The organism is Pseudomonas sp. B111 (assembly GCF_026428275.1).
GTDB classification, from domain to species: Bacteria; Pseudomonadota; Gammaproteobacteria; order Pseudomonadales; family Pseudomonadaceae; genus Pseudomonas; species Pseudomonas aeruginosa.
Map to the genome: position 1 here is coordinate 6,016,750 of NZ_CP097857.1, position 56,102 is coordinate 6,072,851.

Below are 56,102 nucleotides of genomic sequence, written 5' to 3' on the forward strand. Positions count from 1 at the left end.
GCTGGTGTCGTGGTCCGGCAGCAGGTCGATTTCCAGGGTATCGCCCGGTTGCCAGTAGGAGGAAATCTGCAACATCGCCGGGCCGCTGAGACCGCGATGGGTGAACAGCAGGTTCTCGCGGAACACTTGGCCGTTGCAGCTCACCCGGCAATCCACGGAGGTGCCGGAAAGCTCGGCGCACAGCTCCTTCAGCTGGTCGGTGATGGTGAACGGCACCAGCCCGGCGCGGGTCGGCAGCACCTCGTGGCCGAACTGGCGCGCCACCTGGTAGCCGAAACCGCTGGCGCCGAGGGTCGGGATCGACAGGCCGCCGCTGGCGATCACCAGCGACTCGCAGCGCATCTCGCCGGCGCTGGTACGCAGGCGGTAGCCGGCGTCGTCGCGGGCGATCTCTTCGATCGAGGTGTCCAGCAGGATTTCCGCTCCGGCCTCGGCGCATTCGCGCAGCAGCATCTCGAGGATGTCGCTGGACTTGTTGTCGCAGAACAGCTGGCCGAGTTTCTTCTCGTGGTACGGCACCTGGTGCTTGGCCACCAGGCCGATGAAGTCCCACTGGGTGTAGCGGGCCAGCGCCGACTTGCAGAAGTGCGGGTTGCGCGAAAGGAAGTTGGCCGGCTCGGTGTACAGGTTGGTGAAATTGCAGCGCCCGCCGCCGGACATGAGGATCTTCTTGCCGGCCTTGTTGGCGTGGTCGAGTACCCGCACGCGGCGCCCGCGCCCGGCCGCCGTCATCGCACACATCAGCCCGGCCGCCCCGGCGCCAACGATCAGCACATCTGTACTTGCCACTGTCCCACTCCGCTCATCGGAAACGGCGCGCATCTTACCCGAAGCGGCGGTCGGCCGCCGGAGCTCCCGACGCGGTACACTGGGCGTTTTCCGCGAACCGCCGGACCCGTGCATGATCCCCCTCAAGTACCTCCAGGCCTATCCCGCATCGCTGCAGGACCAGGTCCGCCAGCTGATCGCCGAGAACCGCCTGGGCGAGTACCTCGAGCGCCGCTACCCGGGGCGTCACGATGTGCAGAGTGACAAGGCGCTGTACGCCTACACCATGAACCTCAAGCAGGAACACCTGCGCAACGCGCCGGGCCTGGACAAGGTGCTCTACGACAACAAGCTCGACGTGGTCCAGCGTGCCCTCGGCCTGCACACCGCGATCTCGCGGGTGCAGGGCGGCAAGCTCAAGGCGAAGAAGGAAATCCGCGTGGCTTCCCTGTTCAAGGACGCCGCCCCGGAGTTCCTGCGGATGATCGTCGTCCACGAACTCGCCCACCTGAAGGAAAGCGAGCACAACAAGGCGTTCTACCAGCTCTGCCAGTACATGCTGCCGGACTATCACCAGCTGGAGTTCGACCTGCGGGTGTACCTGACCTGGAAGAGTCTCTGACGCCCGGTTACGGCGTTCCCAGCGCCACTCGGCTCTCGCGGCGCAGGCGCGCCACGGTCTCCGGCAGTTCGCGCATGTGCTCGACGATGGCGATGGCGCCCAGCTCGCGCAGTACCTCGGCGTGCCCGGCGGGAATGTGCCCGGCGCCGACGAAGCCGATCACCCGCATCCCCGCGGCGAGGGCGGCGCGGGTGCCGGTGCTGCTGTCTTCCACCACCAGGCAACGCTCGGGGGCGACGCCGAGCAGGCTGGCGGCGTGCAGGTAGACGTCGGGTGCGGGCTTGGGCAGGGCGACCATATCGGCGCTGGCCAGGCGTTCGCCGATCAGTTCGCTGAGCCCGGCGCGCGCCAGCGAGCGCTCCAGGCTGTGGCGGCGGCTGTTGGAGGCCACCGCGACGGGCAGGTCCAGGGCCAGCAGCGCCTCGCGTGCGCCGGGAATGGGTTGGACCTGGGCGACCATCTCCTCGCTGCGCTGGCGCACCTCGCGGTTGAAGCTGTCGGGGATGCGTAGGCCGAAGTGCTTCTCGACGCGATCGAGGATGTCGCGGCTGGTCAGGCCGAAGGTGCCTTCCAGCAGGCGCTGCAGCTCCTCCAGCGGCGCGTAGGCGCTGAGCGCCTCGTACATCACGCGCTCGGCGATGACCTCGCTGTCGACCAGGACGCCGTCGCAGTCGGAAATCAGTGCGTCGATGGGGTGGGGCATGGGCTACCTCGCTGCGGGCGTTGGCGCAGGGCGCCGGAGTGGGAGCGAGGCATTCTAACCCCGGTCAGGGGCGGGAAGGGAAACAGGGAGAGGGAGAACGCCGGGCCGTGCGGCCCGGCGGGAAGGAATCAGGCGATGCCCTTCGGGTTCTGGCCGTACTGGTTCTGGCCGGCGTCGCTGTCCTTGGCCAGCAGGTAGATCAGGTACAGGCCGACGATCGGGATCAGCGCGATCAGCATCCACCAGCCGCTCTTGTTGATGTCGTGCAGACGCCGGGCGGTGACGCCCAGGGCCGGCAGCAGCACGGCGAGCGAGTAGAGATTGGCGATCGGCAGGAGCTTTTCACTGATCAGGCCGAGCACGACGCTCAGCGCGACGGAGATGATGATGTTCACCAGGGTGAACATCCAGTATTCCTTGCGACGGGCACGCCCGTTGAAGTCGAAGTAGTGTTCCTTCACGCATTTCAGAAACCATTCCATGTTTGCCTCCTGGGCGTACTGGTAAAGCGGGAGAGTGGGTGCCGCGACAAGTACCCCCGCGCCTCCTTGCCGGGAAAGCACAGTGTAGCCGTACTGTCAGTGAATTCGTACAGGATGTTGCGAAAATCATTCACATTGCATAGCAGCGGATCGCCGAAATGTGCGCCGGTAGCGCTTTCAGCGAGCGGAGTCGGCCTGGCGGCGGAAACGGCCCGGCGATTCGCCGAAGGCCTGGCGGAAATTGCGGGAAAACGCCGCCTCCGACTGGTAGCCGGTCTCGGCGGCGATATCCAGCAGGCTCTTCTGCGTTTGTCGCAGCAGGCCGCGGGCCTTTTCCATGCGGATGCGGGTCAGCAGGTTCCACGGCGAGGTCCCGCCGAGGGCGGAGAAGGCGCGGACGAAACTGGCCCGCGACATCGCCGCCTGCTGGGCAAGCTGTTCCAGGGTCCAGGCATGCTCCGGGCGTTCCAGCATGGCCCGCAGGGCTCGTCCCAGGCGGGCGTCGCCCAGCAGGCCGAACAGGCCGTCGCCCAGCGGTTGGCGGTCCAGGTAGGCGCGCAGGGCCAGGGCGAACAGCGCGGTGGCCAGCGCGTCGATGATCGAGCGGGCGCCGCTGCGGGTGCTCTCGGCTTCCTCGCGCATCAACCCGATCAGCGCGCGCAGGGGCTGCTGGGTCGACTCGTCCATATGCACCAGCAGGCGCTCGGGGAGCGCGCCGAACAGGCTGGCACCGGCGTGGTAGCGGTAGCTGCCGCAAAGCATGTCGAGGGCCTCGCCGGGGCCGTTCAACTGGTACAGCGGGATGCTGCCGCGGCGCTCTACGGTGGGTTCGCAGGGTTGCGCCGGGCTGTCGCTGCGCAGGAGGTGCGGGGTGCCGCGCGGCAACAGGATCAGGTCGCCGGGATGCAGGTCGAGGCGAGCGCCATCGAGGAATTCGCAATAGCAGGTGCCGGCCATGACGATATGGAAGGTCGCCTCGCCGGGCACCGCTTGCGGGTGCTCCAGCGCCCAGCTGCCCTGTAGCTGGCAGCGCTGGTCGAGGCGGCCCTGCAGGTTGGCGAGCTGGATGAGCCGGTCGAGTGGGTCCATGGGATGAGCCGATCAGGTCGAAAGTAGAGACGCATGGGCAGGCGGCGCGGTCCAGACTGGTCGAGACTGGTAACCCGACGCGCCACTCCCGGCGCGAAAGCAACGGAGAATATCACCATGCTGAACAACTGGACCGAGTTCGTCCCCGCCGTGAAAAAAGCCTTCGGTGCCCTGGGCAAGCAACACCCGAAGATGCTCGCCGCCTATGGCGCGCTGGAGGAAGCCAGCGCCGAGGGCGCCCTGGATGCCAAGACCCGCGAACTGATCTCCATCGCCGTGGCTATTACCACCCGTTGCGACGGTTGCATCGGCGTGCACACCGAGGCCGCGCTGAAGGCCGGCGCCAGCGAGGCGGAAATCGCCCAGACCCTGGCTACCGCCATCTCCCTGAATGCCGGCGCCGCCTATGTCTATTCGCTGCGCGCGCTGGAAGCCTACGACCAGTTCAAAAAGTGAGGCCGTACAGGCGCTGCAGGTAGAACAGCAACCCCAGCCAGGCCACCAGGGCCAGCCAGCCCAGCCCCAGCAGGCCCTTGCGCAGCAGCGTCGAGGGCCTGCCGTGGAGCAGGTCGACCAGGCTCAGCACGCCGCCGAGCAGCAGCAGGCCGAGCAGCGCCTGGGTGTACTGGGCGAAACTCGGCGACAACGCCTCGTCGCCGTGGGCGGCATAGTTGTACAGGTTCCAGGCGCAGATCAGCGTCGCCGGCAGCAGCGCCAGCAGCGCGCCGAGCCAGCGCCCGCGGACATGCAGGAGGAAGCCCGCGAGCAGGCCGACCAGCCCGGTACCCAGCGGTAGCAGCGCCAGGCCCTGGCTGAGGTAGACCAGGTCGACGCCGTCGGCGAGCGCCATCGGGGTGACGAAACGGTAGCTGCCGCTGGCGCAGAGCAGCACCGAAAGCAGCAACAGGGCGTAGCCCGGCAGGTACGGCCAGAAGGCGGGACGCGGGGGCAGGTCGGACATGGATGTTCCTTGCGGGTTGTCCGCTCGCATGAGCGTAGGCTCAAGCGTACCGCTGCGCGTGACAGGCGGCGAGTACCGTTGCGGTTGAACCCTCCGCGAATGGCGGGAGTCAGTCATAGGGTGACGCGAAAAAACGCCGGCTCACGCGCCGGACACCGTATCGACCCTGGACCAAGGAGTTCCGTTCATGGACCTGATCCGCATCCTCATCGCCATCCTCCTGCCGCCGCTGGGCGTGTTCCTGCAAGTCGGCTTCGGCGGCGCCTTCTGGCTGAACATCCTGCTCACCCTGCTCGGCTACATCCCGGGCATCGTCCACGCGGTGTACATCATCGCCAAGCGTTGAGGCCTCTGCTCAGGCGTAGTTCCATGGTTCCTTCACGGTGAAGTCCCGCCACGGGTCTTCGCCGTGAAAGGGGCCGACATAGAGCACCTCGCCGCCCCGGACGATCCATTCCATACCGTGTTCGCGGTCCCATTCGCAGTTCAGCGACAGGTGGATCACCGCTTCGTCGCCCTGTTCCGGGTCGGGCACGATCAGCTCGCCCGGTTCGATCCGTTCCAGCACCCCGCGCGCCGGCGCGACTTCCTCCGCAGACTCGCCCAGCCGCTCCAGGCGCGCGGCGCGGTAGCGCAGGCTGGCGGCACAAAGCCGCTCGACCACGGCGTCATCCAGTTCGTCGAGGGCTCGGGCGCAGCGCCAGGCGTAGGCGTCGTCGGCCTCGTTCTCGATGAACAGGCTGATGTAGCGCCGGTACAGGCGCCAATACACTTCGCCCATGTTCGCATCGTCCAGGTTGCGGATCAGTTCCATGCGTGGTCTCCCTGTTCAGCAGCGTTCGGTGAGGGCGATGCCACGGCCGTCGCCGAAGCCATCGTGTACGTGCAGCCACAGCGGGATCGGCCAGGCCCAGCCGCCGGCCTTCCACCAGCACTCGGCGAACCAGGCTTGCAGCGTATCGGCGAGCAGATCGACGCCGCCGAAGCCGTCGGCGAAATAGGCTTCGTCGAAATCCGGGGCATGTCCCAGGCCGAGCGCCAGGTCCAGCGCCTTGCCGGGAAACAGGCGCGGGTCGCTGGCGTCCACCCGGTTGCTGGCGCCATTCAGGTACAACCACGCTTCCGCTGCGTCGCGTCCGTCCTCGCCGAGGAACAGTTGGATCTCGCCGTCGCGCAGTCCTTCCTCCAAGGGTTGCCGGAGCAGCTCGCGCAGGTGCTGGATCACGCCCGGCGCGGCGCGTTGCAGGTCGCGGCGGTAGCGCTCGCGGAATTGTTCGGGGCTGAGGCCGAAAGGAATCATGGGCGTTTCTCCGTCATTCGGGCAGGCAGGGCCCGGCTTCCAGCCAGGCCTCCAGGCTGGGTGCCAGGGGTTCGAAGCAGTCCGGCGTCATCGCGCCATGGTCGACCAGGAACAGCGCCTGCCAGTGGTCGTCCAGCGCCATCACCACGGCGCGGCCGCCGCTGTCGTCGCCTATGGCCAGGTAACCGGGGCAGTAGAGAGAGGTTTCGAAGGCCCGGTTGCGTTCCAGCAACTCGTCGGCGGCGTAGAGCAGCAGGTCCGGCTCGACGAGGCGGCCGCCGTGCTGCTCCAGAGCGGCGACGAAGGCAGCCGGCAGCGGTTGTCCGAGCCAGGCCTCTAGGGCATCCAATTCAGGCTTCATCGGGCTCGTCCAGGGCGAACAATGCATGGTGGCGGGCATGGGCCAGCAGGCGTTCGCCCAGCGCGTCGGCCAGGGCGTAGAAGCGCGTGTCCAGCGCATCCAGGGCCGCTTCGCAGTCGCGGTCGGGTTCATCGGCCCAGGTCGGCATGCGCAACTGGCGTTCGGCCTGGGAGACTGGCACCGGACCGTCGCCGAACAGCAGGGCGGCGGCTCGCTCCAGCAGGGCCAGGGCGTCCTCCGCCTCCAACTCGCGAAGACCCGCGCGCGCCGCCTGGTACTGGTCGCCGGAGGAGTTGCCGAAGTACTGGTCGAAGCCGCCGTTGTGCACTTCGCCGCTGAGCACGCTCACTGCGTAGTAGCTCCGTTCGGCCGGCGACAGCCCGGCGAATCCCTCGCGGCCATCGTAGACGCGATTCACCAGCGCGCTCCAGTACAGCGCCTGCGGACTCGCCAGGTAGCGCCGTCGCTCCGTGTGGAAACGCTTGCCATCCTCGATGTTCTGCCGGTAGCCGCCCTTGCAGGGCATGCACAGTCCGTCGTTCCTCGCCGCCGTGGTCGGGAGAATGAGATGGCCGCAGGCGCGGCAGGGAAGGCGGTCGGTCATGAGCGGTCCTTGCTGGTGGAAGGGGCTCATTATTGCGCAGGATCGTTCAGCTTGAACGACAGTTTGGCTTGCCAGCCTGGCACGGCATTGCCCGCTGGCATGGCCGACCCTCTCTCCCGTCGGGGAGAGGGGCATGAGGACCGGCGCGGAGCGAGAAGCATCACCCCGCGCCAGCCCCCTCAGCTACGACTCACGGAAACGGCCACGCCGGCGACCCCTGGCTCATGTCCAGAAGCTTCACCGTGCTGTATTCGTTGGTCCGGTTGTTGGCATAGAAGAACGCCGGCTGCTCGGCGAAACCGTAGGCCGCCACCTGCGCCTGGGCCGCTGCCGAGGTACGGATGCCCCATAGCGCGAAGGTTGGCCGCTGGTCGCGCTGGGTCAGCCAGGACAGGCCGAGCAACAGGTTGTCGTTGCCATCCGTGCTGCTGGCATCGCCGCTGTTTCCCGGGCGCTGGGCGTAGGTGCCGTAGCCGAGAGCGGCCTTGTTGGCGTCCCAGTCGGACTTGTCCACCTGGCGCTGGTGCAGGTAGAGCAGGGTCCAGATATCCCAACCCTGCAGCGGATCGTTCTTCAGGTCGGCCCAGTAGTGCACCCACTGGGTATAGAAGGCCATTCGCTCGCCGTTCAGCGCGTAGGTGCCCGGGTCTTCCCATAGGCGCTTGTATACGCCGGCCAGCGGATCGGCCTCGGCGCGTCCGGCGACGATCAGGTTGTAGGCGTTGCGGTAGTTGACCCGCGTATCGTCGAGGTTCTGCCCGAACTCGCGGAGCACGCGCCAGTCCTTGTGCAACGGAAATATCTGGTTGGAGATTTCGCCCGAGCGCCCGCCGTAGACCTTCAGTCGATTCACTTGCAGGTTGTGGCCCAGCTCATGGCTTTCGCCCCAGCCACGCGGGTTCAGGCCCCAGGTCTGGTCGTAGGGGTTGCCGCTGCAACCGCCGCCGCACTGGGCGTACTGGTCGACGTTGATGTGCTGGGTGCCGGGCAGCTTGTGCAGGGTCTCGCTGTCGCAGTCCCAGCCGCGCACCGCGCATTCCTGCTGGATTGCCGGAGTCTTCGCCTGGTTGGGAATGGCGAAGCCGGCCAGGGTGTAGGCGTCGTCGATGAACACCTCGTTCAACTCACGGATGAAGCGCTGGACGTCGCCGCCATAGTCCTTGTCGATCGAGCCACGGACCTTCTCCACCTTGGCGTGGACCTCCACCGAGCCGCTGCGGATCTCCAGCCAGTCGGCCTTGTCGGCGTCCAGCGCCTGGATGAAGTCGGCAATCGCCTGGCTGCTGTCCTCGCCCGGCTGGATGTCGAGGAACGGCTGGCTGGCCGCGCCGGTTACCTTGACGGTTACCGTCTGTCCCGGCGTGGCGCCGCTGTAGACCAGTTGCAACAGGCCGCCGTAGGGCGATACCAGCGCCACCGACTGGTTTGCCTGGAGCTTGATGTCCGGGCTCTTGAGGAAGCGCGGGCGGTCATACTGGCGGGTATTCCACAGCCGCGTCGAGCCGATGCGCTGGGTGTTCAGGCCGACCGCCAGGCTGGCCTGGCCAGCGTCTTCGATGCGAATGCTCAGGCGCTTGCCCGGCGCCGCCATGCGGCCGATGGCGGTGAAGCCCTGGGCCGACGGCAAGGTGAGGGTCAGGGTTTCCTCCGAGCCCGATACCGGCATCGACTGTTGGCGCTGGCCGGCGTAGCTGCCCAGTTCCTTCTGCGCCGCGCCGGCCTCGCGCACGTAGCCGACGATGGCGTCGGCGACGAAGGTTTCCTGGAAGCGCGCCGTGTCGGCGGCCTTGTCCATCGGGTAGCGGATGTTCTGCCGCACCGCGTCGGCCCACAGCAGCCAGAGCCGCAGCGAGGTGGTGCCGGGCAGGGCGAAGAGGTTCTGCGCCTTCTGGTTGTAGGCGTCGAGGGCGCCTTTCAGTACATCGACGCGCTTGCTGAAGTCGCTCAGTCCCGGCACGTCGTCGCAGGTGGTGCGACCGACGTAGGAGGTGCATTTCGACCAGTCGTAGTCCGTGCGCCAGCTACCGTCGACGATCTGCTGCACCAGCGCCGGATCCTGGCCGTAGGCACCGCCCAGCTCGACCGAACGCGCCCGGGTGCGGCTGGATGGCACCGCGTCCTTGTCCCAGTAGTTGCCGCCGTAGGGGCCTTCCTGCAGGCCCAGGCCGGAGAGGATCTGCTGGCCGGTGCTGCTCTGGTTCCAGCCATTGGTGTGCACGAAGAGGATCGGCAGCCCGGCCTGTAGCCGTGCGCGCACCGTGGCGCTCAGGCTAGCGGCGCTGGCGCCGTTGCCCAGTACCAGCAATTTGCTGGCGCTGGCGCAACTGGCGTCGGTCAGCGCGTTGCAGGCGGCGTCCGCCGGTTGCAGGCCGGCGCTCTTCAGGCCGTTGAGGGTGGCGGTCTTGTCCACCCCGACCACGCTGACCTTGAAGTCCTTCGCAGTGGCCGCGCCCGGGTCGCCGTTCACCAGCCACTGCACCGCCCGCTTCAGCAGCGGCGCGTGGGCGGCATTGGCCCCGCTCAGTTGGGTGAGCACGTTGGTGCCATAGGCCAGCCCGCGGCCGCCGGCCTCCAGGCTCAGGCTGGCGAGCACGCGGCCCTTGTCGCCGATGAGGAAGGGCAGGGTATTGTCCGGGTTGGCCGGCAGGACCCACATGCTGGCGGCGCCAGGATCATAGGCTTGGCTGAGGTTCTGGTAGAGACCGTCGAGCAACTGCGTGCGGGTCTGGCGGATGCGCTCGACCTGCTGCTGCAGGCGCAGGGCGACCAGGTGGCTGTCGGTCAGTTGCGAGGAATCCCCGCTGACCAGTGCCGCATCGAGGATTTCTTCCTGGGTGGCCGCCTGGGCGGACAGCGCGCCAGCCAGGCAGAAACCGGCCAGCAACGCTCGGTGGCGAGGGATGGGTGAGCGACTCATGTTCTCTCCTTGCAGTGAGGGAAATGCAGTGGTGGACAGGCTCACAACTGGCGCTATCGGCCCGTGGAGGGCGGCATATTGTTATGGGTGCGCCGGGTATCGCGTCGAACAGGGAATGGGCCTCGGACAATGCCGGAAATACGCATGGGCGATCCGCTGCATCGAACGAGTCAAGGCGAGAGGAGCATGTTGGGAAAGGCGGAAAAACTATCTGTTCTGGTTGTTTTTGAACTGCGTCTGATTATTTGGATTTTATTTTTACCGATTGTTCGAAGCGCTCTGGAATAGGCGCTCCAGCGTTTCTTGTGACGAAACGATCCAGACTTTGGTTAGGGTCTAGGAAAATACCGAGGATGTATTTCCAGAGCTGTCGATCGAGTTGGAAGTTGCAGTTTCATGAAGGTTTAAGTGCTTCGAAGTTACCGCGTTGGCGATGGAATCGATATCGTCCGGTAGTGCCTTCGGAAGTGCCTGATAAGTGCCTTCCCACGCTCAGGCGGCGAGCAGAGCGCCACGTCCATCGGATTCCGCTCCGCCAGCGCCAGTTCGCTTTCGCCGAAACTTGCGCTGCTGCCGCCGACACCCTGCAATTGATCGCGCAGTGGGGGGCGATTCACACCAAAGCCTGTGACCTGCAGCACGGCTCGCCGGTGCAACGGTAGAGACCTATCGGCAGGTGCTGGAAACCTGCCGCCAATACAGCTGCGAATTGCGCTTGGCACCGGCCTACGACATCGTCAACACCACGGCTTATATCCCGCAAGATGTACTGGCGCTGGATGTCGTAGGCAACAAGCCCCTCTTTGCCTCGCGACAGGGGCTGCTGGAGTTCGCCCAGGTCTGCGATGTAGCTCGGCCAACAGAAGTGATCCGCAAGCAGTTGCAAGCACTGGAGCGGCTGTTGGCCCGCTCAACTGAGCTGTGCGAGCAGGCCCCGCATGTGTTCGCGGCAATCAGGCAATGTGCCGTTCCGTTTATGCAGACGTTTGGCTAGCGCACTCGGAAAGATCAGCGAGCTGACCACGCTCGAAAACGCGGTAAGGGGAGATGGCCAGCCGCTGGAAGGCACTCGGGGCGGGGCAGACCAAAAAGCTTGAAGCCGCGCAATGCGCGGCTATGAAGGTGGTGGGCCCACACGGACTCGAACCGTGGACCAAAGGATTATGAGTGACCTAGAAAGGTCTCAAGGCCAGTAAAACTGTGAGTAGCTTGGTGCAAGTAAAATAAGCTGTAAGCAGCGTCGTTGCTGGGTTTGAGCGTAATTTTGCAAAAGTGAAAGAAGCTAGGCACTGTACCGCCAGTGTACTGTTTTTTGTACTGCGATGGCCTCCAGTGCAAGCTGCCGCGTTGGCTTGCATTGCACAGGTAATCCGCAGCGTTTTCGACTAATTGGGGTTCTACATGCAGTCATGTTGAGCTAGGGCTAAAGAAATCGTCAGCCCTAACTGGCTTGTGAATGTGCTATTACGTGGTTCCCTAACTTTTATTGGGTTCTTTGATAGCTAAATGAGTTCATTATGTGAGCTCTGAAATATATTCCGTGAGAGCTGGCACCCATTAGGTCGGTATATATAGACTCTGGTACTCCGTAGTATTCGTAGACGCGACCATTGAGAAACTCAATTTCGAGTGTTTCAGTTGACGGGTCATAGCCGATTGATGCGAGGTTACTAGATCCGACCTGTACACGTTCCATTTGACTATCCTTGATTGTTGGTTTGAGAACGCCAGCTATTTATTAGCTCTTTATAGTTTTCTACTTCCTTTGGTTTTTTCCAAGAATCCGCAACGCATGGGTCTTTACTGTTGGGATACTTGTCGTCTGGTAATAAGTTAAATCTGCAGCGTGTAGGTAGCTTTGCAGCTTCTCCTACAATTATGGCTTCGCCAGTTCTTAGGATTGGGAGAGTGTCTACTATGCCAGATAAACCTTCGGACATTGCGGATTTAACTATGCCTCTGTCAGTGGTGTTGTTTATTCTTAAAGAAATAATCGTGCCGCATTGAGATAAAATTGTTTCGTCAATTTCAGAGGGCCTTTGGCTTACTAGCATTGCGCCAACACCGAATTTACGCCCTTCTTTAGAAATTCGCTGAACCATTTCTTTTGCGAGACCAGTTTCAGATTTGGAAAGATATCTGTGTGCTTCTTCAAGAACTAAGAGTAACGGCCTTTTTCTCATTCCTGCCTGCATCTCTCGGCCCCATATCGAAACCTCAAACAGCACATCTAGAATAGTTCCAAGTAATAGGCTGAGTCGCGAAGATGGCATTCCCGACAAGTCAAGGATTGTTATTGGCTTTTCATGGCCAAGCCACCCTTCAACAAGTGCGTCTAAATCTTTTTCTATAACGCCATCTTTGTTTGGACCCCATTCACCGGGCTCTAACATAAATGAATATTGTGTGTCTGCTAGTCTTGACTTCATTAAGTCAAGCTGTCTCTTCATTAAACCTGCGCCGCCTTTAAATGGTGGGGTATTTCCAGGTGCCGGAGGCTGAAATTTTGGTGCTATAAGGCTTTCACAGTCGCCTAAACCATTTATGGCGTAGGCAGGCTCTGTCTGGTCCTTATCCTTCCAGTTCACATTATCTAGGAAACATAGCTCATGCCAAATTTTTTTTATGCTGTACGGAAGAGGTGTTGAGCTTGTAACTTTATCCGGGTTGACACCGTCGAAGTTGTTGGTGGTAATGCTGCTTATTTTTTCAGAAACTGTTTTATCTAAAAAAATCGCTTTTTGGCTATCGCTTAAAGTTCCACATAGAAATTCCATTAGGTGTGTCGGAGATATGCACCAGTAAGGCACGTATAGCTTGTTCTCAGCGTCAGGAAGAACTGAAAAAACATTAGCGATGTCGCCTAGGGCTGATTGGTATTCCCCATGTATGTCTATAAGTAGTATGCGAGCGGAAGGCATGTTTATTTTTTCCGCCGCTGTGACCATGGATCTCAATATGCTGGCTGTACTAGTGGATTTTCCTGAGCCGGTTGATCCGAATATAGCGGAATGCCTTGTAACTAGTTTGTCTAAGTCCAAGCTAACGCTTATGCCGTCTGAGCTCGAAAGTGTCCCGACGTTAAAGTGACCATCAATGTCCTTGCCAAATATTTTTTTCAGGTCACTGTCTACGACTATGTGTACCTCATTACCTATGCTAGGGTACTCGCTAATGCCGCGTTCAAACTCACCGGCAACTATTTCCCCAATGAGCTCGATTTTTATCCAGCGACGATCAAGATGGATGCCATCTTGATCGTCTAACTGAGACGACTCGCTGGAGCCGGCGATAACGCCATACAGGTTATTATATCCAAGCAGTATTTTTACAAAGCTACCAACCTGGCCAACTCGATAGTTTCTACCTTCCAGTATGACTATGCCTGACTCCACGGAATCGGCGAGTTCAACAACTGCCGAGGAACTTGAGACGGCGCTAATAGTGCCAAGCAATGTAGGGGAATTATTCATTATGATCCCCTTCAGGTGAATCTTCTTCAGCCTCGGCTGGTTGGGCGCCGGCAACTGCAATAAGAGTTTCGATGTCTATCGGGTCTCTTATTGTGTTACTTGAAAAGTCGCCTCCGGCGGTTGCTAGAAATCTCGCTAGTCGACTAAAGTCTCCCAATAAAAAGTTTCCTTCACTATAGTACTCGCCTCTTATGTTTCTCCAGCCTTTACTTGGCAGTGCGCCTATTCTCCACTTGGCTTCCACTCCATTGATAATGGCACCATCTTTACAGTATGCACTTATGCCGGGACATTTTAGTGCTAGATCTCTTATGTATGTTTCGGATTCGAGTTTCCCGAATTGAAACGCTAATAGGGCTGAAGAGGGATTGGCCTGCAAGCTTTCCAGTAATCGTGATGAGATGTGTGCGTCAGCGAATGAAAAGCCAGTTGAAATTAATAGGCTATCAGGCTCGAGAATGAAATTTCTTAGCCGTTCAAATAATGAAGAAAATGGTGCGGCTTGGGTTTGATCATATTTGATGTGTGATGGGTAAACCATGCTTGCGTTGTTGGAACGTGGGATTCTGATAATTTCATTTTTATCGTTTTTCTCCCACCCAATAGATCCATGAAGTTTCCATAGCCTTACCCATCGTGAAGGAAGGTCGTTTTTAGAAATGCTTGACGGGTCAAAAAAAGCATCTCTTGCACCACTAAAGCCATCGAAATACGGTGTCTTAGAGCGCTCCAGTGCTTGTTCTAGCAGCAGGTCATAGTTTGTTGTGAAAACCTCTACGCCATGTTTTCTATTTACGCCATTAATCCAAGATACTAACTCTGAGTAGGGTGTTTGCCCTAGTGGCAATTCTTTGCTTACTGCATCCCTGATTAGGTTGCATATTTTTTCAGATAGTTCTAGGAATTCGGTTGAATTACAGCCATAAACAATTGAGTCGCCAATGACTTCATTAAGGGCTCGTATTTTTGAAAGCACTTTCTCTAGGTTTGGGCTGAGAATTGATTTCTCAAGATCTTGATAGACTTTCAATTCCTTGGCAGAAAGTTTCTCTTTAACGGTTTTTGTTAATCCTTGAAGATTGGGGATCAGTGATATCCAGTCGTCATTTGAGGACCCGATATTAATGCTTACCGGAGCGCCTGCTCCCATAAGAACACCAATTTTCTTCTTTCCGTTACTAGCCAGCTGACGGAAGCCAAACATATACTGGTCCGGGTTATGTGTCGAATCACTCATCGCTGGCTTATATCCTTTTGGCTATTAATATTTTCAGAGAAAAGTCAAGGGTTAATTTCTCTGCGCGGTCACTCTTCATTGAAGTAGTAGATATCTAGTTTCGGCAGTTTTAATCAGGTGCGCTCGATAGATGGTGTTAAAGGCTCTGTATCGTCCTGCATTTCGGAAAGCCCGAGCAGCCCCAGAATTGCTGCCCCGCTTTCGGGCCTGACTTCATTGTACGAATCAGCAGTAAGCTGCCGCATTTCGGGCATTGCCGCTCGGCTGTCGGATCGCTCCGGCGCTTGAGGTTTTGCACATGCTCGCGGTGTGTGGCGAGTGTCGGTGCGCGACGGCCGGTTTGCAGGGCGTGCAGCATCGCGCCGACTTCGGCCTCGCTGAATACCGGCTGCTGGAACGACTTGATATACCTGATAAAGCCGATGCCCTGGGTTACGTTGGCCGGCATTTCGGTTTTGAAGATGCTGCCGCCGACAAAGGTGATGACCGAGTGCAGGTGCTCGGGATTGACGCCAAGGGTGGCTTCCAGCGCTTTGAGGTGTTTGTAGTTCTGCCGCAGCGGGTTCTGGAATTTGAAGGTGCGTTTGTAGAGCTTCTGCGTCCACTGCGCTTGCTTCTCGCTGCCGAAAATCCAGCCGCTCATGTTCTTCGTTTCCAGCACGAAGATGCCGTAGGGGGAGAGAAATACGTGGTCGATCTGCGTGGTGCCGTCCGGCGTGTTCAGGGTGACGTTGTGCAGGCGGCGGTAGGTTTGCTTGTCCAGTTGCCAATGGGCGAACAGTCGCACCAGCAGTTCACCGACCTGCCCCTTGGCCCAAGGCGATTTGAACAGGCCAATCAGCAGGGCTGCCGGGATAAACCAGGTCAGCATGCCCCAGGCCTGGGCGACTATCGGGCTGTAATCCATTTTCTTCCTTGAGCCGAGCTGCTTAATGGAGAGGTGAGCAGGTGTGCCGAAATCCAGATGCCTGGCACTTAGCCGATAATGGCCAATTGCTTTCGAGTGCTCAAGGGGGGCGCGACCATTGTCCTATGGCGCGATGACGCATCAAGGGCTGATGAGCCCGGTGCAGGCGCTCAGCGTGCTATCTGGTAACGGGTGCTACGCCCTCCGCCGGGCAGTCGCTCGATGCAGCCCTTTTCCAGCAGGTCGCTCAGGTGGCGGGTCGCGGTGGCTTTGGAAACCTTGGCCACAGCTTGGTATTGCGCCGCACTGATGCCGTCCTCGAACCCCCTTTCGCCGCCATCGAGCAGGCGGTTAAGCACTTTGATCTGCTCCGCCGATAGCGTTTGGCTGCGATGTGCCTGCCAGAAGCGCGCCTTGACCAGCACGCGGTCTATACGGGCAAGGGCTTGCTCCAGGCTCTTGAGCAAGGTTTCGAGAAACCACTGCAGCCACTTGGTGATATCCAGCCCGCCTTTCTGACTGGCTTCTAGGATGCGGTAATAGCCGGCGCGGTCGTCGAGGATGCTCGCAGACATGGCGTAGAAGCGAATGGCTTGCTGCTCGCCCTGAGCCAATGCCAGATCGGTGATAGCGCGGGTGAGGCGACCGTTGCCGTCGTCGAAGGGGTGCAGGGTCACGAACCAGAAATGTGCGATACCGGCGCGCAGAAACGGGTCGAGGCTGGCATCGCTGCGGCTGCTTTCGAACCAGGCGAGAAAGTCCGCCAGTTGCGCTTCCAATCCTGCGCGGGGAGGGGCTTCGAAATATACGGTAGGGCGGTCTATCCGACCCGAAACTACCTGCATGGGCTCTTCGCCGCGCAGTGCGCCGATGTGTAGTGGTCGAGCCAGAAGTTGGTCATCGGTGGGGAATAACCAACTGTGCCAGGTGAACAGTCGCTGTTCGTCTAGCGGCTCTTGATGTGCGTGGGTCGCATCGAGCAGCAGTTCCGCCAGGCCTTCGGAGCGAGAGGTGGTTCGACCTTCTTCGTGCAATCCCAGTCGCCGTGCCAATGATGAGCGCACCGAACCGACATTCAGTTGCTCTCCCTCAATGGCTGAAGAGGTGACGATGTTCTGCAGCATGGCATCCAGGCTGCTCTGCACTTCGGTGTCACTCCCCACGGCACCGAGCATTCCTAACAAACGACCCTGAGCCTGGCTACAGGAGCGCAGCAGTGGTGCAAGCGCTTCGGCTTGCCAGTTGAACTGCGGCCAGTCGGGCTGCTGCCAGATCCAGAGTGGGTCGTTCATAAGGGATGTTCATCTTGAGCCGATTAGAGAGCCTATTCGGCTCATTTTGTGAGCCGATAATGCCAACTATTCGGCTCACTGTCTAATTCTCAAGCTGGGTTGATAGCTTGATGAGCATGCCTGTTCAGGGTGGCTGAGTCAGCTAAAGCGCCTGTTTCAGCACGTCAAAAACCTTGTGGATAGAGGTCGGCCGTACCCCTTGGGCATCGATAAAATTTGATGCAGGGACATGTAGCTCTCGGGCTACAAAATGGGGGCAGGTCACATGCACTCGGAGCCGCTGTGCTGGATGTACACGCCGCGTACCACCTCGTCTTCGGTGCGGCGTGCCCAGTCTTCGGCGTCGCGCTTGGTGCGGAAGGTTTTTTCGTTGGTCGGCCAGTCCGTTTTGCGGACCACGGGAAGGGGGACGATTGTTGCCATCAGATAAGGACTCCAAAGGCAGACTGGCGAACCAGTACTGTACCGATCTTGTACCTTTTGGCCATGGAGCCGTTTATGAGGCCACTACCCTAGAAAGCGCAAAGCCGCGCAGTGCGCGGCTTTGAAGGTGGTGGGCCCACACGGACTCGAACCGTGGACCAAAGGATTATGAGTCCTCTGCTCTAACCGACTGAGCTATAGGCCCCCAGAAGGTCGGCGGATTATACCGGCGCTTCTCGGGGAGCGCCAATCGGCTGGCGCGGTTTGAGGAATTTGCTGGCGAACAGCTCGGCGGGCAGCGGCGGGCTGAGGACGAAGCCCTGGATCTGCTCGCAGCCTTCGTGGGTGAGGAAGCTCTGCTGGCCTTCGGTTTCCACGCCTTCGGCGATCACCGTGAGCTGCATGCTGCGGCCGAGGGCGATGATGGCGCGGGTGATGGCGGCATCGTGGGGATCGTCGGGGAGGCCGCGGATGAACGACTTGTCGATCTTCAGGATGTCCAGCGGCAGGCGCTTGAGGTAGCTGAGCGAGGAGTAGCCGGTGCCGAAGTCGTCGATCGCCAGCTGTACGCCGAGACGCTTGAGGCCGTGGAGGACGGCGAGGGCCTCCTCGGTCTGGTTCATGATGAAGCTCTCGGTGATTTCCAGTTGCAGCCGCGACGGTTCCAGCCCGGACTGCTCCAGCAGTTGCTCGAGGCGTTCGATCAGTTGCGGCTGGCCGAGCTGGGCGCCGGCGAGGTTGACCGATAGCGGGCCGAACGGCGCGTGCAGCTTTTGCCATTCGCCCATCTGCTGGCAGGCGTGTTCCAGCACCCAGTCGCCGAGGGGCAGGATCAGGCCGCAATCCTCGGCGAGGGGGATGAAGCGCTCCGGGGAAATTTCCCCGAACAGCGGATGGTACCAGCGCACCAGTGCCTCGGCGCCGACCAGCAAGCCGCTCTCCAGGCTCAGCTTGGGTTGGTAGTAGAGCTGCAACTCGTCGCGCTCGAGGGCGCGGCGCAGTTCGGTTTCCAGCGCCATGCGCTCGGTGGCCAGGTAGGTCAGTTCGCGGGTGTAGTACTCGATGCGGCTGCGGCCCCGCGACTTGGCGCGGTACATGGCGGCGTCGGCGTTCTTCACCAGGGTCGGGGCGTCGTCGCCGTCCTTGGGGAACAGGGCGATGCCGACGCTGGCGCTGACGAAGAATTCATGACCGTCGGCCTGGAACGGCGCGGTGAAGGCATTCAGCAGCTTGCGCGCGACGTGCTCGGCGTCGCTTTCCTGGTGCAGGCCTGGGAGCAGGATGATGAATTCGTCGCCCCCCAGGCGGGCCACGGTATCGACGTCGCGCAACTGGTCGCGCAGGCGTTCGGCGATGGCCTTGAGCAGCAGGTCGCCGATGGGATGGCCGAGGCTGTCGTTGATGTGCTTGAAGCGGTCCAGGTCGATGAACAGCACGGCGCCGGGACGACTCTCTTCGCGGGCCTCGTCGAGGGCGTGATTGAGCCGGCTCTCGAACAGCAGGCGATTGGGCAGGCCGGTGAGCGGATCGTGGTGGGCCTGGTAGTCGAGCCGGGCCTGGGCGTACTTGAGGGTGGAGATATCGGCGAAGACGCCGACGAAGTGGGTGATCTCGCCCTGCGGATTGTGTACCGCGCTGATGGTCAGCCATTCGGGGTACAGCTCGCCGGTCTTGCGTCGGTTCCAGATCTCGCCCTGCCAGTGCCCGTCGCGCTCCAGCTGGTTCCACATGGCGAGGTAGAAGCTGGAGTCGTGTTGTCCGGAGGAGAGCAGGCTGGGCGAGCGTCCCAGCGCCTCCTGCTCGCTGTAGCCGGTGATCTCGCTGAAGGCGCGGTTGACCGCGGTGATGCGTTGGCGGGTATCGGTGATCATCACGCCTTCGGCGGTGCTTTCGAAGACGGTGGCGGCCTGCTGCAGCTTCTCCTGCATGAGCTGGCGCTCGGTGATATCGCGGGCGATGGTCAGCACGCAGTCCTCGCCATCGATGCTGATCCGGTGGGCGGACATCTCGCACTGGCGGATGCCACCGTTGCGGTCCCGTACAGGGGCGGTGAAGCCCTGGGTCAGGGTGTGGTGGCGTACCAGCGAGATCAGGCGCTTGCGGTCCTCGGTGTCGACCCACAGGCCGAGTTCGAGCGTGGAGCGGGAGATGACCTCGTCGCGGCGGTAGCCGGTGAGACGGGTGAAGCCTTCGTTCACGTCGATCAGCGTGCCGTCTTCGAGGCGGCTGATCAGCAGACCGTCGGGGTAGGCATGGAAGGCGTTGGCGAACTTCTCCTCGGAGATCCGCAGCAGTTCCTGGGTCTCCACCAGGTGGGTGATGTCGCGGATCACCACCACCAGCGCCGGGGTCTGGTCGAGGACCACGTGCTGGGCGCTGAGCAGCGCGCTGAAGGTACTGCCATTGCGGCGCCGCAGGGGCACCTCGAGGTTGGTCAGGTTGCCGTGGCCGAGCTTTTCCAGAACCTGCGGGCCCAGGCCGGGGAGTGCCCAGATGCCCAGTTCGGTGGCGGTCTTGCCGATGGCGTCGTCGGCGGCGATGCCGATCTGCTGCTCGAAGGTGTTGTTCACCGCGAGGAAGCGGCCGTCGGCGCCATTGGCCAGTACCACCATGTCCGGACAGTGGTGGAACACCGAAGCGAACTTCTGTTCGGACAGGCGCATGGCCTGCTCGGTGAGCTTGGCCTCGGTGATGTCGATCATCAGACCGCGCAGGAGCAGGTCCCGGCCTTGCGTGATCGGGGTGACCAGATCGCGAATCCAGACTACCCGGCCGTCGGCGGCGAGCATCCGGTAGTCGAAGCTGTGGTCGCGTCCGGCCTGGCTTTCGCTCATGCAGTAGTGGATGGCGTACTCGGCGTCCATGGGGTGCAGGGTCCGCTGCCAGAAGCCCGGCTGCAGCCATTCGCCGAGAGGATAGCCGAGCAGGCGTTCGGCGTGGGGCGAGACGTAGGTGAAGCGGTTCTCCTCGAGGCGCATTTCCCAGGCGATGGCATTCAGGCTTTCCACCAGTCCCCGGTAGTGCTGTTCGCTGTCGCGCAGTTCGCGCTCCAATTGCCGCCGGCGACTCACCTCGCGGCGCAGGCGGCGGTTCATGGCCAGCAGTATGGCGACCGAGACCAGGATCAGCAGGACGATGGGAAGGCCGTAGGTCGCCATCTCGCGCCAGGCCGGACGTCGGTCGAGCAGGCCGCCGACCCAGGGGGCCTGGAGTCGCTCGATCTCCTCGGCGCTGAGGTCGGCGAGGACCTTGTCGACGATCCCGGCGAGGATCGGTTGTCCGCGCGGCACGGCCATCGCCAGTTGGTAGCGGTATGGCGTCTCGCCGCTGATCTCCAGGCCGTTGAGCTTGAGCTGGCGGAGGTTCCATACGCTGGAGGCGAAGTCGCCGACGAAGGCGTCGGCCTGGTCGGTGGCCAGCGCCTGCAGGGCTGCCGCTACCGAAGGCAGCGGCAGCAGGGTGAGGTCGGGATGCTGGGCGATCAGCAGTTCGTGAGGAGCATAGTGGTCGACCACCGCGACCTTGAGTCCGTAGAGCTCGTCGATGCGCTTCGGCATCGGGCCGTTCTTGCGTGCCAGGATGATGATCGGGAAGTCCAGGTAGGGCCGGGTGAAGCTCAGGTACTCCTGGCGCTCCGGGGTAGCCATGATGCCGGGCAGCAGGTCCAGCCGACCGTCCTTGGCCTGCTCCAGGACCTGCGTCCAGGTCTTCGGTTCGACAGGCGTCAGGCTGACGCCCAGGCGTTCCTGCAGCAGGCTGACGTAGCCGGCGGCGAGTCCCTGGTAGCGGCCCTGTTCGTCGCGGAACTCGAATGGCGGCCAGGAGGTGTCCACGCCCAGGCGGATGCTCGGGTGCTCGGCCAGCCAGGCCCGTTCCTCGGGCGTGAGCGTGAGGGCGCCGGCCAGCCCCGGCCAGCAGCAGGCCAGACACAGGAGAAGCACGGCCTGCAGACGCTGCATGAGGCGGTCTCGCGGTGGACGGGAATATAAGCGGAAGTGTAGACGCCGGGCGGCGGGGCAAGCGGCAAAGAAAAACCCCCGGTTTTTCAGGCCGGGGGTTCGTTCGTCACTCGTCGAGGAAGGAGCGCAGGTGCTCGCTTCGCGACGGATGGCGCAGCTTGCGCAACGCCTTGGCTTCGATCTGGCGGATCCGCTCGCGGGTCACATCGAACTGCTTGCCGACTTCCTCGAGGGTGTGGTCGGTGTTCATGTCGATGCCGAAGCGCATGCGCAGCACCTTGGCTTCCCGGGCAGTGAGGCCGGCGAGGACTTCGCGGGTGGATTCCTTGAGGCTCTCGCTGGTCGCCATCTCGATCGGCGACTGCATGGTGGAGTCCTCGATGAAATCGCCCAGGTGCGAATCTTCGTCGTCACCGATCGGGGTTTCCATGGAGATCGGCTCTTTGGCGATCTTCAGTACCTTGCGGATCTTGTCCTCAGGCATGTCCATGCGCTCGCCAAGCTCTTCCGGGGTGGGCTCGCGACCCATTTCCTGGAGCATCTGGCGGGAGATGCGGTTGAGCTTGTTGATCGTCTCGATCATGTGCACCGGGATGCGGATGGTGCGTGCCTGGTCGGCGATCGAACGGGTGATCGCCTGGCGAATCCACCAGGTGGCGTAGGTAGAGAATTTGTAGCCACGACGGTATTCGAACTTGTCCACCGCCTTCATCAGGCCGATGTTGCCTTCCTGGATCAGGTCGAGGAATTGCAGGCCGCGGTTGGTGTACTTCTTGGCGATGGAAATCACCAGGCGCAGGTTGGCCTCGACCATTTCCTTCTTCGCCCGGCGAGCCTTGGCTTCGCCGATCGACATCGCGCGGTTGATTTCCTTGATCTCGGCGACGGTCAGCTCGACCTCGCTTTCCAGGGCCGCCAGCTTCTGCTGGTTGCGCAGGATGTCGTCGCGCAGGCGCTCGATGGCCTCGGCGTACTTCGGCTTGCTCTTCAGGACGCTGTCGACCCACTTCTCGTCGGTCTCGTGGTTCGGGAACAGGCGCAGGAAGTCGGCACGCGGCATGCGCGCGTCACGCACGCAGAGTTGCATGATGGCGCGTTCCTGGGCGCGCACGCCTTCCAGGGCGGAGCGCACGCGGGCGACCAGGGCGTCGAACTGCTTGGGCACCAGCTTGATCGGCATGAACAGCTCGGCCAGGCCGGTGAGTTCGGCGGTGGCCTGCTTGCTGCCGCGACCGTGCTTCTTCAGGGCCTTCTTGGCCTTGTCGAGCTGCTCGGAGACCGCGGTGAAACGCAGGCGGGCTTCTTCCGGATCCGGACCGCCGTCGCCTTCGTCGTCGCTGTCGCTGCTGTCGTCGCTTTCTTCTTCCTCGTCGTCCTTCTCTTTCGAGTCGGCGGAATCGTCCTTCAGGTTGACCGGCTCCACCTCTTCGGCGGGCAGGCTGCCGTCATCGGGATCGATATAGCCGCTGAGGACGTCGGAGAGGCGACCGCCTTCGGCGACGATGCGATTGTAGTCGGCCAGGATGCTGTCCACCGTGCCCGGGAACTGGGCGATGGCGCTCATCACTTCGCGGATGCCTTCCTCGATGCGCTTGGCGATTTCGATCTCGCCTTCGCGGGTCAGCAGTTCCACGGTACCCATTTCACGCATGTACATGCGCACCGGGTCGGTGGTGCGACCGATGTCGCTTTCCACCGCGGCCAGGGCCGCTGCGGCTTCTTCCGCTGCGGCTTCGTCGGTATCCGCCTCGGCCAGCAACAGGGCATCCGCATCCGGGGCTGTCTCGAATACGTTGATCCCCATGTCGTTGATCATGCGGATGATGTCTTCCACCTGTTCCGGATCGGAAATATCCTCCGGCAGGTGGTCGTTGACCTCCGCGTAAGTCAGGTATCCCTGCTCACGGCCTCGGGCGATCAACTCTTTCAGACGAGATTGCTGTTGCGCTTTTCCGGACATAACACCCTATCCACTGAAGGTCTTGGCGGGCAAAAAATAAGCAGAGGATTATACCTGATGCCTGGGCTGAGGCGCCAGTTCAGCTCTGGGAAGGCGATGAAGCGGCAACACTGTAGTGCTCTCTGAGCAAGGCTTTCTCTTCATCGGTCAGTTCACTGTAGCTCTTCTGCATGACGCTGCGTAAACGCTCCTCCCGCTCGCCGAAACGCTGGCTCTCGGAGAGTTTAGTAATGGTGTCGAAGAACTGCTTTTCAAGGTTCTCCTGGACGATCAGCCACTCCTTCTCGCCCAGGGCCTGCAGCAGGCGGCCCTGGGGCGTGCCGTGCCAGCGCGCGATGAGTTGCATCGAGCTCTGCCGCGGGTTCTTCTGCAGGGCTTCCAGCAGGGACACCAGCAACTGGGCGTAGGTATCCTGCTCCCTGGCGAGGGTGCCCGCATCGTCGACCTTCAAGGCCAGCTGCGGATGATGCAGCAAGGTGCGCAGGGCGTTGAGGGTGGTGGACTCCACGCTGACCGGCGTTCGTTGCGGAGCCTTGAAGTCGCCGCGGCCGCCTTTGTCCCACTTCTTCTTGCCATCCCACTTCTTGCCGTCCCAGGGCTTCTTGTCCTTGTTCCAGCTCTTGCGCGGTTGCGCCTCGCCATAGCCTGGCGCAGCGTCGAACGGCGCATGGGAGGGCTCGTTCTCGTAGTAGGCGCTGGCGGCGAAATAGTCGTCGCCGTCCAAGGCGCCGCTCGCTCCGTGGTCCATGGACGACGGCGGCGGGCTGTGGTGCGCCAGTTGTCCGATGTTTTCGCCGGACAGGCCGGTGATTTCCGACAGGCGTTGCCGCATCAGCAGGCGCAGGTTGTTCCCGGGAATCTTCTCCAGCAGCGGCGCGGCGAGGGTCGCCAGGTGGGCCTTGCCTTCCAGGGTGGCGGGGTCGGCCTCGAGCATCAGTTGCTGGAAGAAGTACTCCGCCAGCGGCTGGGCCTGCTGGGTGATGCGTGCGCGGAAGGCATCCTCGCCCTCGGCGCGTACCAGGCTGTCCGGGTCCTCGCCCTCGGGGAGGAACAGGAAGCGCACGCGCTTGCCGTCCTGCAGGTTCGGCAGCACCGACTCCAGGGCGCGCCAGGCCGCCTTGCGCCCGGCCTGGTCGCCGTCGAAACAGAACAGGATGCTCGGTACCAGGCGGAACAGGCGCTTGATGTGTTCCTCGCTGGTCGCCGTGCCGAGGGTCGCCACCGCGTTGCGGATGCCTTGCTGGGCCAGGGCGATGACATCCATGTAGCCCTCGACCACCATGATCTCGTCGAGGTCGCGATTCTTCTGCCGGGCTTCGTAGAGTCCGTAGAGTTCCTGCCCCTTGTGGAAGACCGGAGTCTCCGGGGAGTTCAGGTACTTCGGCTTGTCGTCGCCGAGCACCCGGCCGCCGAAGGCGATGATCCGCCCGCGGCTGTCGCGGATCGGGAACATCACGCGATCGCGGAAGCGGTCGTAGCGCTTGCCGGTGTCGCTGTTCTCCACCAGCAGGCCGGCGTCGAGCATGGCCTTGAGTTGCAGGTTGTCGCCACCCAGGTGCTTGAGCAGGTTGTCCCAGCCGGGCGGGGCGAAACCGAGGCCGAAGTCGCGGGCGATCTCGCCGGTCAGGCCGCGGCCCTTCAGGTAGTTCACCGCGGCCTTGCGCGCCGGGTGGCTTTTCAGCGCCTGCTTGTAGAACTCGGCGGCGGCGCTGAGCAGCGGGTAGAGCGGCGAGTCGGTCGGCTGGCGCGGCGTGTGCCCGCGTCCGCCGCGTTCCTCGCGCGGCACGTCCATGCCGGCGCGCTTGGCCAGTTCCTCGACCGCCTGGGGGAACTCCAGCTGGTCGTGGTCCATGACGAAGCCGAGCGCGTTGCCGCCGGCGCCGCAGCCGAAGCAGTAGTAGAACTGCTTGTCCGGGCTGACGGTGAACGAGGGAGTCTTTTCCTTGTGGAACGGGCAGCAGGCGCTGTAGTTCTTGCCGGTTTTCTTCAGCTGGATGCGCGAACTCACCACCTCGACGATGTCGGTGCGGTTCAGCAGGTCATCGATGAAGCTTTGCGGTATCAGGCCGGCCATGGTGTTCTCGAAAACGACGGCGCGTGGGCGCAGAGCGGCAGCATAGCAATTATCGCCGGGCCGATCAGGCCGGCGCGGTGTTTCAGGAGGAGAGGCGCGCCTTCAGGCGCTGGCTGACCTGTGCCATGTCGACGCGACCCTGGACCTGCGGTCGCAGCAGGTTCATCGCCTTGCCCATGTCCTGCGGACCCTGGGCGCCGCTGTCGACGATGCTGCGCTCGATCAGGGCGTCGATCTCATGGTCGTCCAGGGGCTTGGGCATGAAGTCCTGAAGCACGAGGATCTCGGCGGCCTCGACCTCGGCGAGGTCCTGGCGGCCGGCGTCGCTGAACTGGCGCTGGGCGTCGCGGCGCTGCTTGATCATCCGGTCTAGGATCAGCAGGGCTCGGGCGTCATCCACCTCGATGCGTTCGTCGACTTCGACGCGCTTGATGTCCGCGAGGGCCAGGCGCAACGTGGTCAGCCGCGGCTTGTCCTGGGCGCGCATGGCGACCTTGACGGCGTCGAGGAGGCGGGATTTGATTTCGCTCATGACGGAAAGCCGAAAGCCCGGCCGAGGCCGGGCTGAGGCACGATCACTGACGCGTGGGCGTCGAGTGGATCAGTACAGGCGCTCGCGACGGCGCTGTTCGCGCTGTACTTTCTTCGCGTGGCGCTTCACTGCGGCAGCGGCCTTGCGCTTGCGCTCGGCAGTGGGCTTCTCGTAGAACTCGCGGCTGCGAACTTCAGCCAGTACACCTGCTTTTTCGCAGGAGCGCTTGAAACGACGCAGGGCTACGTCGAAGGGTTCGTTCTCTTTTACTTTGACGGCTGGCATCCAGGTCGTACCTTCACTGATTACCGGGGGTTGAACGTACTCCGGCAAGGTGGCGCGGATACGTCGGTTTTCAAGGGTTGCGGATATTAACGGTTCGGCCGGAGGAATGCAAAGCCTCCGATCGAAAAACACTGGTCTGGCGCAAAGCCGCCGATTATCATGCGCGGCTTCGTATTTGCCAAGCTCTAAGGCTCAAGCCCATGCGCGTGCTGGGACTGGAAACGTCCTGCGACGAAACCGGCGTCGCCCTTTACGACAGCGAACGCGGCCTGCTGGCCGACGCGCTGTTCAGTCAGATCGACCTCCATCGCGTCTACGGCGGCGTCGTGCCCGAGCTGGCCTCGCGCGACCACGTCAAGCGCATGCTGCCGCTGATCCGCCAGGTGCTCGACGAGTCCGGCTGCACGCCGGCGGATATCGACGCGATCGCCTATACCGCCGGTCCCGGCCTGGTCGGCGCCCTGCTGGTGGGGGCTTCCTGTGCCCAGGCGATGGCCTTCGCCTGGGGCGTGCCGGCGGTCGGCGTGCACCACATGGAAGGGCACCTGCTGGCGCCGATGCTGGAAGAGCAGCCACCGCGGTTCCCGTTCGTCGCCTTGCTGGTTTCCGGCGGTCACACCCAGTTGGTGCGGGTGGACGGTATCGGCCGCTACCAGTTGCTTGGCGAATCGGTGGACGATGCCGCCGGCGAAGCCTTCGACAAGACCGCCAAGCTGATCGGCCTGGGCTATCCCGGTGGTCCGGAAATCGCCCGCCTGGCGGAGCGCGGCACTCCTGGCCGCTTCGTGTTCCCGCGGCCGATGACCGATCGCCCCGGCCTGGACTTCAGCTTCAGCGGGCTCAAGACCTTTACCCTGAACACCTGGCAGCGTTGCGTCGAGGCCGGCGACGACAGCGAGCAGACCCGCTGCGACATCGCCCTGGCGTTCCAGACCGCGGTGGTCGAGACCCTGCTGATCAAGTGCCGTCGCGCCTTGAAGCAGACCGGCCTGAAGAACCTGGTGATCGCCGGCGGTGTCAGCGCCAACCAGGCGCTGCGCAGCGGCCTGGAAAAGATGCTCGGCGAAATGAAGGGGCAGGTGTTCTACGCCCGCCCGCGCTTCTGCACCGACAATGGCGCGATGATCGCCTACGCCGGCTGCCAGCGCCTGCTCGCCGGCCAGCATGACGGCCCGGCGATCAGCGTCCAGCCGCGCTGGCCGATGGAGTCGCTGCCGGCGGTCTGAGTGGCCGCCAGGTCGCAGTCAGGCAGGTGTCGATGACGCAGCTGGGCCAGACTGCATGAAGTTTTTTCCTTTTATGGATTAGAAATGCCGTTCGCGGCCGGCGAATAGATCGCGTAAGTTGGCGCGGTGCCGCCAGACGATCAGGCCGGTCAGCACGGTCATCGGCAGCAGCGCTCCGGGCTGCTGCCAGGCCAGCAACGGCAGGGTCAGCGGGGTGGCCACCAGCGAGGCGAGCGAGCTGGTGCGCGACAGCTTGAAGGTCAGCAGCCAGGCCGCTGCGGCCAGCAGTACGGCCGGCGGATAGAGGCCGAGGAGCATGCCCGCGGCGGTGGCGACACCCTTGCCGCCGCGGAAGTTGAAGTACAGCGGATACAGGTGGCCGATCACGGCGGCGATGCCGACCCAGGCCTCCTCCATCACGCCGAGCCCCAGCCAGCGGGCGACCAGCACCGGCAACAGGCCTTTGCCGACGTCGCCGAGCAGGGTCAGGATGGCGAGTTTCTTCCCGGCGACGCGCAGCATGTTGGTCGCGCCGGGGTTGCCGGAACCGCTGGCGCGCGGGTCCTGGGTGCCGAACCAGCGGCTGAGCAGGACGGCGAAGGAGAGGGAACCGAGCAGGTAGGCGAGGATCGCCAGTAGCCAGACCATGGATTCCACCGAGGACGAGGATGTCCTCGATTCTAACGGGGCGGCGCACGCTTGTCGTGGCATCCCTTGGAGCGGGTAGCGAAGTGGACAGAGTTTTTATCGAAGGCTTGGAGGTCGATACCGTCATCGGCGTGTACGACTGGGAGCGCGGCATCCGTCAGTGCCTGCGCCTGGACCTGACCCTGGGCTGGGACAACCGTCCGGCCGCCGCGGGCGACGATCTCGCCCTGGCGCTGGACTATGCCGCGTTGTCCGAGCGGGTGCAGGAATTCGCCCGGGAATCGCATTTCCAGTTGGTGGAAACCTTCGCCGAGCGCCTCGCCGAGGTACTGATGGGCGAGCGCGGCATTCCCTGGCTGCGCATCCGCGTGACCAAGCCCGGCGCGGTGCCGGCGGCCCGTGGCGTTGGCGTGGAGATCGAACGCGGATGTCGCTGATCCCGGTCTACCTCGGCCTCGGCAGCAATGTCGAGCGTGAGCGCCACCTGCATGCCGGCCTCGATGCGCTGGCCGGTTTCCTTCATGACCTGCGTTGCTCGCCGGTGTTCGAGAGCGAGCCGGTGGGTATCAAGAGCGGGCCGTTCTTCAACCTGGTGGTGTCTGCCCGCACCGATCTGCCGCTGGCCGAACTGAGCCTGCGACTCAAGCACATCGAGGCCGACAACGGCCGCTATGCGCCAGAGCGCAAGGGACTGCCGCTGGATATCGACGTGCTGTTCTACGGCGACCTGGTTGGCGATTTCGATGGCCTGGTGCTGCCGCGCGCCGAAGTGCTGAAGAACGCTTTCGTGCTCTGGCCCTTGTCCGAGCTGGCGCCGAACCTGGAGCATCCGGTCGCCCGCCAGCCGCTGGGCGATCTCTGGCGCGAGGCGAGGATCCAGCAGAAGCTCTGGCCGGCGCCATTCGAATGGCGTGGCCAGGCGTTGACTCCCGAAGCGCTGCTTCAGGCCTTTCCGCGTTCTTCCTTGTAGGCCTTGAGTGCGGCGAGGCGCGCACGCTTCAGCGCCTCGCCCAGTTCCGCGCCCTTCAGGCCCTTTTCCACCAGCGGCTTCACGCTGACTGCCCGCGCTGCCTGCGCCGCGCCGAGCAGGTAGGCGGCCTGCGGATAGTCGCGCTGTTCCAGGCCGAGGCGGCCGCGCGCGTCCATCTCGCTGGCGGCGACGAACTCCTCGAAACGCTGCGGGCGGCGATACACGTCGAAGCTCTGCAACAGCTCCAGCAGTGTATTCGGGCGCAGCTCCAGCGCCCGATGGGCGTGGGTGTGGTACTCGCCCACCAGGCGCGCCAGTTCCTGGCAGTCGCGCGGGACCCTGAAGCGCTGGTTCACCGCATCGATCAACGGCACGCCGCGAGCCTCGTGGGCGATATGGCGGGGCCAGTCCGCTTCGCTGGTGAGTCCCTTGCCCAGGTCGTGCAGGAGGCAGGCCCAGCGTACGCTGAGCGGCTGCCGGTGGCGGGCGCATTGCTGCAATACCGACAGGACATGGACGCCGGTATCGATTTCCGGATGGTGGGCCGCCGGCTGCGGTACGCCGAACAGCGCCTCGACTTCCGGGATCAGTTCGGCCAGGGCGCCGCAGTCGTGCAGGACCTGGATGAAGACCTCGGGGTTGGGTTCCATCAGGGCGCGGGAAATTTCCTTCCAACTGCGCTCCGGGGTCAGCGCCTGCAACTCGCCGGACTCCGCCAGTTGGCGCATCAGGGCGAGGGTTTCGGCGGCGACCCGGAAGCCCAGGCCGGCGTAGCGGGCGGCGAAGCGCGCTACGCGCAGGACCCGCAGGGGATCTTCGGCGAACGCCGGGGAAACGTGGCGCAGCAGGCGCGCCTCGAGGTCGGCCTGGCCGCCGTAGGGGTCTATTACCCGGCCCTGTTCGTCCTCGGCCATGGCGTTGATGGTCAGGTCACGGCGAGTCAGGTCTTCCTCCAGGGTCACCTCGGGGCTGGCATGGAAGGTGAAGCCGCCGTAGCCGCGCCCGCTCTTTCGCTCGGTGCGCGCCAGGGCGTATTCCTCGCCGCTCTGCGGATGAAGGAAGACCGGGAAGTCGGCGCCCACCGGGCGGTAGCCGCGGGCGAGCATCTCGTCGCTGCTGGCACCGACCACCACCCAGTCGATATCGGTGACCGGACGGCCGAGAAGGCGATCGCGCACGGCGCCGCCGACCTTGTAAATCTGCATGGGAATCCTCCGCGTGATAGGCGGAAGTCTACCCCAGGGTGTCCTAGCGGGCGCGTGGAAGCTGCCGGAGCAGGGCGCCGACCGCCAGTTCGAGCTGTTCCGGATTGGCCCTGGCGGGGCTGAGGCCGGTGCTTACCATACCTTCCCAGAGAGCGCGCTCCTCCAGGTCGACCAGGCGCACGCGCAATGTCCCGGTTTCGTCGCGCAGGCGGTGGATCGCCAGATAAGGCCCCATGCCGGAGGTGGGCGGAAGGTCGGGGCGGAACTCCAGCGGTGCGTCGCGTAGCGCCAGCCAGTAGTAGACGCGGAATTGCGGGGTAGCGCTCTCGTGGTAGCCGTGGGCCGCCAGCCCCTGGCGCAGCTCTGCGTTTATCAGCGGATAGCGGTTGCGGTAGGGAAGGGCGTCGACCGCCTGTTCCGGCGGCATCAACTGGAAACCTTCCAGGCCGGGCAATCCGGCGCTGGCCGGATGGGTCACCCGGGCGCTGGGGATGTGGCTGGCGCAGGTGGCCAGGACGAGGCAGAGCAGGACGATGGCGAACAGGCGCATGGCGGCTCCCGTGGACGGCCGGCTTCTTGTTCTGCTGTGGGTGGCCCCGACCGTGCCGGCATGCTGGCCGGCGGTCGGGGCGGACGTCAACCGATCAAATGGGCGGGATGATCAGGTCCAAACGCGGGTAGCCTTCCTCGCCCTCGCTGGCGCCCTTGGGCGGCATGTGGTGGGTCTGCACGAGCTGGTCGCCCTGCAGGGTCTCCAGGTGGATATCGAAGCCCCACAAGCGATGCAGGTGCTTGAGCACGTCGGCGGTGGAGTCGCTCAGCGGCTGGCGGTCGAACTGCTGGTGGCGCAGGGTCAGCGAGCGGTCGCCGCGACGGTCGACGTTCCAGATCTGGATGTTCGGCTCGCGGTTGCCGAGGTTGTACTGCGCCGCCAGGGTCTCGCGGATGGTGCGGTAGCCGGCTTCGTCGTGGATCGCCGCGACCAGCAGGTCGTCCTTCTGGTCGTCGTCGAGAATGCTGAACAGCTTCAGGTCGCGAATCACCTTGGGCGAGAGGAACTGCAGGATGAAGCTTTCGTCCTTGAAGCTCTTCATGGCGAACTTCAGCGTGGCCAGCCAGTCGCTGCCGGCGATATCCGGGAACCAGCGGCGGTCCTCGTCGGTGGGATCCTCGCAGATGCGGCGGATGTCGCGGTACATGGCGAAGCCCAGGGCGTAGGGGTTGATGCCGCTGTAGTAGGGGCTGTCGAAGGACGGCTGGTAGACCACGCTGGTGTGGTATTGCAGGAACTCCATCATGAAGCCGTCGTTGACCAGGCCTTCGTCGTAGAGATCGTTGAGCAGCGTGTAGTGCCAGAAGGTCGCCCAGCCTTCGTTCATCACCTGGGTCTGGCGTTGCGGGTAGAAATACTGGGCGATCTTGCGCACGATGCGGATCACCTCACGCTGCCAGGGCTCCAGCAGCGGCGCGTTCTTCTCGATGAAGTAGAGGATGTTCTCCTGCGGCTCGCTCGGATAGCGCGCCATGGATTGTTCCTTGTCCTTGCCGCCGACGCGCGGGATGGTCCGCCAGAGGTCGTTGACCTGGCGCTGGATCAGTTCCTCGCGCTCCTTCTGCCGCTGCCGCTCCTCTTCCGCGGAAATCGGGTAGGGCCGCTTGTAGCGGTCGACACCGTAGTTCATCAGGGCGTGGCAGGAGTCGAGCAGGTCTTCCACCGCGTCGATCCCGTAGCGCTCCTCGCACTGCATGATGTACTGCTTGGCGAACACCAGGTAATCGATGATCGAACTGGCATCGGTCCAGGTGCGGAACAGGTAGTTGCCCTTGAAGAAACTGTTGTGCCCGTAGCAGGCGTGGGCGATCACCAGCGCCTGCATGCACTGGGTGTTTTCCTCCATCAGGTAGGCGATGCAGGGGTCGGAGTTGATCACGATCTCGTAGGCCAGGCCCATCTGGCCACGCTTGTAGTTCTTTTCCGTGCTGAGGAAGTGCTTGCCGTAGGACCAGTGGTTATAGCCGATCGGCATGCCCACCGAGGCGTAGGCGTCCATCATCTGCTCGGCGGTGATCACCTCGATCTGGTTCGGATAGGTATCCAGGGCATAGCGCTCGGCGATCCTGCTGATTTCCCGGTCGTACTGCTGGATCAGCTCGAAGGTCCATTCCGAGCCGGTGGCGATGGGCTGGCGCTTGCTCATGCGACGAGCCTCCTCTGGAACAGCTCGCGGAACACCGGGTAGATGTCCGATGCCGAGACGATCTGCTGCTGGGCGAAGCTGTCTTCGAAGGCTTCGCGCACGCGCTCGTACTCGAACCACAGGGCCTGGTGTTCGCGCGGGGTGATCTCGACGTAGGTGTAGTACTGGACGAACGGCATGATCTGCTTGAGGAGGATGTCCCGGCACACCGGCGAGTCGTCGTTCCAGTTGTCGCCGTCCGAGGCCTGGGCGGCGTAGATGTTCCACTCATGGGTCGGATAACGCTCGGCCATGATCTCCTGCATCATCTTCAGCGCGCTGGAGACGATGGTGCCGCCGGTCTCGCGGGAGTAGAAGAACTCCTCCTCGTCGACCTCGCGGGCGCTGGTGTGGTGGCGGATGAACACCACTTCGATCTTCTCGTAGTTCCGCTTGAGGAACAGGTAGAGCAGGATGAAGAAGCGCTTGGCGATGTCCTTGGTCGCCTGGGTCATCGAGCCGGAGACGTCCATCAGGCAGAACATCACCGCCTTGGAGGTGGGGTTGGGCTGCTTGACCAGCAGGTTGTACTTGAGATCGAAGGTATCGAGGAACGGCACCCGGTCGATGCGCGCGCGGAGCTTGGCGATTTCCAGCTCGAGTTCCTGGATATCGCCGAGGTTGTCCGGTTCTTCGCGCTTGATCCGCTCCAGTTCCTTCAGCGCCGCGCGCAGCTTGGCCCGGCTGCCGCCGGACAGCGCGATGCGCCGCGCATGGGCCGAGCGCAGGGTGCGGACGATGTTGATGCGCGACGGGTTGCCGTCGTTGCTGATGCCGGCGCGGACGGTCTTGAAGGTGTCGGTGCCGGTGATGTGGCGCTTGACCAGGTTGGGCAGCTCCAGGTCCTCGAACATGAAGTCGAGGAATTCCTCCTGGGTGATCTGGAAGACGAAGTCGTCCATGCCTTCGCCGCTGTTGCTGGCCTTGCCGCCGCCGCGGCCGCCCCCGCCGCCGGATGGGCGGGCGATGTGCTCGCCGGCGGTGAATTCCTTGTTGCCGGGGTGGACGACGGTCTGCCGCCCGCCGCGGCCATGGTGCAGCACCGGTTCGTCGATATCGCGCCCGGGAATGCTGATCTGCTCGCCGTGCTCCATGTCGGTAATGGAACGCCGGCTGACGGCCTCCTCGACGGCCTTCTTGATGTGTTCACGGTAGCGCCTCAGGAAGCGCTGGCGGTTCACCGTGCTCTTGTTCTTGCCGTTCAGACGCCGGTCGATGACGTAGCTCATGAATGCTCCTCAGGGCCTGTGGCGCCCCGCCGGAGCGGAGGCGCCGAGGTCCGAATGCGACGGCGACCGGTACGGTCGCAGCGACCGTACCGATGGCAGACTACTGCGACTTGCGAACCCGCAGGTACCATTCCGACAGCAGGCGGACCTGCTTCTCGGTGTAGCCGCGCTCGACCATGCGTTTGACGAAGTCGTTGTGCTTCTGCTGGTCCTCCTTGCTGGCCTTGGCGTTGAAGCTGATGACCGGAAGCAGGTCCTCGGTGTTGGAGAACATCTTTTTCTCGATCACTACGCGCAGCTTCTCGTAGGACAGCCAGCTCGGGTTCTTGCCGTTGTTGCCGGCGCGGGCGCGCAGCACGAAGTTGACGATCTCGTTGCGGAAGTCCTTCGGGTTGCTGATGCCCGCGGGTTTCTCGATCTTCTCCAGTTCCTCGTTGAGGGCGGCGCGGTTGAGGATCTCGCCGGTTTCCGGGTCGCGGTATTCCTGGTCCTGGATCCAGAAGTCGGCGTACAGCACATAGCGGTCGAAGATGTTCTGACCGTATTCGCTGTAGGACTCCAGGTAGGCGGTCTGGATTTCCTTGCCGATGAACTCGACGTAGCGCGGCGCCAGGTATTCCTTGATGAAACGCAGGTAGCGCTCGCGGGTTTCCGGCTGGAACTGTTCCTGCTCGATCTGCTGTTCGAGGACGTAGAGCAGGTGCACCGGGTTGGCCGCTACCTCGTGCGGGTCGAAGTTGAATACCTTGGAGAGGATCTTGAAGGCGAAGCGGGTGGAAAGCCCGGCCATGCCTTCGTCGACTCCGGCCGAGTCGCGGTATTCCTGGATCGACTTGGCCTTGGGATCGGTATCTTTCAGGTTTTCGCCGTCATATACCCGCATCTTCGAGTAGATATTCGAGTTTTCCGGCTCTTTCAGCCTCGACAGCACGGAGAACTGCGAGAGCATCTTCAGGGTGTCCGGCGCGCAGTGGGCATGCGCCAGCGAGCTGTTGACCAGCAACTTGTCGTAGATCTTGATCTCGTCCGCCACGCGCAGGCAGTACGGCACCTTGACGATGTAGATGCGGTCGATGAAGGCCTCGTTGTTCTTGTTGTTGCGGAAGCTGTGCCATTCCGACTCGTTGGAGTGAGCCAGAATGATGCCGCTGTAGGGCAGGGCACCGAGGCCTTCGGTGCTGTTGTAGTTGCCTTCCTGGGTCGCGGTCAGCAGCGGGTGCAGGACCTTGATCGGGGCCTTGAACATCTCGACGAATTCCATCAGGCCCTGGTTGGCCCGGCAGAGGGCGCCCGAGTAGCTGTAGGCGTCCGCGTCATTCTGCGGGTATTCCTCCAGCTTGCGGATGTCGACCTTGCCGACCAGCGCGGATATGTCCTGGTTGTTCTCGTCGCCGGGCTCGGTCTTGGCGATGGCGATCTGGTTGAGGATCGAGGGGTACAGCTTGACCACGCGGAACTGGCTGATGTCGCCGCCGAACTCGTTGAGGCGCTTGGTTGCCCAGGGCGACATGATCGAGCGCAGGTAGCGCCTCGGGATGCCGTAGTCCTCCTCGAGGATGGCGCCGTCTTCGTCGGGGTTGAACAAGCCCAGCGGCGACTCGAAGACCGGCGAGCCCTTGATCGCGTAGAAGGGCACCTTCTCCATCAGTTGCTTGAGTTTTTCCGCCAGGGAGGATTTACCGCCGCCGACCGGGCCGAGCAGGTAAAGGATCTGCTTCTTCTCCTCCAGGCCCTGGGCCGCGTGGCGGAAGAACGCGACGATCTGGTCGATGCATTCCTCCATGCCGTGGAAGTCGGCGAACGCCGGGTAGCGGCGAATCACCTTGTTGGAGAAGATCCGCGACAGCCTGGAGTCCACCGAGGTGTCCAGCAACTCCGGCTCGCCGATCGCCATCAGCAGGCGCTCGGCGGCGGAGGCATAGGCTGTCTTGTCTTGCTTGCAGAGGTCGAGATATTCCTGGAGGGAATATTCCTCTTGGCGGGTCGCTTCGAAGCGTTCCTGGAAGTGACTGAAAATGCTCATGACGTCTCCTCGCTCGATGCAGTGAGCCGGCGCGGGATCGGTCGTGCGGGTGCGGGGGGGCCGCCAGCCAGGCCGGCGAGAATCCCCCAGACTCCGTCGCTGCACGGTGCTTCCCTTTCCGCCAGCGCTCCTAACGGTCACAGCCGATGGCCCGGAAGCCGGTGTGCCGGCTCTCCCCTGTTTTGGATGGCCTGAGGAAAAGAATAGTTCGTTCTGGACGGAGTAAAGGAAGAAAGGCGAGAGAAGTTACAGTTTTTTTGGCGGGGTAGCGGCGCGGCCTACTCCGCTTCGCCGCTGCTGGTATCCGCGGGATAGACGCTGCGCCATAGCTCGAAGCCGCCGTCGAGGCTGTAGACGTCGCTGAAGCCCTGTTGGATGAAATAGGCGGCGGCGCTCTGGCTGGAGTTGCCGTGGTAACAGACCACCACCAGCGGAGCGTCGAGGTCGGCGGCGGCGATGAAGTCCGCCACCGAGTGGTTGTCGATGTGCCGCGAGCCGCTGATATGGCCGACAGCGAAGCTCTGCGGGTCGCGGATGTCGACCACCTGGGCGCCGTTTTCGCGGAGCTGGCGGGCCTGTTCGGGGGCGATGCGCTGGAAGGTGTCGCTCATGTCGGGGTACCTGTGTACAGGGCATCCACCGGACGCCGGGGATTCATGCGGGCGTGGCGGCGGGTCTGGCCGGCGCGCGCTGTTCGGCGCAATCGCAGCTCAGGCGTTCGCCGCTGTCGACGTTCAACAGGGTCATCCGCGCGCCCCAGACGCAGCCGGTATCCAGGGCGAACAGGCCGGGCTCGTCGCAGTGGCCTTCGAGGGCCGCCCAGTGGCCGAAGATGATCTTCTCGCCGCGAGTCTTGCGCGAAGGGAAGCTGAACCAGGGGGCGTAGCCGGGCGGCGCGGTGTCGAGGCCTTCCTTGCTCTTCAGGTCGAGCTTGCCATCTTCGGTGCAGAAACGCATACGGGTGAAGTAGTTGGTGATCACCCTCAGGCGGTCGATGCCATGCAGCTTCTTGTCCCACTTGGCCGGCTCGTTGCCGTACATGCCGTCGAGGAACAGCGGCAGGCGCTGGTCGTCGCGCAATGCTTGCTCCACCTCGGCTGCGCGCAGGCGGGCTTTTTCCAGGCTCCACTGCGGGGGGATGCCGGCATGCACCAGGGCGACCTTGCGTTGTTCGTCGTAGTGCAGCAGCGGCAGGCGACGCAGCCAGTCGAGCAGTGGCTCGCGGTCCGGCGCCTCGAGGATTTCCCGCAGCGTGTCGGACTTCTTCAGGCGCTCGGACTTGTGCGCCACCGCCAGCAGGTGCAGGTCGTGGTTGCCCAGGACGCTGACCACCGACTCGCGCATGGCATAGAGGAAGCGCAGCGTCTCCAGGGACTGCGGGCCGCGGTTGACCAGGTCGCCGACCAGCCACAGGCGGTCCTTGGTCGGGTCGAAGGCGACGCGCTCCAGCAGGCATTTCAGGGGATCCAGGCAACCCTGCAGGTCGCCTACCGCGTAGACCGCCATCAGTGCAGCGCTCCCGGTACGGCCAGGCGAAACACCGGGATCGCGGCGTCGAAGGCGATTCCGTCGCTGCCGAGCATCTGATAGCTGCCGCGCATGCTGCCGACCCGGGTCGCCAGCACCGTGCCGCTGGTGTAGGTGTGTTGCGCGCCGGGGGCGATCAGCGGTTGCTCGCCGACCACGCCGGCGCCGCGAACTTCCTGGGTACGGCCGTCGCCGTCGGTGATGATCCAGTGGCGCGACAGCAGTTGGGCCGGAACCTCGCCCTGATTCTCGATGGTCACCGTGTAGGCGAAGGCGAAACGGTTCTGCTCCGGGGCGGACTGTTCCGGAAGGTAGCGGGTGTCGACCCTGACGTTGACCTGGTGCTGGGTATCGCTCATACGGCTTGCCTGATTCCTGACGAGTGTCTCACCAGACTAACGATTGCCTGGCAGCTCGGCCAGCCGGTTGGCCAGGCGGACGAATGCGGCCAGGTCGAGTTGTTCGGGACGAAGGGTCGGATCGACCTCTGCGGCCTCGATGTCCTCGACGCTCAGGAGAGGCTTGAGGGTGTTGCGCAGGGTCTTGCGGCGCTGGTTGAAGGCCTCGCGGACCACCCGTTCGAGCAGTTTCGGGTCGCGTGCCGGATGGGGCGGCTCGGCGAAGGGGGTGAGACGGACGATGGCCGAGTCGACCTTGGGCGGCGGGTTGAACGCGCCGGGGCCGACGTTGAACAGGTGCTCCACCCGACAGTGATACTGGACCATGATCGAGAGCCGGCCCCAGTCTCCGCCGCCCGGCGTGGCCGCCAGGCGCTCGACCACTTCCTTCTGCAGCATGAAGTGCATGTCCTCGATCACCGGCGCGTGCTCCAGCAGATGGAAGATCAGTGGCGTGGAGATGTTGTAGGGCAGGTTGCCGACCACTCGCAGCTTCTCGCCGCTCTCCACCAGCGAGGTGAAATCGAACTTGAGGGCGTCGCCCTGGTGCAGGCTGAAGCGCGACTCGAGGCCGAATTTCAGCTTCAACAGGGGGATCAGGTCCTGGTCGAGCTCGATCACGTCCAGGCGTGCGCCGCTGCCCAGCAGTCCCTCGGTCAGGGCGCCCTGGCCCGGGCCGATCTCCAGCAGGCGCTGACCCTCGCGGGCATGGATGGCACGGAGGATGCGGTGAATCACCCCGGCATCGTGCAGGAAGTTCTGGCCGAAGCGCTTGCGCGCGCGGTGTTGGTAAAGCTCGGACATTGGAAACGGTTCCAGGCTGCGGGCCCCAGGCCAAGGCGGGAGGCGCGGATGCGAAAGGGCGCCATTTTAACAGCGAAGCGTCGGGCCGGCAGGGCTAAACGATGGCCGACCGCCGTCAGCAGCGGCTGGCCGCCATCTGGTAGGCGGTTTCCAGGGCGACCTGCAGGCTGCCGCTATCGATGCGGCCGCTGCCGGCCAGGTCGAGGGCGGTACCGTGGTCGACAGAGGTGCGGATGATCGGCAGGCCGAGGGTCACGTTCACGGCGGCACCGAAGCCCTTGTACTTGAGCACGGGGAGGCCCTGGTCGTGGTACATCGCCAGCACCGCGTCGCAATGCTCCAGGTGCTTGGGGGTGAAGAGGGTGTCGGCCGGCAGCGGGCCGATCAGGTCGAGGCCTTCGCCACGCAGGCGCTCGAGGCAGGGTTCGATCACCTCGATCTCTTCCCGGCCCAGGTGACCGCCTTCGCCGGCGTGCGGGTTGAGTCCGCAGACCAGGATGCGCGGATGGGCGATGCCGAACTTGTCGCGCAGGTCGGCGTGGAGGATGCGCGCGACCCGGGACAGGCGCTCGTCGCTAATGGCGTCGGCGACCTCGCGCAGCGGCAGGTGGGTGGTCGCCAGGGCCACGCGCAGGCCGCGAGTGGCCAGCATCATCACCACCTGGGCGGTGTGGGTGAGGTCGGCGAGGAATTCGGTATGGCCGGAAAAGGGGATTCCGGCTTCGTTGATCACGCCCTTGTGTACCGGTGCGGTGATCATCCCGGCGAAGTGCCCGTCGAGGCAGCCCTGAGCGGCGTGGGTCAGGGTTTCCAGGACGTAGGCGGCGTTGGCGCGGTCCAATTGCCCGGGGCGGACCGGGGCGGCCAGCGGCGTATCCCATACGTACAGTTGGCCGGCCTTGGCCGGTCGCTCTGGCCAGGCGGCCGGGGAAACGTCCTTAAGGTCGATCGCCAGGCCCAGTTGGCCGGCGCGCTCTTGCAGGAGCGTGCGGCTGGCGATGGCGATCAGGGGGTGGGGCTGGGCGGAGCGGGCGAGCAGCAGGCACAGATCGGGTCCGATACCTGCCGGCTCGCCGGGAGTGAGCGCGAAGCGCAGGCTCACTGCTTGATTTCCACGTAGGCCTCGTCGCGGATCTGCCGCAGCCAGGCTTGCAGTTCCTCGTCGTACTTGCGGTTGCGCAGAACGCTTACCGCCTGCTGCTCGCGGAACTTCTCGCTGCTGTCGGTGGCGCGACGGCCGAGGACCTGCAGGATGTGCCAGCCGAACTGCGAGCGGAACGGCTTGGACAGCTCGCCCTGCGGGGTATCGTTCATCACCTGGCGGAACTCGGGCACCAGGGCTTCCGGGTCGATCCAGTTCAGGTCGCCGCCGTTGAGGGCGGAACCCGGATCTTCGGAGAAGCTCTTCGCCAGTTCGCCGAAGTCCTCCCCGGACTGGATGCGCTCGTACAGCTTCTGCGCCAGCTTCTCGGTCTCCGCTTCGCTGCGGATTTCGCTGGGCTTGAGCAGGATATGGCGGACATGCACCTCGTCACGGACCATCTTGCTGCCGCCGCGCTTCTCTTCCAGCTTGAGGATGATGAAGCCGCCGGGGGTGCGGACAGGCTCGGTGACGTCGCCGACGGCCAGGGAGCCGATCATGCTGTCGAACGGCTGCGGCAACTGGGCGGCCTTGCGCCAGCCGATCTCGCCGCCTTCCAGGGCGTTGTCGCCGGCCGAGCGGGAAATCGCCAGTTGGCCGAAGTCGGCGCCCTGCTTGAGCTGCTGGTAGAGCTCCTGGGCCTGCTTTGCGGCGGCCTGGATCACGTCCGAGGACGCGGCTTCCGGCACCGGGATCAGGATATTGGCCAGGCGGTACTCTTCGGAAAGCTGGATCTTGCCCATGTCCGAGGCAAGGAAGTTCTTCACCTCCTGCTCGCTGACCTGGATGCGCTCGGCGACCCGGCGCTGGCGCACACGGCTGATCACCATCTCGCGACGGACCTGCTCGCGGGCGTCGGCGTAGGACAGGCCGTCGCGGGTGAGGGCGGCCTGGAACTGCTCCAGGCTCATGCCGTTGCGCTGGGCGATGGTGCCCATCGCCTGGTTCAGCTCCTCGTCGGAGATACGGATGCCGGAGCGGTCGCCGATCTGCTGCTGGATGTTCTCGATGATCAGGCGTTCCAGCACCTGCTGGGTCAGCACGTGCTCGGGCGGCAGCGGCGCACCGCGCTTGAGCAGCGTCTGGTGCACTTCACGCAGGCGCTGGTCGAGCTGGCTCTGCATGATCACATCGTTGTCGACGATGGCGACGACCCGGTCCAGTGGTACCACTTCGGCATGCGCGAAGGAGCAAAGGAGTGCTGCGCCCAATGCAAGGGGGCGCAGCCGGTTACATAGCTTGATCTTCACGTTGACGATAACCTTGGATGCCTTTGTCGAGGAACATTTCCGTCTTGTTGCCCACGATGCCGCCGAGGCCCTTCAGGACGATCTGCAGGAAGATGCCGCGGTCGGCCTTCTCGCTCTGCACGAGGAAGGCGTCATCGTCCACATCCAGCCAGTAGCGGTTGATCAGGCGCAGCTTCCAGCAGCAGCTGTCGTATTCGAAGCCGCCGAAGGCCTCGAGTGTGCGGTTCTTGTTGTAGTCGTACTGCCAGCGGGCGAGCACGGACCACTGCGGCACCAGCGGCCAGATGACCGAGAAGTCGTGCTGCTTGATGATGTCGTTTTCGCGACCATATTCGAAGCGCCCGGTGGAGCTGTTGAAGCGACGGGAGTCTTCGCGATAGCGATAGCCCGCATTGACGACCTTGTTCGGGTTGTTTTCCGGTTGGTAGTGGAACATTGTACTGCCGGACTCGGTGCGGCTGGTGTTTGGGTTCCAATTGAAATCGGAAGTGACATTCCAGTCACGATTGAAGCGGTACAGACCGGCCAGGGCATAAGGTGACCGCCAACTGTCGGTGTCTGGTCTCTTTACTTCTGGCAGAGCTGGATCTTCCAGCCTCTTTTGTTCCAAGAGATCCAGATCTTTTTCGCTCAGGCCTGGCAACTGGACTCGGCGATCACGGAAGTAGTAGATCTGGCCGGCACTCAGTGTGGCACGTTCAAAACCGTTCGATTCGATGAAGCGAGTCGTCACGCCCAAGGACAGCTGGTTGGCGTCGCCGATGCGGTCGCGGCCTGAGAAGCGGTTCTCACGCCATAGCGAGTCGTAGCTGAATGACGGTTCGCTGGTGTCGAAGACCGGGATATTTTCCTGGTTCTTGTATGGCACGTACAGGTACATGGCGCGAGGTTCCAGGGTCTGGCGGAACTGGGTGCCTGCGAAGCTGGTGTCCCGGTCGAAGTACAGGCCGCTGTCGATCTTGACCAGTGGTAGCGAGCGGTCCTGATTGCTATCGAAGGTTTCCTGATAGACGTTGAGGGAGTTCTTGCCCTTGCTGTCCAGATCCAGATCATATTTGGTGTAGAGATACTTCAGCGTCGGCGTCAGGTACCCCCAACTACGGGTCATCGGCAGGCTGACGCCAGGCTCGAGATGCATGCGGTCGCCGGTGGCACGGGCCAGGCCTTCCAGATAAGCGTCTGGGCGCTGTCCACGGATGCTGCCGTCATCGTTGAAGTAGACATTCTCGTCGAGGTCGCGGTCGAAGCGAACGAACTCGGTGGAGTAATCCAGTTTCAGGCCGCCCGGGTTATAGGGAAGGAAGCCGTTGAAGGTGATCTGCGGCAGGCGATCATAGGGCGTAATGTCAGTGGTGGTCGCCAACTGATACGACTGTGCGTTCAGGCGTGCTGTGAAGGTATCGCCACGATAGGTTAGGGCTCCCTGCTGGTTGACGTAAGTAGTACTGCCCACCTGCAGGTCACTGTTCAGGTCCTGAAAGTAATAGGGATCGCTGATCCGCGTGTAGTCGACCTCGGCCAGCCAGCGCGAATCGAGGCCGGTGGTGTTCTTGAGGCCGTACAGCCAGCGGTCCTTGCTGTAGTCCGGGAAGTTCTCGCGGTGGTCGTCCTTGTCGTTCAGGTAGGCGGCCGTCACCATCCCTTCGCTGCTGTGGGTCAGGTAGCGGAACTCGCCTTCCAGCATCATGCCGCGCTTGGCCATGTAGCGTGGGTACAACGTGGCGTCGTAGTTCGGCGCCAGGTTGAAGTAGTACGGGGTGACCAGGGTGAAGCCGGTGTCGCTGGTGCTGCTGAAGCTCGGCGGCAGGAAGCCGGACTGGCGGCGGTCGTCGATCGGGAAATAGATGTACGGGGTGTAGAACACCGGGAAATCTTTGACCCGGAGGGTCGCGTTGGTCGCGGTGCCGAAGCCGGTGGCCGGGTTCAGCTTGACGTTGTTGCCCTTCAGGGTCCAGGCGTTGCTGCTCGGTTCGCAGCGGGTGTAGGTGCCATCCTTGAGCATGATGATGGCGTTCTCGCTGCGCTTGGCGTAGAGCGCGCTGCCGCGGGCATGGGCCTTGTGGATCACGTACTCGGCGTTGTCGACCTGGGCTTCGCCGTTGTCCAACTGGACCTGGGCGTGGTCGCCGACCACCAGCATGCCCTTGTCGCGCAGCTTGACGTTGCCGACCAGTTCGCCGCGGTTTTCCAGCTGGTGCAGGTTGGCCTCGTCGCCTTCCACCTGCATGCTGCCCTGGCGCAGGACCACGTCGCCGGCGAGGGTGGCGATCTGTTTTTCCTGCTCGTAGCGCGAAGCCTTGGCGGATACGTAGGTCGGGCTCTCGTCGCTGGGCGCGCCGTCATCCATGCCCGGACGCACCGGCTCGATGTAGGAGCCGCCGCAATAGGGGCCGATTTCCGCCAACTGGGCGGCGGTCAGTTTTTCCCGAGGAATCCAGTCGAGGTGCGAGTAGTCCGCACTGCGGGACTTCAGCGCGCGACCGCCGGACTCGGTGACCAGGCGCTGGGTCGGCTCTGCCTCGACGGTTTCGCCTCCGCTGCCGGATACACTGGTGCCCGCCGCGGCGGTGCTGACCGAGGTCGCGGTATGCGCCGGGCGCGGTGGCAGGTTGGCATTGGCGTTCTGCAGCGGGGAGCAATCCCAGCCGCCGGTGGCCGATACCTTGCAGTCGAACTGATCGGCGGCCTGTACAGTCAATGCTGCGACCGGCTGCAGAGCCAGCAGGCTGCCGGTGACCAGCAGGGGAAACTTTCTTCGAAACACGAGGGATTTCACTGCCATCTTGTTAATCCGGGCTTCCTGCGCGCCATCGGCCCGGTGGGCCGCACGCCTCTCGATGGGCTGAAAAAGATGCTGGATAATAAAGCATGACCTGCGCAACGGCTAGGGCCGTGGAGAACCCCGTAAATGTCTGATGATGCCCGTTTCCAGCAGCTGAATCGCTGGTTGGACTCTTGTTTGCCCGAGTTGTTCGTTGCCGAAGGTTGGGGGGAAGTGCCCCCCGCCGAACTGATCCCGGCCAGTAGCGACGCCAGCTTCCGTCGTTATTTCCGCTGGCAGGGAGGGGACCGCAGCCTGGTGGTGATGGACGCGCCGCCGCCCCAGGAAGACTGCCGACCGTTCGTCAAGGTCGCCGGACTGCTCGCCGGAGCCGGCGTGCATGTGCCGAGGATTCTCGCCCAGGATCTGGAGAACGGTTTCCTGCTGCTCAGTGACCTGGGCCGGCAGACCTACCTCGACGTGCTTCATCCCGGAAATGCCGACGAGCTGTTCGAACCGGCCCTGGATGCGCTGATCGCCTTCCAGAAGGTCGATGTCGCCGGTGTCCTGCCTGCCTACGACGAAGCGGTGCTGCGCCGCGAGCTGCAGCTGTTCCCCGACTGGTACCTGGCCCGCCACCTCGGCGTGGAGCTGGAGGGCGAGACGCTGGCCCGCTGGCAGCGGATCTGCGACCTGCTGGTACGCAGCGCGCTGGAGCAGCCGCGGGTGTTCGTCCATCGCGACTATATGCCGCGCAACCTGATGCTCAGCGAGCCGAACCCGGGCGTCCTCGACTTCCAGGACGCCCTGCACGGCCCGGTCACCTATGATGTCACCTGCCTGTACAAGGACGCCTTCGTCAGTTGGCCGGAGCCGCGCGTGCATGCCGCGCTGAGTCGTTACTGGAAGAAGGCGACCTGGGCCGGCATCCCGCTGCCGCCAAGCTTCGAGGACTTCCTCCGCGCCAGCGACCTGATGGGCGTGCAGCGCCACCTGAAGGTGATTGGCATCTTCGCCCGTATCTGTCACCGCGACGGCAAGCCGCGCTACCTGGGTGACGTGCCACGCTTCTTCCGTTATCTGGAAACCGCCGTGGCGCGCCGTCCCGAGCTGGCCGAACTGGGCGAGCTGCTGGCCTCGCTGCCGCAGGGAGCCGAGGCATGAAGGCGATGATCCTCGCCGCCGGGCGTGGCGAGCGCATGCGGCCGACCACCCTGCACACGCCCAAGCCGCTGATCGAGGCCGCCGGCGTGCCATTGATCGAGCGTCAGTTGCTGGCGCTGCGCCAGGCCGGAGTCGACGACTGGGTGATCAACCATGCCTGGCTTGGCGAGCAGATCGAGGCCTATCTCGGCGACGGCTCGCGCCTGGGCGGGCGGATCGCCTATTCACCCGAGGGAGAACCGCTGGAAACCGGCGGTGGAATCTTCCGCGCCCTGCCGTTGCTCGGCGAGCAGCCGTTCCTGTTGCTCAACGGCGATGTCTGGAGCGACTTCGACTACTCTCGGCTGCATCTTGCCGACGGCGACCTGGCGCATCTGGTGCTGGTCGACAACCCGGCGCACCATCCCGCCGGCGATTTCCACCTGGATGCCGGCGGACGGGTGGGCGAGACCCGCGAAGCGGGCGGCAACCTGACCTACAGCGGGATCGCCGTACTGCATCCCGCGCTGTTCGAGGGCTGCCAGCCGGGCGCCTTCAAGCTGGCGCCGCTATTGCGCAAGGCCATCGCCGCGGGGCGGGTCAGCGGCGAACACTATCGTGGGCACTGGGTCGACGTCGGTACTCACGAGCGCCTCGCGGAAGTCGAGCGATTGCTGGCGGAGCACGCCTGAGATGCTCTGGCCCGCTACGCTGATCGGAGCCGGAGCCGGCTGGGCCCTGGCCAGCATCCCCGGCGCCCTGCTCGGCGGCCTGCTGGGGCAACTGCTGGACCGCAGGTTACGCCTGGAGTCCTGGCGCGGCCTGCTGGCGCGCTTGCGCGGGCGGGCGGTGAACGATGAGGACGACCTGCTGTTCCAGTTGCTCGGCTATCTGGCCAAGAGCGGCGGGCGGGTGGAGGAAATGCATATCCGCCAGGCGCGCGAGGAGATGGCGTTGCGCAAGCTCGATAGGCGAGCCCAGCGGCGTGCCATCGCGTCCTTCGGCAAGGGCAAGGCCGGCATCGCCCATCTGCAGGAGGAGGTCGCGCGTCTGAAAGGCGAACGTGCGGAGGCAGTATTGCTCGCCTGCTGGCGGATGGCCTGGGCTGGCGGCGTGCTCAGCCAGTCGGCGCGACAACTGGTGTTGCAATGGGGGCGCTGGCTGGGTTGGTCGGCGGAGCGAACGGAACGCTTGTCGGCGCGGGTCATGCCGAAGCGGACGCGCGCTGTCGCCCGGGATAGCTACCGTGAGGCCCTGCTGCTGCTCGGCGTGGAGGCCGGAAGCGAGCCGGCGCTGATCAAACGCGCCTATCGCAAGCTGATCAGCCAGCATCATCCGGACAAACTGGCGGGAGCCGGCGCCAGCGTCGAGCGCGTGCGTGCGGCTACCGAGAAAACCCGTGAATTGCAGGCGGCCTACGCCCTGGTCCGAGAGCGTGAGGGGTTCCGCTGATCACTCCGCAGGTTTCTGCGCATCGGCCTGCAGGTGAAGACTGAGCCAGCCGCGGATTCGTCGGTACAGTTGCTCCTGCTCCGCCTTGGGGTCGGCCGGTAGCGCCTGCATCGCGATTTGTACGTAGGCCGGGTGTTTCTGCCGCTTGCCGGCCTGCATGCGCAGCCTGGCCGCCTCGCGGTCGGCGCGGGCGTCGCGGTAATAGAAGTCGCCGGTCGCCAGTTTCAGCTTCGGCACCATATCTTCCAGCGCCGGGCGAAAATCGCGCGGTACCTCCGCGGCAACCAGCAGCAGGTTGTGGATTTCCGCAGGCTCCTTCTCCGCCAGGTAGCGTGCCGCCCAATAGGCGCCCGTGCCATGACCGAGCAGGACGACGCTTTTCGGTTCGTGCTGCAGGGCCAGGTCGATGCTCGCCTGCAGGCGCGCCATGACCCGTTCGGCGTGCGCCTTGCGCTGCTCGACCGGATCGATGGCTGGGGGAGGGGCCTGGTCCTCGCTCTGCGCCGGTTCGCCGCTGCCGGCTTCGGCGGTGCTTTCCGGCGCCGGCGCGTTGCCGCTTTCGCCTTTCACGTCAGGCTTGCTTGCGCTGTCCGCGGCGCTGGCGTCCTTGTCGGCGCTGGCGCTGGCGGCGGATTCCGCAGGGCGGGTAACCGGCGCGGTGCTCTGCGGGTCGGGCAGGGCCAGGCTCAGGGTCTGCCAGCCGGCATCCGGCAGTTTGCGCCTTAGCGGGCCGATGGCTTGCGGCCAGTCCGGACTTTCGCCATCACCGGGAACCAGGATCACTACACCTTCGGCCTCGGCGGTGTTGGCTGGCAACCAGAGGGTGAGGAAGCTTTCGTCGCCGGCCTTGAGGATCTGCTGGCCGTCCTCCGGCAACTGGCGCTCCAGCCCCTTGGCCTCGTCCTGGCTGCGCTCGCTGACCGCCGGGCGTTCCACGGGGGCCGGCGGCTGGTCCTTGGCGGCCTCCTCTTCGGCTTGAACGAAAGCCGGCGGCAGGAAAGCGGCGGCCAATAGCAGCGGCAGCAGGGCGGAGGGCTTCGGCAGTAGAGAGAAGGCCGGCATTGGAAATTCCCGATAGACAATCCAGAAGGCAGCCTAAACCCAGAGCACTTCTTTGTCAGGCCGAGCCTTCGCATGGTTCGCCGGTCGCGCTCGCGGTAAGGTATGCCCGCTTTTCCTTCCGTTGCGGTGTATTCCGTGGAGTGTCGCCGGCATGTTGCGTCGTTGCTGTCTGCTCTTCTTCTGTCTGCTGTTGAGCCTGCCCGTGCGAGCGGAGGAGTCGGTCGCCTTGCCGCTGACGGCGGAGCTACGGACCTGGCTGGCGGAGCATCGGGAATTGCGCGTCGGGGTGGTCACCGAAGCGCCCTATGCCCAGTACGACCGCCGCCTGCAACAGTATTCCGGGGCCAACGTGGAGCTGATGGGCTGGCTGGCCACGGCAATGCAGGTGACCTTGCGGTGGCAGGGCTATCCCGACCAGGCGGCGCTCGACGATGCCCTGCGCGCTGGGCGCGTGGATATCGCTCCCGGCCTCAGCCAGACCCCAGCCGGGCTGCGCTTGTGGCTGTTCTCCGATCCCTACCTGCGGGTTTCCCGGCTGGTGGTGGGGAAGCGCGATGGCAGCGGCAGCGTCGAATTGGAGCAACTGGAGCGCGATACCCGGGTTGCCGTGCGGGCCGGCAGTTCGGTAGCCGACTACCTCAGCAGCACCTATAGCGGCCTGCAATGGGTGTCGGCCGATTCCGAACGCGAGGTGCTGCGCGCCGTGCTCGCCGGACAGGCACGCTACGCGGTGATCGACGAAGCGCAACTCAGCCGCCTGACCCGCGAGCCGGAGTTCGCCGAGCTAGCGGTGGTTGGCGACATCGGCTATCCGCAACTGCTACGGGTGGCGACCCGCCGTGATTGGCCGGAACTGGCGATGGTGGTCGACCAGGCGTTGCGTTCGCTGCCGCGCAAGTCCCTGGACCAGTTGCACGAGCGCTGGTTGCAACCCAAGTATCCGCGCCTCGGCGAGTCGCCGGGGTTCTGGCAGAACCTGTCGATCCTCCTCGGCCTGCTGCTGGCCGGCGCGCTGGCGGCGGTGTTCCTCCAGCGGCGCCAGCAGCAGGCGCTGGAAGCCCGGCTGTACGGCGCCCGCCGCGACCTGGAGCTGCGCCAGGCGGCCGAGGAGGCGCTGCGCCTGACCCAGTTCTCCATCGACAACAGCACCCTGGGCATCCTCTGGGTCAACTGGGACAGCCGCGTACGCTACGCCAACCGCGCCGCCGAACAGATGCTCGGCCATGCCGACGGTCAACTCGTGGATCGTCCGCTGGCCGACTTCGAGCCCGGCCTGGACATGGACCGCTGGTTGAACCTGTGGCGTCGTGCGCGCAACAGCGAGGAAGGCCCGCTCAGCTTCGAGACCCGTTGCCTGCGCGCCGACGGCAGTTGGCTGCCGGCCGACGTCTCGCTTAGCTTCCTGCGCTTCGGCACGTCCGAGTACCTGGTGGTGTTCCTCAGCGACGTCACCGAGCGCCGCCGTGCCCGCGAGGCATTGCAGGAAAGCGAGGCGCGGATGAAGGGCATCGCCTCCAACGTGCCGGGCATGGTCTTCCGCCTGGAACGGCCGCGGGCCGGCGCGTTTTCCGACTTCGCCTATATCAGCGAGGGCAGCGAGGCGCTGGTCGGCTACAGCGCCCGCGAGCTGATCGAAAGCGGCCGCGGCATTCGTGGCCTGGTCCATCCCGACGACCGCGAGCGCTACTGGTCGAGCCAGATGGCTGCCCTCGACGAGAATCGCGACTGGCATTGGCAGGGCCGCATCCTCACTCGCCAGGGCGAATTGCGCTGGGCCGACATCAAGGCTTCGGCGCGCTGTTTCGAGGATGGTCGCGCGGTCTGGGACGGGGTGGTCTGGGACATCACCGCGAACAAGCAGATCGAACTCGAACTCGGCGAGTCGCGCGCCCAGCTCCGCGAGCTGTCGGCGCACCTGGAGTCGGTGCGGGAGGAGGAGAAGGCGCGTATCGCCCGCGAGGTCCATGATGAGCTGGGCCAGGTGCTGACGGTGCTGAAGCTGGAAACCTCGATGTGCGAGCTGGCCTATGCCGATGCCCAGGAGGGCCTGCGCGAACGCCTGGGCAACATGAAAAAGCTGATCGCCCAGTTGTTCCAGCTGGTGCGCGACGTGGCTACCGCACTGCGCCCGCCGATCCTCGACGCCGGAATCGGCTCGGCGGTGGAGTGGCAGGCGCGGCGCTTCGAGGCGCGCACGCAGATTCCCTGCCTGGTGGAGGTGCCGGAGAACTCGCCGCAGTTGGTCGACGCCAAGGCTATCGGCCTGTTCCGCATCCTCCAGGAGGCGTTGACCAATGTCATGCGGCATGCCGAGGCGCATACTGTGCAACTGCGTCTGCTGCGCGAGGGCGACGAGCTGTGCCTGAGCGTCAGCGACGACGGTCGCGGGTTCGATGTTGCCACGGTGGGGCGTGGCAGTTCCTTCGGCCTGGTCGGCATGCGCGAGCGGGTGCTGATGATGGGCGGTACGCTGGACATCGACAGTGCCCCCGGCGAGGGCACCACGCTCAGCGTGAGGATTCCGCTGGGCGTCGCGGGCCCGTGACAAGAACAACCGCCGGCAAGGCGGAACAGCGTGAGGCAGCAAAGAGTGGTGATCCGAGTCCTGGTCGCTGAAGACCACACGATCGTCAGGGAAGGCATCAAGCAACTGATTGGCATGGCCAAGGACCTGCAGGTGGTCGGCGAGGCCACCAATGGCGAGCAGTTGCTGGAAACCCTGCGCGGAACGCCTTGCGAGGTGGTCCTGCTGGATATCTCCATGCCCGGCGTCAATGGCCTCGAGGCGATTCCGCGGATTCGCGCGCTGAACGAGCCGCCGGCGATCCTGGTGCTGTCGATGCACGACGAGGCGCAGATGGCCGCCCGCGCCCTGAAGATAGGTGCTGCCGGCTATGCCACCAAGGACAGCGATCCGGCATTGCTGCTCACCGCGATCCGCAGGGTCGCCGGCGGCGGACGCTACATCGACCCGGACCTTGCCGATCGGATGGTCTTCGAGGTCGGCCTGACCGATTCGCGTCCGCCCCATGCGCTGCTTTCCGAGCGCGAGTTCTCGGTGTTCGAGCGGCTGGTGCAGGGCGCCAACGTCAACGAGATCGCCCAGCAACTGGCGGTCAGCAACAAGACCATCAGTACCCACAAGGCACGCCTGATGCAGAAGCTCAACGCGCATTCGGTAGCCGACCTGGTGCGCTACGCGATGGAGCACCGCCTGCTCTGACAGGGGCGTTCGCCCAGGTTTTGCTCGCGGCTTGTGCGCCAGGTCCGGTTTTCGCGATCTGCTGTCTACCTGGCTTCCGCGCGGCAGGGAATGATGCTTGCCGGCCAACACGATAAGGAGAAGAAACGATGTTGCCAGCCATGAGGACGGGCCTGTTGTGCGCCCTTCTCGGAGTTACCGCGCCCGCCTGGGCGGAATACGTGACCGTGATTTCCTTCGGCGGCGCCAACAAGGAAGCCCAGGAAACCGCGTTCTACAAACCCTTCAAGAGCGCCACCGGCAATCGCGTGGTGCATGGCTCCTACAATGGCGACCTGGGCAAGCTCAAGCGCATGGTGGAGATCAGCCACGTCTCCTGGGACGTGGTGGAAGTCGAGGCGCCGGAGCTGGCGCGCGGTTGCGAGGAAGGTCTGTTCGAGAAGCTGGACATGGCGAAGGTCGGCGATCCCGCGGATTTCGTTCCCGGCGCGGTGCAGCCCTGCGGAGTCGGCATCTTCGTCTGGACCACGCTGCTTGCCTACAACCCCGGCAAGGTTGCGGGCAGCCCGCAGGGCTGGGCGGATTTCTGGGACGTGAAGAAGTTTCCCGGCAAGCGCGGCCTGCGCTGGGGCGCCAAGTACAGCCTGGAGTTCGCCCTGATGGCCGATGGCGTGGCGCCGAAGGACGTCTACCAGACGCTGGCGACGCCCGCCGGCGTCGAGCGGGCATTCCGCAAGCTCGACGAGCTGAAGCCCTATATCCATTGGTGGAAGTCCGGGCAGGACCCTGTGCGCGACCTGGCCGATGGCACGGTGGTGATGAGTTCGGCCTACAACGGGCGGATCGCCGCGGCGCAGGCCGAGAAGCAGCGCCTGGCAATGGTCTGGAGCGGCGGCGTCTACGATTTCGACTTCTGGGCGCTGCCGGTCGGGGTTTGGAAGAAGCAGTTGGCCGAGGAGTTCATCCGTTTCGCCAGCCAGCCGGAGCAGCAGAAGGCTTTCGCCGAGAACATCGCCTACGGCCCGGCCAACCGCAAGGCGGTAGGCCTCCTCGATCCGCAAGTGGCTGCCAACCTGCCGACCGCACCGCAGAACATGCAGAACGCGGTGGGTATGAACGTGGCCTTCTGGGCGGAGCACGGCGAGGCCCTGGAGCAGCGTTTCCAGAACTGGGCCAAGCGCTGAGGAGGCCGTTGCGCGCCAGCCGGAGAGCGCTGGCGCGCAAACCTTTGCCCTTCTCGAAAGCCCCTTCCCAGAGCGGTCTGGCCCATTCCGGGGGGCATCTTTTTTGTAGGGCGATTCCTACAAAGAGCTTTCCTTTCCCCTGATAGAAAACTCTCTTGCCGGCCGATTTGCGTCCTGCGCCGGGTTCTCTAGGCTGTTCGCACAGCATCCATAAAACGAACAAAGGTGCGGTTATGGCCGAGACTCAAGGCGGCGATGTGCTGGTCAGCTTCCGTGGCGTGCAGAAAAGCTACGACGGCGAGACCCTCATCGTGAAGGATCTCAACCTGGACATTCGCAAGGGCGAATTCCTCACCCTGCTCGGCCCCTCCGGGTCCGGCAAGACCACCAGCCTGATGATGCTGGCCGGTTTCGAAACCCCCACCGCCGGCGAAATCCTCCTGGCCGGTCGCTCGATCAACAATGTCCCTCCGCACAAGCGCGACATCGGCATGGTGTTCCAGAACTATGCGCTGTTCCCGCACATGACCGTGGCCGAGAACCTGGCCTTTCCCCTCAGCGTCCGTGGCATGAGCAAGACCGACGTGAAGGAAAGGGTCAAGCGCGCGTTGTCGATGGTCCAGCTCGACGCCTTCGCCGGGCGTTATCCGGCGCAGCTTTCCGGTGGCCAGCAGCAGCGCGTGGCGCTGGCCCGCGCGCTGGTCTTCGAGCCGCAACTGGTGCTGATGGACGAGCCCCTGGGAGCGCTGGACAAGCAACTTCGCGAGCACATGCAGATGGAAATCAAGCATCTGCACCAGCGCCTCGGTGTCACCGTGGTCTACGTCACCCACGACCAGGGCGAGGCGCTGACCATGTCCGACCGGGTGGCGGTGTTCCACCAGGGCGAAATCCAGCAGATCGAGCCGCCGCGCAATCTCTACGAGCAGCCGCGCAACACCTTCGTGGCCAACTTCATCGGTGAGAACAACCGTCTATCCGGGCAGCTTCTCAGTTGCGACGGCGAGCGCTGCGTGGTCGGACTGCCGCGCGGCGAGAAGGTCGAGGCGCTGGCGGTCAACGTCGGCCAGCCGGGCGAGCCGGTGACCTTGTCGATCCGCCCCGAGCGGGTGCGCCTGAACGGTGCCAGCGAGTCTTGCGTCAACCGTTTCTCCGGCCGCGTGGCCGAGTTCGTCTACCTGGGCGACCACGTGCGTGTGCGCCTGGAGGTCTGCGGCCGCGACGACTTCTTCGTCAAGCAGCCGATCGCCGAGCTGGACCCGACGCTGAGCGTCGGTGATGTGGTTCCGCTGGGCTGGCAGGTCGAGCATGTGAGGGCGCTCGACCCTCTGCCGGCGGCGTGAGCGCCGGCAGTCCCGAACCGTACCGAAGCAACCCTGCACTGTGGAGAGAACAATAATGTCGAAATCCCTGAAAGCGGCCAGCCTGAAGTTCGCCACCCTGGCGGCCGGCCTGGCCTGCGCGGCCCAGGCCATGGCGGTGGACCTGACCGTGGTGTCCTTCGGCGGGGCCAACAAGAGCGCCCAGATCAAGGCGTTCTACGAGCCCTACCAGAAAGCCACCGGCAACAGGATCGTCGCCGGCGAATACAACGGCGAGATGGCCAAGGTCAAGGCCATGGTCGATACCAACAGCGTCTCCTGGGACCTGGTGGAAGTGGAGTCGCCGGAGCTGTCGCGCGGCTGCGACGAAGGCCTGTTCGAGGAACTCGACCCGGCGCAGTTCGGTAAGACCGAGGACTTCGTCCCCGGCGCCATCCAACCGTGCGGCGTGGGTTTCTTCGTCTGGTCCACGGTGCTCGCCTACAACGCCGACAAGCTGAAAAGCGCGCCGACCAGTTGGGCGGACTTCTGGGACATCAAGAAATTCCCCGGCAAGCGCGGCCTGCGCAAGGGCGCCAAGTACACCCTCGAATTCGCCCTGATGGCCGATGGCGTGGCGCCGAAGGACGTCTACGGCGTGCTCGCCACCAAGGAAGGCCAGGATCGCGCCTTCAAGAAGCTCGACGAGATCAAGTCGAGCATCCAGTGGTGGGAGGCGGGCGCCCAGCCGCCGCAGTACCTGGCTTCCGGCGATGTGGTGATGAGTTCTGCCTACAACGGTCGGATCGCCGCGGTGCAGAAGGAAAGCAACCTGAAGGTGGTATGGAACGGCGGCATCTACGATTTCGACGCCTGGGCCATCCCGAAGGGGGCGAAGAAACAGGAAGAGACCCTGAAGTTCATCGCCTTCTCGGTGCAGCCCCAGCAGCAGAAGACTTACTCGGAAAACATCGCCTACGGTCCGGCCAACAAGCAGGCGGTGCCGCTGCTGGACAAGGCCCTGCTGAAGGACATGCCGACCACTCCGGAAAACATCCAGAACCAGGTGGCAATGGACGTGACCTTCTGGGCCGACTACGGCGAACAACTGGAACAGCGCTTCAACGCCTGGGCGGCCAGGTAATCCTCGCCTGACCCTCCAGTGAGGGCCGGAGGGGCCGCCGCGCGGCGGCTCCTCCTACCGTTCCACACTTTCCAGGGTCGTTCCCGACGGCCCGCTTTTTTTCCGGAGTTCGCTATGGCCACAGCTGTGCCCATGTCCCAGGCCACCGGCAGCACCCTCAAGCAACGCCTGGCGCGCGCCGAGCGGATGAACCGCCTGAAGTCCCAGGCGCTGATCCTGCCCCTGCTGGCCTTCCTGGTCCTGACCTTCCTGGTGCCGATCGCCGCGCTGCTCTACAAGAGCGTGTCCAACCCGGAAGTGGTTCGCTCGTTGCCGCTGACGGTAGAGGCCATCTCCGCCTGGGACGGCAAGTCGCTGCCGGCCGACGCCGTCTACAAGGCGCTCAGCCAGGATCTCGCCGAGGCTCGTCGCAACCAGACCATCGGCGATCTCTCCAAGCGCCTGAACATGGAGCTGGCCGGTTATCGCAGCCTGATGGCGAAGACCGCGCGCAAGCTGCCGTTCAAGGAGGAGCCCGCTTCCTACAAGGACGCCATGGAGCAGCTCGACGAGCGCTGGGGCGACCCCGCCTACTGGCAGGTGATCCGCCGCAACGCCAGCAGCTATACGCCCTATTACCTGCTCGCAGCCCTCGACCACCGGATCGACGATCTCGGCGAAGTGGCGCGCGCCACCCCGGACCAGGCCATCTACCTGGACATCTTCGCCCGCACCTTCTGGATGGGCGCGGTGATCACCGTCATCTGCCTGCTGCTGGCCTACCCGCTGGCCTACCTGCTGGCCAACCTGCCGACGCGCAAGAGCAACCTGCTGATGATCCTGGTCCTGCTGCCGTTCTGGACCTCGATCCTGGTGCGTGTCGCCGCCTGGATCGTCCTGCTGCAATCGGGTGGCCTGATCAACGGCGCGCTGCTCAAGCTCGGCCTGATCGACCAGCCGCTGCAACTGGTGTTCAACCGCACCGGCGTATACATCGCGATGGTGCACATCATGCTGCCGTTCATGATCCTGCCGATCTACAGCGTGATGAAGGGCATTTCGCCGAGCTACATGCGCGCCGCGATTTCCCTCGGCTGCCACCCGTTCGCCAGCTTCTGGCGGGTGTATTTCCCACAGACCGTCGCGGGCGTCGGCGCCGGTTGTCTGCTGGTGTTCATCCTGTCCATCGGCTACTACATCACCCCGGCGCTGCTGGGCAGCCCGAACGACCAGATGGTCAGCTACTTCGTCGCCTTCTATACCAACAGCACCATCAACTGGGGCATGGCCACCGCCCTCGGCGGCCTGCTGCTGCTCGCTACCCTGGTGCTCTACGTCGTCTACAGCTGGCTGGTGGGCGCCAGCCGCCTGCGCCTGGGATAGAGCGCCTTCCGAGAAGGCCAACCGATTCCCCTCTCCCTTCGGAAAAAAGGCTGCCCGGAGGGCGGGGAGAGGGGGATCCGCACGAAACACATTGGAGAGCGAGTCATGCTGAGTCCCTACATGTCCCCGGTCGAGCGCCTGTGGTTCTACTCCCTGCGCATCCTCTGCGGCCTGGTACTGCTGTTCCTGGTACTGCCGGTGCTGGTCATCGTGCCGCTGTCGTTCAACTCCGGCACCTTCCTGGTCTACCCGCTGCAAGGGTTCTCCCTGCGCTGGTACGCCGACTTCTTCCAGTCCGCCGAGTGGATGCGCTCGTTGACCAACAGCATGATCGTCGCTCCGGCGGCGACCCTGCTGGCGATGGTCTTCGGCACTCTGGCGGCGATCGGCCTGACCCGCGGCGAGTTCCGCGGCAAGGCACTGGTGATGAGCCTGATGATTTCGCCGATGGTGGTGCCGGTGGTGATCATCGGCGTGGCCAGCTACCTGTTCTTCGCTCCGCTCGGGCTCGGCAACAGCTACCTGTCGCTGATCGTGGTGCATGCGGTGCTCGGCGTGCCGTTCGTGATCATCACCGTCTCCGCGACCCTGCAGGGGTTCAACTACAACCTGGTGCGCGCCGCCGCCAGCCTCGGCGCGCCGCCGCTGACCACCTTCTTCCGGGTGACCCTGCCGCTGATCGCTCCCGGGGTGATCTCCGGCGCGCTGTTCGCCTTCGCCACCTCGTTCGACGAAGTGGTAGTGACCCTCTTCCTCGCCGGCCCCGAGCAGGCCACCCTGCCGCGGCAGATGTTCAGCGGCATTCGCGAGAACCTGAGCCCCACCATTGCCGCCGCGGCGACCTTGCTGATCGGTTTCTCCGTACTGCTGTTGCTGACCCTGGA

At 63.8% G+C, this 56,102-nt stretch carries 52 protein-coding genes, 1 tRNA gene and 1 pseudogene (2 of these 54 only partly in view); 18 read left to right on the plus strand and 36 right to left on the minus strand.

The window, feature by feature from the left end:
* A protein-coding gene (locus M6E97_RS27890) for an NAD(P)/FAD-dependent oxidoreductase (protein WP_033938481.1) crosses the window boundary here: on the minus strand, positions 1-789 show its 5' portion. It extends 390 nt beyond the left edge of the window; 789 of the gene's 1,179 nt are visible here — the first part of the coding sequence; it begins with the start codon at positions 787-789; its stop codon lies off the left edge, out of view.
* 112 nt (positions 790-901) lie between these two features.
* Between M6E97_RS27890 and M6E97_RS27895 the strand changes: the two genes are divergently transcribed.
* Positions 902-1,390, plus strand: coding sequence for a M48 family metallopeptidase (locus M6E97_RS27895; RefSeq protein ID WP_003084971.1), 489 nt, complete (start codon positions 902-904; stop codon positions 1,388-1,390).
* 7 nt (positions 1,391-1,397) lie between these two features.
* Here the strand turns inward: M6E97_RS27895 and M6E97_RS27900 are convergent, their stop codons facing one another.
* The 3 genes from M6E97_RS27900 to M6E97_RS27910 all read right to left on the minus strand — a co-directional run bounded on the left by M6E97_RS27900 (position 1,398) and on the right by M6E97_RS27910 (position 3,664).
* The gene (locus tag M6E97_RS27900) at positions 1,398-2,093 is read right to left on the minus strand and encodes an HAD family hydrolase (RefSeq protein ID WP_003084972.1); all 696 of its coding nucleotides are present in this window, start codon (positions 2,091-2,093) and stop codon (positions 1,398-1,400) included.
* Positions 2,094-2,221: 128 nt separating this feature from the next.
* Positions 2,222-2,575, minus strand: coding sequence for a DUF805 domain-containing protein (locus tag M6E97_RS27905; RefSeq protein WP_003084974.1), 354 nt, complete (start codon positions 2,573-2,575; stop codon positions 2,222-2,224).
* 177 nt (positions 2,576-2,752) lie between these two features.
* The gene (locus tag M6E97_RS27910; RefSeq protein WP_003084976.1) at positions 2,753-3,664 is read right to left on the minus strand and encodes an AraC family transcriptional regulator; all 912 of its coding nucleotides are present in this window, start codon (positions 3,662-3,664) and stop codon (positions 2,753-2,755) included.
* 117 nt (positions 3,665-3,781) lie between these two features.
* On the opposite strand from M6E97_RS27910, the gene M6E97_RS27915 reads away from it, so the two are divergent.
* Complete coding sequence (locus M6E97_RS27915) at positions 3,782-4,120, plus strand: carboxymuconolactone decarboxylase family protein (protein WP_003084980.1); 339 nt, start codon at positions 3,782-3,784, stop codon at positions 4,118-4,120.
* On the opposite strand, the gene M6E97_RS27920 is transcribed toward M6E97_RS27915, so the two are convergent.
* Positions 4,110-4,625 (minus strand): hypothetical protein, encoded by a 516-nt coding sequence (locus M6E97_RS27920; protein ID WP_003117947.1) that lies wholly within the window; start codon positions 4,623-4,625, stop codon positions 4,110-4,112. The genes M6E97_RS27915 and M6E97_RS27920 overlap by 11 nt on opposite strands.
* 187 nt (positions 4,626-4,812) lie before the next feature.
* Here M6E97_RS27920 and M6E97_RS27925 point away from each other — a divergent pair, with 187 nt between their 5' ends.
* A complete protein-coding gene (locus M6E97_RS27925) occupies positions 4,813-4,971 on the plus strand; it encodes a YqaE/Pmp3 family membrane protein (protein WP_003084988.1) in 159 nt (52 codons plus the stop codon).
* 9 nt (positions 4,972-4,980) lie between these two features.
* On the opposite strand, the gene M6E97_RS27930 is transcribed toward M6E97_RS27925, so the two are convergent.
* The 5 genes from M6E97_RS27930 to impA all read right to left on the minus strand — a co-directional run bounded on the left by M6E97_RS27930 (position 4,981) and on the right by impA (position 9,852).
* A complete protein-coding gene (locus M6E97_RS27930; protein WP_003084991.1) occupies positions 4,981-5,439 on the minus strand; it encodes a DUF6985 domain-containing protein in 459 nt (152 codons plus the stop codon).
* A gap of 15 nt (positions 5,440-5,454) precedes the next feature.
* Entirely contained in the window at positions 5,455-5,925 is a 471-nt protein-coding gene (locus M6E97_RS27935) for a hypothetical protein (protein ID WP_003084993.1), read from the minus strand.
* Between the two features lie 13 nt (positions 5,926-5,938).
* On the minus strand, positions 5,939-6,286 hold the full coding sequence (locus M6E97_RS27940; RefSeq protein WP_003084996.1) for an SMI1/KNR4 family protein: 348 nt from the start codon (positions 6,284-6,286) through the stop codon (positions 5,939-5,941).
* Positions 6,276-6,890 carry a DMP19 family protein gene (locus M6E97_RS27945; protein ID WP_003084998.1) on the minus strand — a complete coding sequence of 205 codons (615 nt, stop codon included), beginning with the start codon at positions 6,888-6,890 and terminating at the stop codon, positions 6,276-6,278. The genes M6E97_RS27940 and M6E97_RS27945 overlap by 11 nt, the downstream gene beginning before the upstream one ends.
* A 190-nt stretch (positions 6,891-7,080) precedes the next feature.
* Positions 7,081-9,852, minus strand: coding sequence for an ImpA family metalloprotease (gene impA, locus M6E97_RS27950; RefSeq protein ID WP_019485370.1), 2,772 nt, complete (start codon positions 9,850-9,852; stop codon positions 7,081-7,083).
* A 99-nt stretch (positions 9,853-9,951) separates the two neighbouring features.
* On the opposite strand from impA, the gene M6E97_RS27955 reads away from it, so the two are divergent.
* Both M6E97_RS27955 and M6E97_RS27960 read left to right on the plus strand, forming a co-directional pair.
* Positions 9,952-10,095: a hypothetical protein gene (locus M6E97_RS27955; protein WP_003085001.1), complete on the plus strand. Its 144-nt coding sequence runs from the start codon at positions 9,952-9,954 to the stop codon at positions 10,093-10,095.
* 418 nt (positions 10,096-10,513) lie between these two features.
* Positions 10,514-10,801: pseudogene (locus tag M6E97_RS27960) on the plus strand (type II toxin-antitoxin system HipA family toxin); the annotation flags it as partial.
* A gap of 489 nt (positions 10,802-11,290) precedes the next feature.
* Here the strand turns inward: M6E97_RS27960 and M6E97_RS27965 are convergent.
* The 12 genes from M6E97_RS27965 to rpsU form a co-directional block, all read right to left on the minus strand.
* Complete coding sequence (locus M6E97_RS27965) at positions 11,291-11,503, minus strand: KTSC domain-containing protein (protein WP_071534433.1); 213 nt, start codon at positions 11,501-11,503, stop codon at positions 11,291-11,293.
* 4 nt (positions 11,504-11,507) lie between these two features.
* Positions 11,508-13,280 carry an ATP-binding protein gene (locus M6E97_RS27970; protein WP_071534432.1) on the minus strand — a complete coding sequence of 591 codons (1,773 nt, stop codon included), beginning with the start codon at positions 13,278-13,280 and terminating at the stop codon, positions 11,508-11,510.
* Complete coding sequence (locus M6E97_RS27975; RefSeq protein ID WP_079381486.1) at positions 13,273-14,517, minus strand: SIR2 family protein; 1,245 nt, start codon at positions 14,515-14,517, stop codon at positions 13,273-13,275. The genes M6E97_RS27970 and M6E97_RS27975 overlap by 8 nt, the downstream gene beginning before the upstream one ends.
* Positions 14,518-14,653: 136 nt before the next feature.
* Positions 14,654-15,424, minus strand: coding sequence for a nuclease-related domain-containing protein (locus M6E97_RS27980; RefSeq protein ID WP_033938483.1), 771 nt, complete (start codon positions 15,422-15,424; stop codon positions 14,654-14,656).
* 170 nt (positions 15,425-15,594) lie between these two features.
* On the minus strand, positions 15,595-16,716 hold the full coding sequence (locus M6E97_RS27985) for a Fic family protein (protein ID WP_003137352.1): 1,122 nt from the start codon (positions 16,714-16,716) through the stop codon (positions 15,595-15,597).
* 261 nt (positions 16,717-16,977) lie between these two features.
* Positions 16,978-17,115, minus strand: a complete 138-nt coding sequence (locus M6E97_RS27990; RefSeq protein ID WP_033938485.1) for a hypothetical protein — start codon at positions 17,113-17,115, stop codon at positions 16,978-16,980.
* A 152-nt stretch (positions 17,116-17,267) separates the two neighbouring features.
* Positions 17,268-17,344: transfer RNA gene (locus M6E97_RS27995), tRNA-Ile, on the minus strand.
* A 16-nt stretch (positions 17,345-17,360) separates the two neighbouring features.
* Positions 17,361-21,098, minus strand: a complete 3,738-nt coding sequence (locus M6E97_RS28000; protein ID WP_033938487.1) for a bifunctional diguanylate cyclase/phosphodiesterase — start codon at positions 21,096-21,098, stop codon at positions 17,361-17,363.
* A 106-nt stretch (positions 21,099-21,204) separates the two neighbouring features.
* On the minus strand, positions 21,205-23,058 hold the full coding sequence (rpoD, locus tag M6E97_RS28005; protein ID WP_003085035.1) for an RNA polymerase sigma factor RpoD: 1,854 nt from the start codon (positions 23,056-23,058) through the stop codon (positions 21,205-21,207).
* 79 nt (positions 23,059-23,137) lie between these two features.
* Positions 23,138-25,132 carry a DNA primase gene (dnaG, locus tag M6E97_RS28010; protein WP_023091418.1) on the minus strand — a complete coding sequence of 665 codons (1,995 nt, stop codon included), beginning with the start codon at positions 25,130-25,132 and terminating at the stop codon, positions 23,138-23,140.
* Between the two features lie 82 nt (positions 25,133-25,214).
* Positions 25,215-25,664, minus strand: coding sequence for a GatB/YqeY domain-containing protein (locus M6E97_RS28015; protein ID WP_003085042.1), 450 nt, complete (start codon positions 25,662-25,664; stop codon positions 25,215-25,217).
* Positions 25,665-25,733: 69 nt separating this feature from the next.
* Positions 25,734-25,949: a 30S ribosomal protein S21 gene (rpsU, locus tag M6E97_RS28020; RefSeq protein ID WP_003085057.1), complete on the minus strand. Its 216-nt coding sequence runs from the start codon at positions 25,947-25,949 to the stop codon at positions 25,734-25,736.
* Positions 25,950-26,149: 200 nt separating this feature from the next.
* On the opposite strand from rpsU, the gene tsaD reads away from it, so the two are divergent.
* Positions 26,150-27,175, plus strand: a complete 1,026-nt coding sequence (gene tsaD / locus M6E97_RS28025) for a tRNA (adenosine(37)-N6)-threonylcarbamoyltransferase complex transferase subunit TsaD (protein ID WP_003109020.1) — start codon at positions 26,150-26,152, stop codon at positions 27,173-27,175.
* 78 nt (positions 27,176-27,253) lie between these two features.
* Here the strand turns inward: tsaD and plsY are convergent, their stop codons facing one another.
* Positions 27,254-27,823, minus strand: a complete 570-nt coding sequence (gene plsY, locus M6E97_RS28030; protein ID WP_003085061.1) for a glycerol-3-phosphate 1-O-acyltransferase PlsY — start codon at positions 27,821-27,823, stop codon at positions 27,254-27,256.
* An 83-nt stretch (positions 27,824-27,906) separates the two neighbouring features.
* Between plsY and folB the strand changes: the two genes are divergently transcribed.
* Together folB and folK are read left to right on the plus strand one after the other, a co-directional pair.
* Complete coding sequence (gene folB / locus M6E97_RS28035) at positions 27,907-28,260, plus strand: dihydroneopterin aldolase (RefSeq protein WP_003099587.1); 354 nt, start codon at positions 27,907-27,909, stop codon at positions 28,258-28,260.
* Positions 28,251-28,793: a 2-amino-4-hydroxy-6-hydroxymethyldihydropteridine diphosphokinase gene (folK, locus tag M6E97_RS28040; protein ID WP_003085067.1), complete on the plus strand. Its 543-nt coding sequence runs from the start codon at positions 28,251-28,253 to the stop codon at positions 28,791-28,793. Before folB ends, folK begins: the two co-directional genes overlap by 10 nt.
* Here folK and M6E97_RS28045 read toward each other — a convergent pair.
* From M6E97_RS28045 to lptD, 12 genes are all read right to left on the minus strand, one after another.
* The gene (locus tag M6E97_RS28045) at positions 28,766-29,998 is read right to left on the minus strand and encodes a multifunctional CCA addition/repair protein (RefSeq protein ID WP_003099584.1); all 1,233 of its coding nucleotides are present in this window, start codon (positions 29,996-29,998) and stop codon (positions 28,766-28,768) included. The two genes, folK and M6E97_RS28045, sit on opposite strands and share 28 nt — an antisense overlap.
* Before the next feature lie 43 nt (positions 29,999-30,041).
* On the minus strand, positions 30,042-30,548 hold the full coding sequence (locus M6E97_RS28050; protein WP_033938488.1) for a DUF4136 domain-containing protein: 507 nt from the start codon (positions 30,546-30,548) through the stop codon (positions 30,042-30,044).
* A gap of 94 nt (positions 30,549-30,642) precedes the next feature.
* On the minus strand, positions 30,643-32,196 hold the full coding sequence (locus M6E97_RS28055) for a SpoVR family protein (RefSeq protein ID WP_003085073.1): 1,554 nt from the start codon (positions 32,194-32,196) through the stop codon (positions 30,643-30,645).
* Positions 32,193-33,464 carry a YeaH/YhbH family protein gene (locus M6E97_RS28060; protein ID WP_003099579.1) on the minus strand — a complete coding sequence of 424 codons (1,272 nt, stop codon included), beginning with the start codon at positions 33,462-33,464 and terminating at the stop codon, positions 32,193-32,195. Before M6E97_RS28060 ends, M6E97_RS28055 begins: the two co-directional genes overlap by 4 nt.
* Before the next feature lie 100 nt (positions 33,465-33,564).
* Positions 33,565-35,487 (minus strand): PrkA family serine protein kinase, encoded by a 1,923-nt coding sequence (locus tag M6E97_RS28065; RefSeq protein ID WP_003085078.1) that lies wholly within the window; start codon positions 35,485-35,487, stop codon positions 33,565-33,567.
* A gap of 278 nt (positions 35,488-35,765) precedes the next feature.
* A complete protein-coding gene (gene glpE, locus M6E97_RS28070) occupies positions 35,766-36,098 on the minus strand; it encodes a thiosulfate sulfurtransferase GlpE (RefSeq protein ID WP_003099577.1) in 333 nt (110 codons plus the stop codon).
* Between the two features lie 43 nt (positions 36,099-36,141).
* Positions 36,142-36,993: a symmetrical bis(5'-nucleosyl)-tetraphosphatase gene (locus M6E97_RS28075; RefSeq protein ID WP_003099572.1), complete on the minus strand. Its 852-nt coding sequence runs from the start codon at positions 36,991-36,993 to the stop codon at positions 36,142-36,144.
* On the minus strand, positions 36,993-37,373 hold the full coding sequence (gene apaG / locus M6E97_RS28080; protein WP_003085085.1) for a Co2+/Mg2+ efflux protein ApaG: 381 nt from the start codon (positions 37,371-37,373) through the stop codon (positions 36,993-36,995). The genes M6E97_RS28075 and apaG overlap by 1 nt, the downstream gene beginning before the upstream one ends.
* Positions 37,374-37,409: 36 nt before the next feature.
* Positions 37,410-38,216 carry a 16S rRNA (adenine(1518)-N(6)/adenine(1519)-N(6))-dimethyltransferase RsmA gene (rsmA, locus tag M6E97_RS28085; protein ID WP_003085087.1) on the minus strand — a complete coding sequence of 269 codons (807 nt, stop codon included), beginning with the start codon at positions 38,214-38,216 and terminating at the stop codon, positions 37,410-37,412.
* 115 nt (positions 38,217-38,331) lie between these two features.
* Positions 38,332-39,318: a 4-hydroxythreonine-4-phosphate dehydrogenase PdxA gene (pdxA, locus tag M6E97_RS28090; RefSeq protein WP_003129197.1), complete on the minus strand. Its 987-nt coding sequence runs from the start codon at positions 39,316-39,318 to the stop codon at positions 38,332-38,334.
* Entirely contained in the window at positions 39,315-40,607 is a 1,293-nt protein-coding gene (locus tag M6E97_RS28095; RefSeq protein WP_003129198.1) for a peptidylprolyl isomerase, read from the minus strand. Before M6E97_RS28095 ends, pdxA begins: the two co-directional genes overlap by 4 nt.
* Entirely contained in the window at positions 40,588-43,389 is a 2,802-nt protein-coding gene (gene lptD, locus M6E97_RS28100; protein WP_034005247.1) for an LPS-assembly protein LptD, read from the minus strand. Before lptD ends, M6E97_RS28095 begins: the two co-directional genes overlap by 20 nt.
* 126 nt (positions 43,390-43,515) lie before the next feature.
* Between lptD and M6E97_RS28105 the strand changes: the two genes are divergently transcribed.
* The 3 genes from M6E97_RS28105 to M6E97_RS28115 are packed head-to-tail and all read left to right on the plus strand — an operon-like array spanning position 43,516 to position 45,963.
* A complete protein-coding gene (locus M6E97_RS28105) occupies positions 43,516-44,532 on the plus strand; it encodes an aminoglycoside phosphotransferase family protein (RefSeq protein ID WP_003137370.1) in 1,017 nt (338 codons plus the stop codon).
* Positions 44,529-45,203, plus strand: coding sequence for an N-acetylmuramate alpha-1-phosphate uridylyltransferase MurU (gene murU, locus M6E97_RS28110; protein WP_003085095.1), 675 nt, complete (start codon positions 44,529-44,531; stop codon positions 45,201-45,203). Before M6E97_RS28105 ends, murU begins: the two co-directional genes overlap by 4 nt.
* A 1-nt stretch (position 45,204) precedes the next feature.
* Complete coding sequence (locus tag M6E97_RS28115) at positions 45,205-45,963, plus strand: DnaJ domain-containing protein (RefSeq protein WP_003085097.1); 759 nt, start codon at positions 45,205-45,207, stop codon at positions 45,961-45,963.
* Here the strand turns inward: M6E97_RS28115 and M6E97_RS28120 are convergent, their stop codons facing one another.
* Positions 45,964-47,025: an alpha/beta hydrolase family protein gene (locus tag M6E97_RS28120; protein ID WP_003137371.1), complete on the minus strand. Its 1,062-nt coding sequence runs from the start codon at positions 47,023-47,025 to the stop codon at positions 45,964-45,966. It lies immediately after the preceding gene.
* Positions 47,026-47,176: 151 nt separating this feature from the next.
* Here M6E97_RS28120 and M6E97_RS28125 point away from each other — a divergent pair, with 151 nt between their 5' ends.
* The 7 genes from M6E97_RS28125 to M6E97_RS28155 form a co-directional block, all read left to right on the plus strand.
* Complete coding sequence (locus M6E97_RS28125; protein ID WP_023098434.1) at positions 47,177-49,570, plus strand: PAS domain-containing sensor histidine kinase; 2,394 nt, start codon at positions 47,177-47,179, stop codon at positions 49,568-49,570.
* 45 nt (positions 49,571-49,615) lie between these two features.
* A complete protein-coding gene (locus M6E97_RS28130; protein WP_003085103.1) occupies positions 49,616-50,248 on the plus strand; it encodes a response regulator transcription factor in 633 nt (210 codons plus the stop codon).
* Between the two features lie 128 nt (positions 50,249-50,376).
* Entirely contained in the window at positions 50,377-51,411 is a 1,035-nt protein-coding gene (locus M6E97_RS28135; protein ID WP_023095151.1) for a polyamine ABC transporter substrate-binding protein, read from the plus strand.
* 233 nt (positions 51,412-51,644) lie between these two features.
* Positions 51,645-52,754, plus strand: coding sequence for an ABC transporter ATP-binding protein (locus M6E97_RS28140; protein ID WP_003085109.1), 1,110 nt, complete (start codon positions 51,645-51,647; stop codon positions 52,752-52,754).
* 55 nt (positions 52,755-52,809) lie between these two features.
* The gene (locus M6E97_RS28145; RefSeq protein WP_003109043.1) at positions 52,810-53,856 is read left to right on the plus strand and encodes an ABC transporter substrate-binding protein; all 1,047 of its coding nucleotides are present in this window, start codon (positions 52,810-52,812) and stop codon (positions 53,854-53,856) included.
* A 114-nt stretch (positions 53,857-53,970) separates the two neighbouring features.
* The gene (locus tag M6E97_RS28150) at positions 53,971-55,218 is read left to right on the plus strand and encodes an ABC transporter permease (RefSeq protein ID WP_014604087.1); all 1,248 of its coding nucleotides are present in this window, start codon (positions 53,971-53,973) and stop codon (positions 55,216-55,218) included.
* A 105-nt stretch (positions 55,219-55,323) separates the two neighbouring features.
* Positions 55,324-56,102, plus strand: the 5' portion of a protein-coding gene (locus M6E97_RS28155) for an ABC transporter permease (RefSeq protein WP_003085119.1). The gene runs 52 nt beyond the window's last position; the window shows 779 of its 831 coding nt (coding positions 1-779); it begins with the start codon at positions 55,324-55,326; the stop codon falls past the right edge of the window.

Coding starts and splice junctions, on each gene's coding strand:
- M6E97_RS27895 (WP_003084971.1), top strand. CDS start 902: ATGATCCCCCTCAAGTACCTCCAGGCCTATCCCGCATCGCTGCAGGAC.
- M6E97_RS27900 (WP_003084972.1), bottom strand. CDS start 2,093: ATGCCCCACCCCATCGACGCACTGATTTCCGACTGCGACGGCGTCCTG.
- M6E97_RS27905 (WP_003084974.1), bottom strand. CDS start 2,575: ATGGAATGGTTTCTGAAATGCGTGAAGGAACACTACTTCGACTTCAAC.
- M6E97_RS27910 (WP_003084976.1), bottom strand. CDS start 3,664: ATGGACCCACTCGACCGGCTCATCCAGCTCGCCAACCTGCAGGGCCGC.
- M6E97_RS27915 (WP_003084980.1), top strand. CDS start 3,782: ATGCTGAACAACTGGACCGAGTTCGTCCCCGCCGTGAAAAAAGCCTTC.
- M6E97_RS27920 (WP_003117947.1), bottom strand. CDS start 4,625: ATGTCCGACCTGCCCCCGCGTCCCGCCTTCTGGCCGTACCTGCCGGGC.
- M6E97_RS27925 (WP_003084988.1), top strand. CDS start 4,813: ATGGACCTGATCCGCATCCTCATCGCCATCCTCCTGCCGCCGCTGGGC.
- M6E97_RS27930 (WP_003084991.1), bottom strand. CDS start 5,439: ATGGAACTGATCCGCAACCTGGACGATGCGAACATGGGCGAAGTGTAT.
- M6E97_RS27935 (WP_003084993.1), bottom strand. CDS start 5,925: ATGATTCCTTTCGGCCTCAGCCCCGAACAATTCCGCGAGCGCTACCGC.
- M6E97_RS27940 (WP_003084996.1), bottom strand. CDS start 6,286: ATGAAGCCTGAATTGGATGCCCTAGAGGCCTGGCTCGGACAACCGCTG.
- M6E97_RS27945 (WP_003084998.1), bottom strand. CDS start 6,890: ATGACCGACCGCCTTCCCTGCCGCGCCTGCGGCCATCTCATTCTCCCG.
- M6E97_RS27955 (WP_003085001.1), top strand. CDS start 9,952: ATGGGCGATCCGCTGCATCGAACGAGTCAAGGCGAGAGGAGCATGTTG.
- M6E97_RS27965 (WP_071534433.1), bottom strand. CDS start 11,503: ATGGAACGTGTACAGGTCGGATCTAGTAACCTCGCATCAATCGGCTAT.
- M6E97_RS27970 (WP_071534432.1), bottom strand. CDS start 13,280: ATGAATAATTCCCCTACATTGCTTGGCACTATTAGCGCCGTCTCAAGT.
- M6E97_RS27975 (WP_079381486.1), bottom strand. CDS start 14,517: ATGAGTGATTCGACACATAACCCGGACCAGTATATGTTTGGCTTCCGT.
- M6E97_RS27980 (WP_033938483.1), bottom strand. CDS start 15,424: ATGGATTACAGCCCGATAGTCGCCCAGGCCTGGGGCATGCTGACCTGG.
- M6E97_RS27985 (WP_003137352.1), bottom strand. CDS start 16,716: ATGAACGACCCACTCTGGATCTGGCAGCAGCCCGACTGGCCGCAGTTC.
- M6E97_RS28000 (WP_033938487.1), bottom strand. CDS start 21,098: ATGCAGCGTCTGCAGGCCGTGCTTCTCCTGTGTCTGGCCTGCTGCTGG.
- rpoD (WP_003085035.1), bottom strand. CDS start 23,058: ATGTCCGGAAAAGCGCAACAGCAATCTCGTCTGAAAGAGTTGATCGCC.
- dnaG (WP_023091418.1), bottom strand. CDS start 25,132: ATGGCCGGCCTGATACCGCAAAGCTTCATCGATGACCTGCTGAACCGC.
- M6E97_RS28015 (WP_003085042.1), bottom strand. CDS start 25,664: ATGAGCGAAATCAAATCCCGCCTCCTCGACGCCGTCAAGGTCGCCATG.
- rpsU (WP_003085057.1), bottom strand. CDS start 25,949: ATGCCAGCCGTCAAAGTAAAAGAGAACGAACCCTTCGACGTAGCCCTG.
- tsaD (WP_003109020.1), top strand. CDS start 26,150: ATGCGCGTGCTGGGACTGGAAACGTCCTGCGACGAAACCGGCGTCGCC.
- plsY (WP_003085061.1), bottom strand. CDS start 27,823: ATGGTCTGGCTACTGGCGATCCTCGCCTACCTGCTCGGTTCCCTCTCC.
- folK (WP_003085067.1), top strand. CDS start 28,251: ATGTCGCTGATCCCGGTCTACCTCGGCCTCGGCAGCAATGTCGAGCGT.
- M6E97_RS28045 (WP_003099584.1), bottom strand. CDS start 29,998: ATGCAGATTTACAAGGTCGGCGGCGCCGTGCGCGATCGCCTTCTCGGC.
- M6E97_RS28050 (WP_033938488.1), bottom strand. CDS start 30,548: ATGCGCCTGTTCGCCATCGTCCTGCTCTGCCTCGTCCTGGCCACCTGC.
- M6E97_RS28055 (WP_003085073.1), bottom strand. CDS start 32,196: ATGAGCAAGCGCCAGCCCATCGCCACCGGCTCGGAATGGACCTTCGAG.
- M6E97_RS28060 (WP_003099579.1), bottom strand. CDS start 33,464: ATGAGCTACGTCATCGACCGGCGTCTGAACGGCAAGAACAAGAGCACG.
- M6E97_RS28065 (WP_003085078.1), bottom strand. CDS start 35,487: ATGAGCATTTTCAGTCACTTCCAGGAACGCTTCGAAGCGACCCGCCAA.
- glpE (WP_003099577.1), bottom strand. CDS start 36,098: ATGAGCGACACCTTCCAGCGCATCGCCCCCGAACAGGCCCGCCAGCTC.
- M6E97_RS28075 (WP_003099572.1), bottom strand. CDS start 36,993: ATGGCGGTCTACGCGGTAGGCGACCTGCAGGGTTGCCTGGATCCCCTG.
- apaG (WP_003085085.1), bottom strand. CDS start 37,373: ATGAGCGATACCCAGCACCAGGTCAACGTCAGGGTCGACACCCGCTAC.
- rsmA (WP_003085087.1), bottom strand. CDS start 38,216: ATGTCCGAGCTTTACCAACACCGCGCGCGCAAGCGCTTCGGCCAGAAC.
- lptD (WP_034005247.1), bottom strand. CDS start 43,389: ATGGCAGTGAAATCCCTCGTGTTTCGAAGAAAGTTTCCCCTGCTGGTC.
- M6E97_RS28105 (WP_003137370.1), top strand. CDS start 43,516: ATGTCTGATGATGCCCGTTTCCAGCAGCTGAATCGCTGGTTGGACTCT.
- murU (WP_003085095.1), top strand. CDS start 44,529: ATGAAGGCGATGATCCTCGCCGCCGGGCGTGGCGAGCGCATGCGGCCG.
- M6E97_RS28115 (WP_003085097.1), top strand. CDS start 45,205: ATGCTCTGGCCCGCTACGCTGATCGGAGCCGGAGCCGGCTGGGCCCTG.
- M6E97_RS28120 (WP_003137371.1), bottom strand. CDS start 47,025: ATGCCGGCCTTCTCTCTACTGCCGAAGCCCTCCGCCCTGCTGCCGCTG.
- M6E97_RS28125 (WP_023098434.1), top strand. CDS start 47,177: ATGTTGCGTCGTTGCTGTCTGCTCTTCTTCTGTCTGCTGTTGAGCCTG.
- M6E97_RS28135 (WP_023095151.1), top strand. CDS start 50,377: ATGTTGCCAGCCATGAGGACGGGCCTGTTGTGCGCCCTTCTCGGAGTT.
- M6E97_RS28140 (WP_003085109.1), top strand. CDS start 51,645: ATGGCCGAGACTCAAGGCGGCGATGTGCTGGTCAGCTTCCGTGGCGTG.
- M6E97_RS28145 (WP_003109043.1), top strand. CDS start 52,810: ATGTCGAAATCCCTGAAAGCGGCCAGCCTGAAGTTCGCCACCCTGGCG.
- M6E97_RS28150 (WP_014604087.1), top strand. CDS start 53,971: ATGGCCACAGCTGTGCCCATGTCCCAGGCCACCGGCAGCACCCTCAAG.